The 57671-nt window shown below is 40.2% G+C and carries 39 protein-coding genes and 1 tRNA gene (1 of these 40 running past the window's edge); 18 read left to right on the forward strand and 22 right to left on the reverse strand.

Annotation, left to right across the window (positions count from 1 at the left end; translation table 11 throughout):
* The 12 genes from JWQ34_RS07510 to JWQ34_RS07565 form a co-directional block, all read right to left on the reverse strand.
* Positions 1-2195 (reverse strand): M14 family metallopeptidase (locus tag JWQ34_RS07510; protein ID WP_299356070.1); only part of this gene is annotated, 2195 nt, incomplete at its 3' end.
* Between the two features lie 67 nt (positions 2196-2262).
* Positions 2263-3597 carry a M20/M25/M40 family metallo-hydrolase gene (locus tag JWQ34_RS07515; RefSeq protein WP_299356072.1) on the reverse strand — a complete coding sequence of 445 codons (1335 nt, stop codon included), beginning with the start codon at positions 3595-3597 and terminating at the stop codon, positions 2263-2265.
* Positions 3598-3608: 11 nt separating this feature from the next.
* Positions 3609-4235, reverse strand: a complete 627-nt coding sequence (locus JWQ34_RS07520) for a hypothetical protein (RefSeq protein WP_299356074.1) — start codon at positions 4233-4235, stop codon at positions 3609-3611.
* A gap of 62 nt (positions 4236-4297) precedes the next feature.
* Entirely contained in the window at positions 4298-5890 is a 1593-nt protein-coding gene (locus tag JWQ34_RS07525) for a SusD/RagB family nutrient-binding outer membrane lipoprotein (RefSeq protein ID WP_299356076.1), read from the reverse strand.
* A 36-nt stretch (positions 5891-5926) separates the two neighbouring features.
* A complete protein-coding gene (locus JWQ34_RS07530) occupies positions 5927-9454 on the reverse strand; it encodes a SusC/RagA family TonB-linked outer membrane protein (RefSeq protein ID WP_299356078.1) in 3528 nt (1175 codons plus the stop codon).
* Positions 9455-9690: 236 nt separating this feature from the next.
* On the reverse strand, positions 9691-10662 hold the full coding sequence (locus tag JWQ34_RS07535) for a FecR family protein (RefSeq protein ID WP_299356080.1): 972 nt from the start codon (positions 10660-10662) through the stop codon (positions 9691-9693).
* A gap of 168 nt (positions 10663-10830) precedes the next feature.
* Complete coding sequence (locus JWQ34_RS07540) at positions 10831-11397, reverse strand: RNA polymerase sigma-70 factor (RefSeq protein WP_367278604.1); 567 nt, start codon at positions 11395-11397, stop codon at positions 10831-10833.
* A 430-nt stretch (positions 11398-11827) separates the two neighbouring features.
* A complete protein-coding gene (gene mgrA / locus JWQ34_RS07545) occupies positions 11828-12817 on the reverse strand; it encodes an L-glyceraldehyde 3-phosphate reductase (RefSeq protein WP_299356082.1) in 990 nt (329 codons plus the stop codon).
* Between the two features lie 114 nt (positions 12818-12931).
* A complete protein-coding gene (locus JWQ34_RS07550) occupies positions 12932-13762 on the reverse strand; it encodes an alpha/beta hydrolase family protein (RefSeq protein WP_299356084.1) in 831 nt (276 codons plus the stop codon).
* An 8-nt stretch (positions 13763-13770) separates the two neighbouring features.
* Positions 13771-15546, reverse strand: coding sequence for an alpha-L-fucosidase (locus JWQ34_RS07555; RefSeq protein ID WP_299356086.1), 1776 nt, complete (start codon positions 15544-15546; stop codon positions 13771-13773).
* A 33-nt stretch (positions 15547-15579) separates the two neighbouring features.
* Complete coding sequence (locus JWQ34_RS07560) at positions 15580-16935, reverse strand: Gfo/Idh/MocA family oxidoreductase (protein WP_299356088.1); 1356 nt, start codon at positions 16933-16935, stop codon at positions 15580-15582.
* A 444-nt stretch (positions 16936-17379) separates the two neighbouring features.
* Positions 17380-18270 (reverse strand): winged helix-turn-helix domain-containing protein, encoded by an 891-nt coding sequence (locus tag JWQ34_RS07565; RefSeq protein WP_299356090.1) that lies wholly within the window; start codon positions 18268-18270, stop codon positions 17380-17382.
* A gap of 150 nt (positions 18271-18420) precedes the next feature.
* Here JWQ34_RS07565 and JWQ34_RS07570 point away from each other — a divergent pair, with 150 nt between their 5' ends.
* Positions 18421-19515 carry an exo-alpha-sialidase gene (locus tag JWQ34_RS07570; RefSeq protein WP_299356092.1) on the forward strand — a complete coding sequence of 365 codons (1095 nt, stop codon included), beginning with the start codon at positions 18421-18423 and terminating at the stop codon, positions 19513-19515.
* Positions 19516-19829: 314 nt separating this feature from the next.
* Positions 19830-20897, forward strand: a complete 1068-nt coding sequence (locus JWQ34_RS07575) for a phosphatidylinositol-specific phospholipase C1-like protein (protein ID WP_299356094.1) — start codon at positions 19830-19832, stop codon at positions 20895-20897.
* 185 nt (positions 20898-21082) lie between these two features.
* Here JWQ34_RS07575 and JWQ34_RS07580 read toward each other — a convergent pair whose 3' ends face one another.
* The 3 genes from JWQ34_RS07580 to JWQ34_RS07590 form a co-directional block, all read right to left on the reverse strand.
* Positions 21083-21958: a DNA adenine methylase gene (locus JWQ34_RS07580; RefSeq protein ID WP_299356097.1), complete on the reverse strand. Its 876-nt coding sequence runs from the start codon at positions 21956-21958 to the stop codon at positions 21083-21085.
* Entirely contained in the window at positions 21959-22684 is a 726-nt protein-coding gene (locus JWQ34_RS07585; protein WP_299356099.1) for a hypothetical protein, read from the reverse strand.
* A 170-nt stretch (positions 22685-22854) separates the two neighbouring features.
* The gene (locus tag JWQ34_RS07590) at positions 22855-23406 is read right to left on the reverse strand and encodes a hypothetical protein (protein WP_299356100.1); all 552 of its coding nucleotides are present in this window, start codon (positions 23404-23406) and stop codon (positions 22855-22857) included.
* Between the two features lie 348 nt (positions 23407-23754).
* Between JWQ34_RS07590 and JWQ34_RS07595 the strand changes: the two genes are divergently transcribed.
* Complete coding sequence (locus JWQ34_RS07595; protein ID WP_257722239.1) at positions 23755-23886, forward strand: hypothetical protein; 132 nt, start codon at positions 23755-23757, stop codon at positions 23884-23886.
* Between the two features lie 196 nt (positions 23887-24082).
* Here JWQ34_RS07595 and JWQ34_RS07600 read toward each other — a convergent pair whose 3' ends face one another.
* The 4 genes from JWQ34_RS07600 to JWQ34_RS07615 form a co-directional block, all read right to left on the reverse strand.
* Entirely contained in the window at positions 24083-25174 is a 1092-nt protein-coding gene (locus tag JWQ34_RS07600) for an AAA family ATPase (RefSeq protein WP_299356104.1), read from the reverse strand.
* Between the two features lie 893 nt (positions 25175-26067).
* Entirely contained in the window at positions 26068-27729 is a 1662-nt protein-coding gene (locus tag JWQ34_RS07605; RefSeq protein ID WP_299356106.1) for an altronate dehydratase family protein, read from the reverse strand.
* 135 nt (positions 27730-27864) lie between these two features.
* A complete protein-coding gene (locus tag JWQ34_RS07610; RefSeq protein WP_299356108.1) occupies positions 27865-28257 on the reverse strand; it encodes a hypothetical protein in 393 nt (130 codons plus the stop codon).
* Between the two features lie 263 nt (positions 28258-28520).
* Positions 28521-29873, reverse strand: coding sequence for an alpha-L-fucosidase (locus JWQ34_RS07615; protein WP_299356110.1), 1353 nt, complete (start codon positions 29871-29873; stop codon positions 28521-28523).
* Between the two features lie 212 nt (positions 29874-30085).
* Between JWQ34_RS07615 and JWQ34_RS07620 the strand changes: the two genes are divergently transcribed.
* Positions 30086-30961: an AraC family transcriptional regulator gene (locus JWQ34_RS07620; protein WP_299356113.1), complete on the forward strand. Its 876-nt coding sequence runs from the start codon at positions 30086-30088 to the stop codon at positions 30959-30961.
* Positions 30962-30982: 21 nt separating this feature from the next.
* On the opposite strand, the gene JWQ34_RS07625 is transcribed toward JWQ34_RS07620, so the two are convergent.
* Positions 30983-32470 carry a phytoene desaturase family protein gene (locus JWQ34_RS07625; protein WP_299356115.1) on the reverse strand — a complete coding sequence of 496 codons (1488 nt, stop codon included), beginning with the start codon at positions 32468-32470 and terminating at the stop codon, positions 30983-30985.
* 176 nt (positions 32471-32646) lie between these two features.
* Between JWQ34_RS07625 and JWQ34_RS07630 the strand changes: the two genes are divergently transcribed.
* The 5 genes from JWQ34_RS07630 to JWQ34_RS07650 all read left to right on the forward strand — a co-directional run bounded on the left by JWQ34_RS07630 (position 32647) and on the right by JWQ34_RS07650 (position 36653).
* Positions 32647-32883: a cytochrome b5 domain-containing protein gene (locus JWQ34_RS07630; RefSeq protein WP_299356117.1), complete on the forward strand. Its 237-nt coding sequence runs from the start codon at positions 32647-32649 to the stop codon at positions 32881-32883.
* Positions 32884-33125: 242 nt separating this feature from the next.
* Positions 33126-33290 carry a hypothetical protein gene (locus JWQ34_RS07635; protein WP_299356119.1) on the forward strand — a complete coding sequence of 55 codons (165 nt, stop codon included), beginning with the start codon at positions 33126-33128 and terminating at the stop codon, positions 33288-33290.
* 194 nt (positions 33291-33484) lie between these two features.
* Positions 33485-34249, forward strand: a complete 765-nt coding sequence (locus JWQ34_RS07640; RefSeq protein WP_299356121.1) for a hypothetical protein — start codon at positions 33485-33487, stop codon at positions 34247-34249.
* A gap of 146 nt (positions 34250-34395) precedes the next feature.
* Positions 34396-34980 carry a sigma-70 family RNA polymerase sigma factor gene (locus tag JWQ34_RS07645; RefSeq protein WP_299356123.1) on the forward strand — a complete coding sequence of 195 codons (585 nt, stop codon included), beginning with the start codon at positions 34396-34398 and terminating at the stop codon, positions 34978-34980.
* Positions 34977-36653, forward strand: a complete 1677-nt coding sequence (locus JWQ34_RS07650) for an outer membrane beta-barrel protein (RefSeq protein WP_299356125.1) — start codon at positions 34977-34979, stop codon at positions 36651-36653. Before JWQ34_RS07645 ends, JWQ34_RS07650 begins: the two co-directional genes overlap by 4 nt.
* A gap of 75 nt (positions 36654-36728) precedes the next feature.
* Here the strand turns inward: JWQ34_RS07650 and JWQ34_RS07655 are convergent, their stop codons facing one another.
* Entirely contained in the window at positions 36729-37646 is a 918-nt protein-coding gene (locus JWQ34_RS07655) for a PfkB family carbohydrate kinase (RefSeq protein WP_299356127.1), read from the reverse strand.
* Positions 37647-37732: 86 nt separating this feature from the next.
* On the opposite strand from JWQ34_RS07655, the gene JWQ34_RS07660 reads away from it, so the two are divergent.
* A tRNA-Asn gene (locus JWQ34_RS07660) sits at positions 37733-37806 on the forward strand.
* 318 nt (positions 37807-38124) lie between these two features.
* Here the strand turns inward: JWQ34_RS07660 and JWQ34_RS07665 are convergent.
* On the reverse strand, positions 38125-40731 hold the full coding sequence (locus JWQ34_RS07665; RefSeq protein ID WP_299356129.1) for a galactose oxidase: 2607 nt from the start codon (positions 40729-40731) through the stop codon (positions 38125-38127).
* A 767-nt stretch (positions 40732-41498) separates the two neighbouring features.
* Here JWQ34_RS07665 and JWQ34_RS07670 point away from each other — a divergent pair.
* The 8 genes in view from JWQ34_RS07670 to JWQ34_RS07705 are tightly spaced (at most 29 nt apart) and all read left to right on the forward strand, a layout consistent with a single transcriptional unit that may run on beyond the window.
* Positions 41499-43736: a fasciclin domain-containing protein gene (locus tag JWQ34_RS07670; RefSeq protein WP_299356131.1), complete on the forward strand. Its 2238-nt coding sequence runs from the start codon at positions 41499-41501 to the stop codon at positions 43734-43736.
* A gap of 13 nt (positions 43737-43749) precedes the next feature.
* The gene (locus JWQ34_RS07675; protein WP_299356133.1) at positions 43750-47034 is read left to right on the forward strand and encodes a SusC/RagA family TonB-linked outer membrane protein; all 3285 of its coding nucleotides are present in this window, start codon (positions 43750-43752) and stop codon (positions 47032-47034) included.
* 29 nt (positions 47035-47063) lie between these two features.
* Positions 47064-48632: a RagB/SusD family nutrient uptake outer membrane protein gene (locus JWQ34_RS07680; protein WP_299356135.1), complete on the forward strand. Its 1569-nt coding sequence runs from the start codon at positions 47064-47066 to the stop codon at positions 48630-48632.
* A gap of 11 nt (positions 48633-48643) precedes the next feature.
* Complete coding sequence (locus tag JWQ34_RS07685; RefSeq protein ID WP_299356137.1) at positions 48644-50320, forward strand: fasciclin domain-containing protein; 1677 nt, start codon at positions 48644-48646, stop codon at positions 50318-50320.
* A gap of 23 nt (positions 50321-50343) precedes the next feature.
* Positions 50344-51879 carry a fasciclin domain-containing protein gene (locus JWQ34_RS07690; RefSeq protein ID WP_299356139.1) on the forward strand — a complete coding sequence of 512 codons (1536 nt, stop codon included), beginning with the start codon at positions 50344-50346 and terminating at the stop codon, positions 51877-51879.
* Positions 51880-51907: 28 nt separating this feature from the next.
* Entirely contained in the window at positions 51908-55030 is a 3123-nt protein-coding gene (locus JWQ34_RS07695) for a SusC/RagA family TonB-linked outer membrane protein (RefSeq protein ID WP_299356141.1), read from the forward strand.
* A 28-nt stretch (positions 55031-55058) separates the two neighbouring features.
* Complete coding sequence (locus tag JWQ34_RS07700; protein ID WP_299356143.1) at positions 55059-56738, forward strand: RagB/SusD family nutrient uptake outer membrane protein; 1680 nt, start codon at positions 55059-55061, stop codon at positions 56736-56738.
* Positions 56739-56767: 29 nt separating this feature from the next.
* Positions 56768-57671: the 5' portion of a hypothetical protein gene (locus tag JWQ34_RS07705; RefSeq protein WP_299356145.1), read on the forward strand. Its footprint extends 662 nt past the window's final position; only the first 904 of its 1566 coding nucleotides appear in the window; the start codon lies at positions 56768-56770; its stop codon lies off the right edge, out of view.

Here is a 57671-nt window from a genome sequence, read left to right on the forward strand (position 1 = left end):
AATCTCGGAGTTTCTTTTCCAACAGGAGGAATGCCGCCTGTTACAAAAATTAAAACATCATATTTTTTACGAAGATCACCGGCATCAATAGCCTTCGGATAAATCATCTCAAAATTATAATGGTATTGCTCCATTAACCAGCGCACCCAACCGGCCGGAATTGATCCGCCATAGTTGTTCCATATGGCAATGCGTGTAGGCGAAATTTTAACAGCACCGGCGGGCGTTTTGGCTACCGTAGCAATTTTAAGACCCTGGTCAGCTGCTGCTTTTTCAAGTACTATTTTTGACTGAGCCGTTGCAGGAATATAGAAGGTACCAGGTCCATCACCAGGTACGCTGCTTACACCAGCAGGTAAACGGTAAACGCTAACACCGGCTTTTAATAAATCATTAACTGCAATAAAAGCATTGTTAATAGAAGGGCTTATTACATATCCTGCTTTAGCTACAGATGGTATACTAAGTTTAGGCGGAGATTGAATAGTTCCATAAGGTATCTTTTCAAAAGGCCCTTCAAAACCTTCCGTTATACGGTCGAATTTAACGCCCATTTGAAAAGCGAGGGTCCAGCCGGCAGCGTCATACGGTTTGATTGGAGGGCCTCCCGGATAAAGAAAATCATTCGGGTGATCCTGCGGTTCAAACATATCCATTACATGCGGACGAAATGCCTGATCGTTTTTAACAATGTATGATCCTGCAGCATATTTCTTCCCGGCTACGGTGAAATCTGCGGTAGCTTTTTGTATCTGTATCCCGGATAACATCAGGGCATTAATAAATTTAACTACGGTTGGAAAATCAGCTTGATCAGCAGGAAGTATGTACCCGCGTGCATCCCGGTTAACCGGATCTTTTAATACCTGATCATAATACTTAGCCGGAATATCACCCTCTCTTCCAAAAGCAAACTCACCAGACATATTGTTTGTACTATCTTTTCCGCTTACCACTTTCTCCCTTGCAAAGGCAGTTTTTATAGAGTCAATAAATTTTGGATAAAATGTCCAATGATCGCCACTTCCACGCTCTATAGAATTTTTACCCATCTTATAAATGTTATAAAGCAATTCAGTACGATATCTGGCAGCATAATCAAGCACAGCATAGTTTAAAGACACCGAATAATCTATAGATTGGCGAAAATGCCATGTTTGAGGTATAACCGGATTTGGCGTAGCGCCATTAGGAATTAAGCGCTCGGGCACTAAAGCTATTTTTTGAGGCGTAGGGTTTCCTACAATCTCGGTAAGCAAACCAACCATATTATGGAAATACGGTGTTGTACGTAAGCCACCATTCCACCATGTAGAAAACTGAGAACCAGCACGTTGTGTATAACCAGGCTTTCCTTCCACGTTAAGCCGGTTATTCATGGCTGCACCAACGGCGTCAATACTGGTAACAACCAGGGGATCAAATACATAATTAAACGGATCGCGATAAGGCGGCCCTGCCAGAATAGAGCCTGCCGGACCTGACTGATGATGATTATACATAATTTGAGGGATCCATTCTACAAACAGCTGGCGACTGATGTTCTGGCTTTCCTTCATATTCATCATATAAAAATCCCGGTTATTATCGTGGCCGATATATTTTTCGAACAACCTTGGAATATCCATCTTCCGGTTTTTGGGGTCAGCTTCCCGCATGTACCAGTTGGAAAGAAGCTCCATCCCATCCGGATTGGCATGAGTTAACAGAATAACATCATTTTTTAAAATGTTCATTGTTTCCTCGTCATTGCGGCTTACCAGTTGCCACATGGTTTCAATTAGCTGATGTGCACCAACTACTTCGTTTGCATGCAATCCACCATCAATCCACACTACTGATTTTCCTTCGGTGGCCATGCTTTTAGCCTGAGCATCCGTCAGGTCAGCGGCATGTGCCAGCTTTTGAGATATTTCTTTATAACGATCCAGGTTTTTTAAATTTTCCGGAGAAGAAACAATAAGCATGTATTGATGCCTTCCTTCTTCGGTTAAACCAATATCTACCAACCGGGCACGGTCAGAGGCAGCCAGCTTTTTAAAATAAGCTTCGGTTTGCGTATAAGTTGCCAGTTTATAATCATCCCCTATATTAAAGCCAAAATGCTCTTTTGGCGAAGGGACTGTTTGAGCTCCGGCTATTACCGAACAAAACAGCAGCGGCAAAACAAGTAATCTGTTAATTTTTCTTCTCATAACTAATTGTTTATTAATATATTCTAATATTTAAGCAGACGTATACCATTATTTATCTGTAGAAAAATCAATTGGGCATTCCTGCTTCTGTTACCAATAGCAATAGTGCACGTTGCGTAGCCAGGTAGCCTTTATCATCTAACCACCATTCGCTTAAAGCATGAGCACCACCTGATTTCCCTCCGCTACCAAGCGTAACTGCCGGAACGCCTTTTGAAAATGGGATGTTTGAATTTGTTGAACCTACACCTAAATCCGGTACTGCATGTACAAAACTTGTGGCAGCAATTGCCCGTTGTATAAATGGCAAATTCGGATCTTCTAAACCAGATGGGCGATCCCCGATCAATTTTACATCAACTGTAAGAGGTGGGCCCGAGTGTTTCATTTGGTTCTCTTCCTGTAACCCTTTTTGAACGGCATCCTGAAGCAGCTTGTCAATTCCAGCTAAGCGTTCGGGGCTTTCTGATCTCATATCTACTTCCATCCATGATTCAAAAGGAATTGAATTTACAGATGTACCACCCCCTATAACGCCTACATTATAAGTAACCCGCACGCCTTTTTCAAACGCAAATTTATCAGCATCTAAAACCCAATAATGTATGGCACGAGCCAAGGCATTATGCGGATTGGCCAAACCAAATGCTCCCGAAGAATGACCTCCCAGACCTTTAAAAGTAACCCGGTACCGGTGCGACCCCAGGCCACGGTGTACAATCCTGTTTATATCGGTACCGTCTATAGCTATATAAGAATCAATTTTACCCGGGCCTTTATCGCTAAAAAGGTTTTTAACACCACGCAAATCACCCTGCCCTTCTTCGCCTACCGCACCAACAAATAATATATCGGCGTCAGTTTCTATATCGTTTTGTTTAACAGCTTTAAGTACAGTAAGCACCATTGCCAGCCCCCGGGTATCATCAGAAATTCCGGGTGCGCATAAAGTGTCGCCTTTACTTTTGACCTTAACATCAGTCCCTTCAGGAAAAACGGTATCCATGTGGCCTTCAAGTACAACTGTTCTTTTACCTACACGGCCTTTCCGTTTAGCAATCACATTCCCTACATTATCAATCCATACCGAATCTGCGCCGGCGGCTTTCATCAATTCAGCATATTTTGTTGCCCTAACCATTTCTTTATAAGGCGGAGCAGGTATTTGGGTAAGCAAAAGATGATCCTGTAGCGTTTGCGGCTGCAAATCAACAATTGTTTGAAAAGCTTTTTTTACACCTACTTTATTCGCGACAATGCTAACTTCCCGGCTATATTTTTTATCTGCAATAGCCAGTTTTTTCGTTTCCGGAGCATCTTCCTGGGCATATAGCTCCTGTTGCATGCCTAGCATTAATAAAATCAAGACTAACTTTATCCACTTTCTTTCAAAAAATTTCATATCTATCATTTTTATTGACTCTTAAATCTTGCTCCTACCCTGCAATCACCAGGTTCGCCACGCGCTTCGTCACAAACATTATTAAAATAGGATACTATCCGCCTGCCGTCTGTTAAGTTCAGTATAAACTTAAATTCAAAATAATCATTTACTGAAACGGTACTTAAAACCACTCCGGTTATTGTTGCTAACTGTGCAGCCGTAAAGGTGTAAGTTTTAGGAAACTGGGTAGCCGTATCATAAAGCTTATCTGCCGACCCCACCAGACTTGGAAGCGGAAACTGTGCAATGTTTGGATACTGGTTTCCGGGATAAGATATTACTATGGGGTAAGCCGGAATACTTGCCTCTGCCTTATTAAAGCTGGAGTAAACCTCAATAGATTTCACCGGCGCCGATAAGCCATTAAAATCAGTCCAGTTTAAAGTATAAGAAAACTGTTGATTGGCAACAGCAGGATCTTTCAAATTAAAGAAAACTACCTTGCCTGCCTGCCGTGTTGGCAATGCCGATTTTGTGGTATCAATAGTAACAAGCGGAACGGCAGTATAAGTATAGTTCTGCCATTCGTAATTAACCTTTTTACAGCCAACCATCCCCAATAAAGCAAATGATAAGACCATTATGTATTTTTTCATAACTAATTTTTTATGTTATAATATTTCATTTATAGCTAAATATGTTGGTGTTAGTCAGCCGGTTATTTATTCCAAAAAACAGGAGTGATTTGCTGTGCAACTTGAAGCTGATTTCCATTTGTGGCAAAAAAGGCGTTCGCAGACAATTCTGTTTGAGAATAATAAAGTCGGAGCGGGAATACGTTAAGTGGTGATAAAAGCGGGCGTAAAACCGGTAAACCTGTTCGTCTGTAATCATTGTACACTTCCATACCATTGCCATAACAAGCAATATATTTTTGTGTCATTACCAGGTTTAATTTTCCGGCAGCATCTGTCGCGTCATATTGTGCAAGTAACCTGTTTACATAACCTGTTATTGTTGCGGCAGGCATTGCAATACCCCCATTTGCAGCGGCATAAGTGCTTACACTGCTTAAATTAGCAGTAACTGCATCACTAAGACTTTGCCTGGCATTATCTCCTGTATTTAATGTTAAAGCAGCTTCGGCTCTGATAAATTTAACCATAGCATAGGTGATTAATGGCGTAATGCCCGCACCTGTGCCATCTGTGATTGCCACTACCTTTGTTGAACCGATAGCACCCGTATTTGTAAGATAAAGGTTGGTTAGTGGTAAGTTATTTATCGGGGCGTTGTCATACAAGCCGCCTGCCGGATAAATACCGAAAGTTGAACGGCGGGCCTGATCCGCAGGTGCTGCTGTACCGTCACCTGGATTACGACCATAATAACCATTACCGTTGCTTGAATTATTTAAGCCCACTGTGGCATTTTGCCTGAAAATAAAATACCGCAAACGAGGATCATCAAGACCAAACATCAAATCTATGAACGACTGGCTTTGATAGAAACTTTTACCAGACGTGTATTCTGACTTATGCCATGGATGACGATTGCTCGGATTTATAGACGAACCAAATTTAAAGGTAAAATCAGTCGAATTGCTATTGATTAACGGGCCAGCAATTAAAGTTTTAATTGCCGCGGTTGATCTTGCAGGGTCAACCAAACGGATCTGGTTATACATTTTTAACTTTAATGAGTTAGCCATCGCGACCCATGAAGCTTTAGTACCCGCATAGAATACATCCGAGCTATTTGGAACCAAAGTGGTTGCAGTTATTTTGTTTGCATCCGCAATACCGTCATCTAATAAGGTAAGTAACTTTTCATAAACTGCCGCGCCACCTTCTAAAGCTGGAGCATTATTCTGCTGTCCTAGTTGTGCTTGCGAATAAGGTATATCCCCCCACATATCAACCATTAAGCTATATATATATACCTTTTCAATCTTAGCAATAGCTACATAGCCCCATTGTTGCTGCGTTGTTCCGGCGGTTATAATAGCTTCTATGTCATTCAGCGTTTGGCTATAAAGCCCATCCCAGGAACTACTAAAATCACTGCCTGATTCTTGATAACGGCTTAAAGTACTTGAAGGAATAGTGTGCTGCATAATGGCAGATGTACCATTTATTATTCCTGTAAAATTACCAGCCATTGATATTTCAGTAGAAGGTAATAATAAAGATAACTGTGCCGATGTTGGGTTGTTAGGATCTTTGTTTATGTCTACAAATTTTTTGCAGGAGTTGCCTGTTAACAATATAATTGTCAGCAGCAAAATGTAGTTTTTATATCTTAATTTCATAAGTATATCTGATTTAAATGCCATTGATTTCATATTTTAAAAGCTTGCTCTTAAGTTAAACCCAAACCTTTTAGTTGTTGGAACAACAAGGTTATCATAACCTTGAGAATTACCTGCACCATTTGAACTCACTTCGGGATCAAAATTTGTGTATTTAGGGAAGTTTGGCGCATAATACCATAGGTTTCGGCCGCTTATCGAAATAGAAACAGCTCCGAATGGAGTCTTTTTCAAAACACTCTTTGGTATCTGGTAAGCTAGGGATGCCTCACGCAAACGAAATACTGTAGCATCAAAAACAGAACCTTCACTTACGCCACCGGGCCCTAATCCACCGCTGAAGAAATAGTCCTCATAAGCCATGCCTACGTTATTAGGTATTTCCTTTCCGCTTACATCAAGCAATGGTTTTAGGGTATTCACATTACCTAATACACCGGGAGATACAATTTGGTATTCTCTGCTTTGTGTATCTTTAGTTACACCACGGGCCAGCATATTGCCAATGGTGCTGGAGTAAAGGGCACCACCGTTTTTCCAATCAAATAATACACTTAATGAAAGACCTTTGAAGCTAAAATTATTTGTAATGCCTAATACAAAATCAGGATTAGGATTGCCTATTGCTTTTTGAGCAGGCGAGGTAAGCGGTTTTCCGGTATTAGGATCTATCAATATATTACCTGCATCATCACGTGCATAACCAGTGCCATATATTTGGCCGTACGGCTGGCCAACAATGTGTACAGAGCCCCCGTAAACAAACTGCTGGTAACCCCCTAAATTATTAATGATGTTTCTGTTACGGGTAAAATTGGTTGATATATCCCAGTTAAACCCACCATTAGTACGTATAGGCACCAAATTAAGCCCTACCTCAATACCACTATTTGTAGATTTACCTAAATTAAGTATTTGCGAGGTGTAGCCTGTTGAAGGAGCCGCGGTTACTTCAAATATTTGAGAAGTACTCTTTTTATTATAATAAGTAAAATCTAAACCAATACGACTATCAAAAAATTGCAATTCTGTTCCTAACTCCAGCTCGGTAATAAATTCGGGCTTTAAATTATTGTTAGTAAGCAAATCGGTTTGTGTAACCGTGTTAAAAGTACTACTGTTAGCTGGGGTAAATGGTGTACCTATACCGCCTGTAGTTGAATTAATTAAATAGAATTCTGCTGTTTGGTAGGGTGTTGCTTCATTACCAACCCGGGTATATCCTCCTCTTATTTTACCAAAATTAAGTATATTATCGGGCAGTTTTAATGCTTTAGAAAACACGAATGACCCATTTGCTCCACCATAATAATAGGTCCTGTTGTTTACAGGCAACGTTGAAGATATATCATTACGACCCACTAAGTTTAAAGAAAGATAATTCTTATAGTCAAAGGTCATATCTGTAAAAAACGCGTAAAATCGTTGTTCAATAAAATTTCTGTTATTTGTTAATTGTATAGGTGTAATAGAACTTGTATTGGTAATGGTATTTAAGTCGGCAACAATCATTCCGTCACCATAAAAAGCTGTACGGCTTGTTAAACGCTGATTAATATTATTACCTACTATCCATTTTAAGGACCAATTTTCTGAGAGCGCTTTTGTGGCAGTAATCAACAGGGTATTATCAAGTTCCTGGCGGTAAATATTGTCTATTGTAATATTTCCCGGGCTATAAGAAGAAGCACCTTTTCCGCTAACATCTACGCGCCTGTCTGTATATCCATTAAAACCGGCAGTATTTTGGATGTTTAACCACGGCAACGGGTCAAATCCTATCACTAAGTTTCCATAATAACGATCGACATTACTGGTTGAAACACTATGTTTAACAGACCAGTAAGGGTTATTAATACCAGTATAATCATATACATTACTACCATCTATTGGGTTTTCATAAGGATTATTTGTAAGGTCATAACTTGTAGGAGTATACATTAAGGCCGCCATGATAGACCCGCTACCGCCAATAGGAGGTGTTTTTTGATTTGTCTGAACATAATTGATAGAGCCGCTTACATAAAATTTATTTTCAAGCTTGATGTTACCGCCCAAATTTATTGAGGTACGGCTAATAGTATTATTGGGGACTACACCAGTATTGTCACTTTTGGATATACCGGCCGTAAAGCTGCCTTTTTCGCTACCTGAAGAAATGGAAATAGCATTTTCAAATAAACTACCTGTTTGAAAGAAGTCTTTTACGTTGCTCTGAGCATACGATTTATAGGGTATCTGGATAGGTGTTACACCATCCGCCTGATAAAATTGAGGAAATACCGCTGAACTAAACGTACGGGTTAACTGGTGCGGAATAGTTGTACGTGTTGGAAGAATACTTGTAATCCCCGGAAAAGGCTGTCCCCATGATGCATAAACACCTTGCCTGTAATCGTTATTAGTTCCCTGTCCGTAACTGGTTTGATAATCAGGTAAACCAGAAACGTTTTCAACAGCATAAGATGTGCTATAGGTTATTTCAGTTCCTTTCCTGCTCTGCTTCTTTCCTGATTTTGTTGTAATTATAATAGCTCCGTTAGCGGCTCTTGAACCATATAGGGCCGCAGCTGCAGCACCCTTAAGAACGGTCATGCTTAAGATGTTGTTTGGATCAATGTCATAAGCACGGTTAGTAACGGCAGCAGCACCAACGGTGGTGTTACCAACGTTTGCAAAGCTTGAGTTATCAAATGGTATACCGTCCACAACAAATAACGGCTGGTTGTTTCCGTTAAGAGAAGAATTACCTCTGATAGTAATATTTGTAGCACCACCTGCTGCACCACCAGATGAAGCAATATTAACGCCGGCTACTTTTCCCTCTAATGCTCTTAATGGATCCGCTTCTGATTTTTGAGCTAATTTGTCGGCATTAACTGTTGTTACAGAATATCCTAATGAGTTTTTTCCCCGTTTAATACCGGCTGCAGTTACCACAACTTCATTAAGCCCTTTTGAGTCATCTACAAGTTGAGCATTTACCACAGAGGCATTACCTACTGTTATTTCCTGCGTTTTATAACCTATATATGTAAAAACTAAAACACTTTGGTCACCCGAAACAATTAATGAATATTTCCCGTCTATATTTGTAGCGGTACCCTTATTGGTGCCTTTAATTAATACGTTAACTCCCGGCAAAGTAGATCCGTCTGTCTTTGATGTAACTGTTCCTGTAATTGTCCGTTCTGCAACATTTATTGGTGTAATAAGTGTTGCTTTGTCTGAAACTGGTTTGTCATCCTTTTTTAGAATGATGTAACCGCTATTATCATTCACAGTATATTTAATGTTTAATTTAATAAACAGCGTATTTAAAATAATACCCAGTTTTTCCTGGCTGGCATTAATAGTAACTTTTGTATTAAGCGGGATCATACTGGAGCTGTAAACAAACTTTACATCAACCTTATTCTTAATATTACTTAATGCATCATTTAGCGTAACGTCCTTTACGTTAATTGATAGTCTTTTATCTAAAATCTGTGCATAATCAGGACTTGCGAAAGCTATACCCGATAATACGGTCAGCGCAATGATTTGTAAAACTGATATTCGCATAAGCTTTATTAAAAAATTCTTTTTCTTTTTCCTACATTTTTGCATACATTTATTTAATTTTTGTTGATTTTCTGATTGAATGAGACAAAAAAATCCCCTTACCCAAACAATGGGTTATTCTTATAGAGAACTAAGGGAAGTATATTGCAGAGATGGATTCAGCATCTCTGCTTTTTTATTTAGAGAGTTCTTTTTTAAATCATAGGCAATTATCTTAGTTAATCAGTTTAATTAGTTTAGTTAATTAGTATGTGTTTATCTTTTAATATTATAGCGTCTCCATTTATTTCATAATCAATATTAAGCGCTTCACTCATCATTTTAATTGTATTTTTCAAAGATTGATCTGTAAAATCAGCAGTAATCAGGCGATTGCTTATTGAGGAGTCTTTAACAGCAATAGATATACCGAACTTCTTTTCAATTCGCTTTAAAACGTCTTCTACCCGTACATCATTAAATAACATATCGTATTCTGTTCCTTTGGTAAGTGCCGTAACATCAAAAACAGGTTTTACTACTTTAATAATAACGTTTTTTAATGGTGAGTATATGGCCTTTTGATAAGGATGCAAAGTAATTGTTGTGTTTTTTGAACTTAAAAAAACACGTCCGGTTAAAACATTCACCTCTATTTTATTATTGGCATGCCTAATATTAAAGCTTGTACCCAATACGCGGGTAGTTAAAGTACCGCAATGAATAATAAAGGGATGTGCTGCGTCTTTAGCTACCTCAAAAAGGGCTTCCCCTTCCAGGCTAACACTTCTTATGGCCCCTTTAAACTTTACAGGGTAATCCAATTTACTATCGCCCTTTAACCAAATAATAGTCCCGTCTGAAAGTATTCTTTTGGTAATATAGCCCGATGAATTTTTAATTGAAGCATATTGTTCAATATTGAACACATCTTTAAGTTTGGCCCGAAAAACAACTATAAAAACACCAAATAAAATAATACAGGAAGCAACCTTTAAAAAGGGATACATACGTACTATCAATGCAGGGCTTTTTTTTACAGGCTTTATATGTTCGATTAATCGCTTATATGTTTCCCTTTTAGTATTGTCCCGCTCAGACTTGGGTAAATTATCAAATGCTGTAGAATCAGTCAGATGGTCAAGCATCATCTCAACTTTGATTTTTTCCTCAAAACTTAGTTGATCTTTTAGATACTGATCAATTAATTTATCAAACTTTTCTTGCATTTATTACAACAATATATATGGTTATATATGTAAGTCAATCAACGGGGCCGATACACCTAGTCACTATATGATTTTTTTAAAAAAAACTCATTAAACGATCTATAATTGCAAATAAAACACAAATAAAGTATTAGTATAATACTAAAACAGCGAAAATAGTGCGACTAACTAAAAGAAAAGTCCACTTAAAGTTGACCTTAGTTGCTTTAATGCCTTAGTGAGATGATTTTCTACCGTTTTATGAGAGATATTTAACAGATCGGCTATGTTTTTTATAGATTGATGCTCATTCCTGCTCAATCTATAAACTTGCTGACATTTATCAGATAATTTTGAAACTTCATTTTCAATAAAATCTTCCAAATCTAATAAGTGTATATTTTCTTCGTTTGAATTATCATATAATGATTTTTCAAATAAAATATAACTCGCAGCATATTTTCTCTTTACTTCTTCGGAGCGGATATAATTTAAAACTTGAAATTTAACAGCTGAAAACAAATAAGCTTTTAGTGAATTTGTGATAGATAAGTCCTCACGCTTATTCCATAATGAAAGAAATGTTTCCTGAACTATTTCTTCACAAATCATTTTATTTCTTAAAATATTGTAGGCATAACTATAAAGAATTGACCAATTGAGTTGATATATTTGCTCAAAAGCAGATATATCTCCCTCTTTTAAACAAGCGAGAACACTTTCTTCGTTATATTTAGAATATTTTTTAATGCTAATATAATTTTAAGATCACCTAATCGTAAAATTAAAATTTTTATTTATAAAAAACGCATTATTATCTTAATAATAATGAAATACATTCACCAAAATGGCATTTTTAGCATCAAAATTTTTAATTTAATTAGTGATATTGAAATTTAACCTAAAAAATTAAATAAAATCAGGCTTTTTTTTTCAAAAAATCAATTAATTTTTAAAAACAAAGCAATTTATCGCCCTTTGCTTTTTTTTCTGTACGGTTAATGTGCCGGTTGCTTTTTCCGGAGACATAATAGCAAATCAAAATGAGAAACTTAGTGGAATATCATGGACACAATCGCATGAAGTTCGAAATCCTACATGGGATAACTTTAAATTTCACTACAAATAAAGCCCTGGCATGTTTTAAATACATCAGGGCTTTACTTTGTATTAATCAGCAAGGTTATTATTTTAATATCCCGTCAATAATATTCAATTCTTCGGGTGTAAACTTGGTGTTTTCCAGGCATTTTAACGAGTCCAATAATTGCTCGGGCTTGCTTGCTCCTACCAGCACCGATGTTATCCTATCGTCTTTTAAAATCCATGACAGTGCCATGTGCGCCAGTTTCTGTCCGCGTTGTTTGGCCAGATCATTTAGCTTTTTAACTTTCTCTATCTTGTCAGGGGTGATGCTATTTTCGGTTAATGAGTCGCCCACTTTTAACGCGCGCGAATCTGCCGGTATACCATACAAATATTTATCGGTTAACAATCCCTGTGCCAATGGCGAGAAAGGTATACAACCTATCCCCTCCTCTTCCAGTACATCTAGTAAGCCACCCTCTACCCAACGCTCGAACATGGAGTATTTAGGCTGATGGATAATTATTGGCGTTCCCATTTGCTTTAACATAGTGATAGCTTGCTTAGCTTCGGGTGCTTGATAGTTTGATATACCAACATATAAGGCCTTGCCCTGGCGAACAATCAGGTCTAAAGCAGCCATTGTTTCTTCCAATGGTGTTTCCGGATCTGGGCGATGGTGATAAAATATATCCACATAGTCCAGCTTCATCCGTTTTAAGCTTTGATCTAAACTTGATACCAGGTATTTCTTGGTTCCCCAATCGCCATAAGGGCCATCCCACATGGTATAGCCGGCTTTTGATGATATGATCAGCTCATCGCGGTGATCGCGGAAATCAGAATGTAATATCCGCCCAAAATTCTCCTCGGCCGAGCCCGGAGGCGGGCCGTAATTATTAGCCAGGTCGATATGGGTAATACCATTATCAAAAGCGGTTTTAAGGATATTACGACTGTTTTCAAGTTGATCATAATAGCCAAAGTTTTGCCATAAGCCTAATGATACAGCAGGCAGTTTTAAGCCGCTTTTGCCACTGCGTTTATAAGGCATTGATTGGTATCGTTGTTCTGATGGTTGGTAAGACATAAATAGAAGTTATTGTGTCAAGACTTACGAAGTTTAATTCGATGTTTTTTATTTTCAAAGGCCTCATTGAGGGCTTTGCCGTTTAAAAACTTCGTAAGTCTATACGCACGTTTATTAGTTTAATTGTGGATTACTCTTTTTAAAATAATTATTAAAAAACAACAAATGGTATTGTATAGAGTTTGCCCAATATTGCGAAGTATGCGCACCCGGACGAGCCGTAAAATCATGCGGAATGTTTCTTTCCAACATTTTTTCGTGCAATTCGTTATTTACTTTAAAAAAGAAATCATCTGTACCGCAATCAAAAGTTATGGCCAGCGAGTTTGCTGTTAACAGGTACAACATATTGGTAACTGTATTTTTCTCCCAGTTCTCCGGATTTTCGGCATAACTGCCCAGGCGTTTGGCCATATCCCAATTTTTAGGGAACGGGCGAATATCAACACCGCCGCTCATACTGCCAACCGCGCCGAACAGATCCTGGTGACGTATAGCCAAATACATTGCACCATGCCCGCCCATGCTAAGGCCCGAAATTGCGCGGCCGGTTTTATTTTTTATGGTTTTATAATTTTTGTCGATAAAGCCTATCAGCTCTTTAGTTACATAAGTTTCATACTTAAAAGTCGGATCAACCGGGCTATCAAAATACCAGCTGGTAACGCCACCATCGGCACAAACTATCATCAGGTGATAATAATCTGCCAATGCCGCAATATCGTGATTAACGCCATAAAATTGTTTATAGTTACCACCGGCACCATGCAATAAATAAACAACGGGATATGCTTTGCCCTGCTCATAATCAGCAGGCGTAATAACAACCGCTTTTATTTTTTTGTGCATGGCATCGCTATAGGTTTCCACCGTATCAACCTTGGCTGCTTTTACCAGCGTTACTGTAAATACAAGGAAAGCTATCAGCAATAAATTTCTCTTCATCGTTATAATTAGTTTACAGGTTTAAAGGTTATGGCACGCAAGTTTATATACTGCCAGTTTGTAGGCACAGCCGTTACAGTTATGGTATTTACGCCCGCTTTGGTAATTTTAATTTCGCTAAGGCTTATTTTATTATACTTGGTCATGCTGGTTGTGCCCTTAATTGCGGCGGTTACAGTTTGGTCGCCAATGGTTATGTTAATAGCCTGGTCATCTTTAAGTGCCGATGCAGCTGCTTCCATGGTATAAGTACCGGCTTTAGCAACCTTAATTTGCCATGATGCTATTGATTTTGGATCTGTCCAGTAACCTAAATTAGGCGTTCTCGAACCTTCTGCCTGTATAGAACCTTTTACATCGGCATCAAAAGGATTTAATACAAACGAGCCGTCTGCTTCGGCAGATTGAACAAGTTGCGTAACCTTAGGCTTGCCTTTTATCAGCAATTTTATTACAGTCGAATTTTCATCCAACGCCGCAGTAGGTACTGTTATTGATACGCCCTCGGCTGTTTTCTTACTTTTTAAAACCGTGCTATTTGCCAGCATTTTTGCTGATATAACTGTGTTATCTAATCCCGGCACTACTAACTCGCCATTAGTCGGCCAGTCAAATACATGCAAATAAAGCATGGTGTTGCCATCAGCTTGTTCCTTAGTGGTACATCTGCCCCATGGCAACCTGCGGAAAGGGCTTGCTGTAGTGCCATAAATAGCTTCTCCGTTTACTTTGGTCCATGCACCCAGGTCATTTAATATGCTGATGATAGGATCAGGAAATTTACCATTTGATTGCGGGCCAACATTTAACAGGTAGTTGCCGCCTTTCGAGGCGATATCAACCAAATTGCGTATCAGCGTTTTGCTCGATTTCCAGTTATGATCGTTGGTTTTAAAACCCCAGGTATCATTCATGGTCATACAAGCTTCCCAATAGCGGCCCGGTATCCCCGTTGCAGGTATGTATTGTTCAGGGGTTTCCAGGTCGCCCTGTACACCACCGCCCAACCTGTTGTTGGTAATAATGTTTGGATGATCTTTTAACAGCGGAGTGATCTTGGCAGCACGTGCCGGAGTCATATCCGTTGGTACGTCCCACCAAAGTTCTGCCACATCACCATAATTATTTAATATTTCTTTTATCTGGGGGATAGCTACTTTGTCTAAATAATCATCAAAACTGCCATCCTGTTTTTTATCCCAATGGCCGCCAGCGGCAGCACCGCCGGCATTGTTCCAGTCGTTAGCTTGCGAGTAGTAGAAACCCAGCTTCATGTTATATTTACGGCAGGCATCAGCCAGCATTTTTATAACATCTTTGCCATAAGGGGTACGCTTAACGATATTCCAATCGCTGGCCTTCGAGTCGAACATCGCAAAACCATCATGGTGTTTGGTGGTAATTACAATGTATTTCATACCTGCGGCTTTAGCCATCAGCACCCATTTTTCGGGTTCGTATTCGGTTGGGTTAAAATCTTTAGCATAAGCCTGGTAAGTATCTACCGGGATCTTAGCATCGTGCATAAGCCACTCGCCCAAACCTTTAAATTGTTTGCCTTCATATACACCGGCGGGTACGCTATACACGCCCCAATGTATAAACATGCCGAATCGCGCCTTGCTCCACCACGCCATGCGCGATGTTTCAACAACAGCATGTTTTACCGTATTTTTTTTAGGCGATGGACGCTTTGCCGGAACATCGGCGTTAGTTAAAACAGAACATAGCATTAAAGCGGCAGATGCTAATATAACATTGCCCAAACCAGTATATTTTCTCATTACTGAATTATTTAGTCGAACGATTTATAAAGATTAAACTTTTGGTTCCCATCCCGGCTCATAAGTACGGCTCCATAGCTTTTGTGCTTCAGGGTCGTTTAATATATGCGCGTTTTTCGGGTCAAGGTGCAAGTCGCGGCCAACGCGCCATGATATGTTGCCTAACTGCATGGCAACAACGCTCTTATAACCTAGTTCAACATCACAATTTGGCGTTTTATTATCGCGGATACTTTCTAAAAAGTTAGCTACGTGTTGGCTATCCATACCTAAGCTTGGGCTGGCGGTGTTGCGGCCCTGTATACCCGCATCTTCTGCCGGGCCGGCCTTTTTAATTTCTTTTACCAGTTTTCCGCTTTGATCGTATATGGTGTAATTTTCGCCATCGGTGTTCATGCTGCCGTTATCGCCATAAAATATTACACCACGGTCTGCGCCCTCTATCTTCATTCCGTTCGAGCTGCGGTTTTCCCACATCAACGATACACGGCCCGGGTAATCCATTGTTACAATTTGGGTATCAGGAGTTTCCCATTCGTCTTGAAACTGGTAGCGGCCACCTACTGATGATACACGGGTAGGCAGATCAACACCTAGTCCCCAACGGGCCAGATCCACTTCATGTGTACCGTTGTTTAAGGCTTCGCCTGTACCATAATGCCATTTCCAATGCCAGTTGTAATGGATCAATCCATCCATATAAGGCTTACGTGGTGCAGGGCCCTGCCATAGTTCATAGTTCAACCAATCCGGAACAGCTGCCGGCTTATAAAAATTTGCTTTACGATTGTTGGTATACCAGGCTTTAGCGAAATACACACGACCGATAACACCGTCATGCAATTCTTTAACCGCCTGTATAGCCAATGGTGACGAGCGGCGCTGCGCACCCATTTGTACAATACGTTTATATTTACGTGCCGCGGCCACGGCCATCTCGCCCTCGTGCGGGTTATGGCTCAATGGTTTTTCCACATACACATGTTTACCTGCCTGGCAACCCATTATAGCCATTGGCGCGTGCCAGTGATCAGGGGTTGCTATATAGATGGCATCAAGGTCTTTTTCGGCCAATACCTTGCGTACATCACCTTCGCCTTTTGGCCCGTCGGTTAGTTTGCTGGCAGCAGCTACTTTTTTCTGAGTTATTGGGATAGTTCTTGAATCCACATCGCATACCGTTTGTACCAGGCAATTTGGCTGTTTGGCAAATGTGGTACACATACTGCCGCCACGGCCGTTAAGCCCGATGATTGCTACGTGTATACGATCATTAGCGCCTATTATACGGTTATAGCTTTTTGCTGTAAAGCCAAAAGTTTTGGCGCCTAATGCAAGGCCGCCGGTTGTAATAGCCACTTTTTTAATGAATTCTCTTCTCTTCTCCATGAGTACTAGAATAAGGGGTTTATGTTTAATTGGTTTGGGAAATAAAGTTACAATAATTTAGATACGACAATCAAAAAATCGGAAATCAGTTTTGTAATAATTTGAATACGTGGGATTGGTAATTGGTGATTAATGGCGTTCCCTGCGGGCCGGGCTTTACGCTCATACTGCAGGCCTTAGCCACAAGGCAGGTATCCGCTGCAATCCCTAACGCTGCAGGGGCGTTACTATCAGCGTCGACTCACCCCGACATCGCGTTGCTCGTCGACCCTCTCTTCGCCTTTGGCGGAAAGAGGGTTGTTTATAGCCCTCTTTCCCGCTTACGGGCAATGTCATTAGTGTATGGGGATTACAAATCCGGATCAACGGGGGGTTATATTTCAATACGAACGTCTAACATAGGCTTATATCCTAAAAGATCAGTTTTGGGGTGGAAGATTCTTCTTAATAGCTAATCTCCAATTTATATCCTTTGCTGCGAATAACAACAATTTTGATATTCGGATCAAGTTCCAATTTTTTTCTAAGTTTTGATATGAACATATCCAGGCTACGCCCCACAATAACACCTTCATCCTCCCATATCTCTTTTTGCAGCCGGCTTCTCTCTATAGTCTGGTTAGGAGACAACGCGAAAATTCGGAGCAAACGGGTTTCAGTTCCGGTCAAGTCTATCGTCTTTCCGTTTATTATGAGCTTCCGATTCTTCGAGTCGAACAAAACTGAGCCCAAAGTAATCAAGCTCGCATGTTGATCATCCTCAGGTAGCGTTCTTCTCGGCTTAACAGCTCTCAAAAAAATAAAACCAACAAATGCTAAAAATGGCAGGCTGCCCAAAAGATATCCATTCTTTGCATTTATCCCCGTCGGTTTAAATTTAACGTTGATCATGTAACGTCCTCTGGGCTGCTTTCTTCCTCTGCATGGTACAATATCATTTTTTTTATTTTTGGATATTGCGTAGCCATAGGCCACACTGGAGTTGCCACGGTTCAGAACGTTAACAATATAATCACGTGCGAGCGGGTCATCGGCCAACAAACGCCGCGTAGTATTCACCAGGGAGTCCGATTGAAAAGTAAGCTCATTCTCAAACCTGATCTGGTACTCATTTTCTGCGATCTTTTTTACCGGAAGCACTCGTGATGTACGGTCGCCCGACTGTGTGAGTAGCTCATCTCCGATCCTGCGGAGTAAAACTTCCCTCCTGGCGATATCAAAGTCATCATTGCCGGTCATACTGAAAGCCACGCAGATCACAGAGATAAACGAGAGTAATATCAATCCGTACAGGTACTTGCGTTTCCCGGCGAGGAGATTTCGGCTAAGATGCATAGTGTCAAGTTTTTATTTACAAAGTTTACATTTTTATTTACAATCCAAACCGCTCAAGCCCAAAAATATCAAAGTAGATTTGCTGAATCAAATTTGATAGGATGTGAAAAATAAAAGAAACGTTCTATGTTTTACTTTAAATTTAAAAAAATGAAAAGATTATTTTTATTTGTTCCGGCTATCCTCCTGGTATTATTTCTATTAAATTCTTTTGTACTAAAAGAAAAGGCAGCAGGAGATAAAACAACAACAGGCACTAAATCAGTGTCTGCAACCATAATTTTAAGATCTGCTGACGGCGGACAAACATGGCAGGACATTAGCAAAGGGTTGCCTGAAAATTTGCAGAGAACAGGGGTGTGGTATCATGGTTTATTTGCAAATGACCGTGGGCTCTACGTACGTGCCGGCAATGGGGTTTATCACAGTGAACCAAATTCCACAACTTCTTTTTGGACAAAAGAGATTTTCCCTGGTAAACAGCGTGATATCGCCCCTGGCAAGAATGGGATATTTGCATACGATTTTAGGGGACAATTTTTAAAAAAAATAAACGGAACGAGTGATTGGTCGCCCATGTACACGGATTTTCAAGAGCAAGCCGTACGCATAGACAAAACGGTAGATTGGATGTACAAGAATTATAAAGCGAGAGAAGTACGCTCCGTTTTTGAAACTGCCGGAGGCACAGTTCTCATTAGCTCCAATAACGGCCTTTTTAGATCCACTAACAAGGGAAAAACCTGGGAACAAGTGCAAGTTGGAGATGGTGCAATGAGATTGGCAGAGTCAAACGGTGTATTGCTGTCTACCAGCAACGAGGGAATATTAAGATCGACCGATGATGGTCAAAACTGGGATCGTGTGGTTAGTGAAGGGGGGGCTGGCATCGCTGTGGAACCTATCAATGGAGGATTTGCTGCTATTGTCCACAACACAATAACCCAAACAAACACCATACACATTTCACTTGATAGTGGAAAAACCTGGAATACCATAGGTGAAGAACTTCAGCCTTCCTGGTATAGATCATTTATCACAAAAATAAGCGGGCAATCTTCATTGAATGTTTTTTCCATCAAACAAGCGGGTAAATATTTAATATGTGGTCGCGCGGATGGTATATACCGGTCGGCTGATATGGGCAAAACATGGAAACTGTTACTTCCTTCTGTAAAAAATATGGGCTTCAATCTATCTGTTTCAGGCAACGTGATTTATGCCATACCAAATAAAGGATGTTGAAAAATCCGGACCAATTTCGTTGCGGATCTTTTGATCCGCGTGGGGCATTGGGTATGGGGATTGCAAATCCCCTGAAAACTTGGTCCGGAATTACAAATTCGGACCAACGGGCAAAAGCTGGTCCGGGATTACAAATCCGGGCCAACGGGGTTAGATCTCTTCCGTTGGTCGGGATGACATCGATATTTATTACGATGAGAACTTATTAAAAACCTGGCTATAGCAATAATCAGCCATTAACCATTAACAATATATTAATATTAAAAGCTTATATATGCATCAGGCTGTAATTGCCGAGGTTTAAATAAACAAACATGAAATTACTTTTTGGCATCCTATTGCTTTTATCATTGCCTTTAATGCGTACCGATGCTGGCGCAGACAACATCCCTATCAATAAGATCCAGATCATTGGATCGCATAATAGTTATAAGAGGGCAATTGATCCGGCTTTGTACAAGCTAATGTTGGCCCATGACACTAATACATATAAGATAGACTATGAGCATATCCCGCTGGATGACCAACTAAATATGGGTTTACGTAACCTTGAAATTGATATTTATGCCGATACGAAAGGTGGTAAATTTGCTCATCCAAAGGGCCTGGATATTGTTCCCGGTCAGCCGCCGTATGATCCGCAGGGCGAAATGAAAGAGCCCGGCTTTAAGGTGTTCCACATGATAGATTATGATTACCGCAGCAATTGCCCTACGTTTAAAGATTGCCTTACCCAGCTTAAAAACTGGAGCGAGGCGCATCCCGGCCATAACCCGGTATTCATTACACTAGAGCCCAAAGACGACCCCAAAAGTAAAGCCGCCAACGCGCCCGAAACATTTACCCCCGCTCTTTTTGACGAGGCAGATAATAATCTGCTTAAATACCTAGGCAAAAAACATTTAATAACGCCTGACGATGTACGCGGTAAATATGAAACGCTGGAAAGCGCCGTACTTAAAGGCAACTGGCCCACTTTACAACAGGCCCGGGGCAAGTTTATTTTTGTTTTGGATGACCAAAGCCGAAAAAGGGATATGTATATAGCCGGCCATCCGTCATTAAAGGGCCGCGTATTATTTGCCAATGCTGATCCGGGCACACCTGAAGCCGCGATGCTGATCCGCAATGACGCTAAAAGCCCGCTGATACGCGACCTGGTAAAAAAAGGCTATATCATCCGCACCCGCGCCGATGGTGATACCCAACAGGCCCGAGCCAATGACCGGTCGTATTTTGATGCCGCCTGCAAATCCGGCGCACAAATTATCACTACTGATTATTACCTTAAAAGCACCCATTTTAAATCAGACTATGTTGTGTTTTTTGATGGTGGGAATAAGTACTTTAGGGTTAATCCTCTGTTTGGGAATAGTAAGTAATAAGAATATTTCGATTAAACGTTAGTCCCTAATTAATGCCATGGTTATATTTGTTATTTAATCAAATATCACATTTCTAAGCCTCCTTACCAAGCTTAGTTTCATTCTCAGGCTCAATAACCTGCTGGGTTTGTTGCACAGGCAGTTGCTTGTTTACTTTCGCCAACGATACCAATCCTGTAATATTAAGCGCTAATTTTGTCGGCAATTTGTGGATAAGGCATGCGTATATGATTACTATAAAACAAAACTTCTGACCCTTTAGGGCTGGAATGTGCAACGCTATATCTTAAATCATATACTACTCTGTTTTTAAGATCATAAATTTTGTTTATTTCTTCGACATTATCATAGGTCACAATCCAGTGTTTAAGCGTACTCATCTTTATAGCATCTGCAATTAATTGATGGTCGTTGTGACTGTAGAAGCTTGTATAAAGCTGCTTGCCTTGAACATAATAGGGCGGATCAAGGAATATTAATCCTTTAACATCATTGTCGGGAAGGGTTTTTGTAATTAAATCCAAAGCGTCTTGTCTGTAGATGTGTATGTTATCTGCCAGGTTGGCAATTGTATTTATCCGCTTTACGAGATCAACCTTGTTGTAACGCGCATCGATTTTAAAGTTACCTGTTTGATCATTTCCTCCAATGACTCCGGCTTTTATAACTCCTGATCTGTTGGTCCTATTCATAAAGAACGTTGAAAAACCTAAATCCATATGGTCATAATTGTCTTTATCTGATTGTATGGCTCTTTGCTTTCGCCACTCAGTCATAGTTATTGGTGTGTCCCAAATTCGTTTTATAAATTCGTCAGTATCATACAATATAGAATGCCAAAAACTATGGATAGCTTTGTCATAATCGTTTATATGGATTTCGGATACGTAGTCCTCAATAAGAAGCCCAAGGGCTATGCTTGCGCCGCCTGCATAAGGTTCGCAGTAACTACTGCCATCGAGATTATTGTGAAGGATTAAATCCTTCACAAATTGAAAAAGTTTTCTTTTACCACCAGGATAGCGCAAAGGGGAATAATATTTTTTACTGTTTGCCATTTACGGTTTGGGAGATTTATTAATAATCAAATCGATTACAGCAACTATTAATGGTTCTAAAGTTGTAAAATCAGTTCTAAGTTGTACTGCTGAAGTAGAGTAATGTCGAGCAGAATGTTTATTTGCATTTCCCTTATCCGAAATCTCTTTCAAAATGTGCTGGAAATCCTTCTTTTCTGTCCTGTTGTAGCCCATGTTATTGTTACTTAATATTGAGCCGAAATATCCATCAAATGGCGTTCCCTCCAGTCTACCGTGCAATGCGGTTAATGATTCAAAAAAACTCCAAGCACCAATGTAAAGTAATTGCGCATGTTGTACTGCTGACACAACGCATAATGAACGGTAAAGTGAAATTAATTTTGGAGATTTTAACGATGCAAGGCGTTGCGTTATTATATCAGATTGTTCAATGCCATAAACTCTGTCCTTTGTTGCGGCACCAACTACAGATTGTGTGCCGGATCCATTCCCTTGACTGGAAGCGTTTTGTGAATCTGTTGTAGAGCCAGCAGAAGACGCAGAATCGCCAGAATTTGATGAATCGGACGATGAGTTGTCAGACGACCCCGTAGATGACTGACTATCTGTAGTTGAGTTGCTATTGGATGGCGCCTGCGATCTGACATTATCTGGAGAAAGACCAAACTGCTCAACAAAGGCATCGACTGATGCTTTATCGGCATATTTTCCGCTTCGAGATAAACCGATAACTTTATTTTGCATCGCTTCAAGGAAACGAGCCACTTTCTCTACCGCGTCTTTTACGAGCTTCTTATCTGCGGTTGTTTTTATCCGTTGATGCCTGCCGGAAAAGATACTGTTAGAAATAACCCCTTTATCATAAGCAGACCTAAAGATTCTGCGAAAAACCTCATGGGAGTATTCGCTCGAATCTATAAAAACTGACCATTTGGATGTTTTCTTTCTGTTTCAGCCAACAAAGCGATGGCGTACCATTCATTGCCATCTTCAATTTTTTGATCGTAACGAAAACGTGCAGCGCCGTAAGCGCTCCAATTTATCCTGGCTTTGCCCTGTCCAGCTGCATGTCTTTCATATACAGTTTTATATATCAGTTGTTTGTCATCTGAAACTTGAGCGATAATATTTTCCAAATCGACATTGTAAGTCTTTAGCAAAAAATCTGCGTGGTCTTTGACTGTTGTCGATGGGCTAAATTCTTGCGGATTGTTAAGTACTTTTAACGCTGCAAGACGGCGATTTCCATCAAGAACAATATTTTTCTTGCCATCCTTATAGACGAGAAGAAGTTCACCTAAATTATCCTCCGCAATACTCGACATTAGGTTTTTAAAATATGCAGCATTTGCCGAATAGATTTTTACGACGCAACTTTTTTGATCCTCCGCTTCTTTGAAACGGTAATTTCCCTGATCTAATAGCAAATCATCTACTGTGAATTTTTTTACCTCGTTAAAACGCATAAAAATTGGATTAGGCTTTAAGTGTGGGAATATTCTGCTATAATACAATTTTTATTTGTTTATTAAAAACTAATTGATATACAATTAGTTGAGATATATGTATCCGTTTTAGCATTGTTGGAATTATACCCCGCTGTCCGAAGTTTGCAACTTCGGACCCATATGTTTGTAGTCTGCGACTACAGGCGCAATGTTAGTTAAGGCCGCAATAGTCTAAAGACTATTTGCATAGTAGTTCGAAGTTGCAAACTTCTAACAGCGTAAGAAAAAAATATTAAATTAATTCTGAACTGGAAATAAAGAGTTAAATTGTAATATGTATTTTAACATTAAGTAAAAAGAAACATTATGGGAATTAAACCAGGACCAAAAAAAATCGCTGAGTCTACAGGAAAACCAGACAAGCGTCAACGAGATAATAAAGAAACACCAGGTAATACACCTTCACTAAAACCGCACAAACATACAAAGGGGAAATAATTTAAACGGCCAGTGCGTATAGGCCGCGTTAACGATTGTAGCGGATACCTGCCCCCGCGCCTAACGCCTTGTGCGCGTATGAGCGGAAGGCGTGGGCCGAAGGCAACGCCATTATTTGCTTGTCGCTTTGTCAACCCCTCCCTCCGCCCTCCCAAGGGAGGGAATCGCACGGGGCCGTTGCTTTTAAATTACTAAATCATACCTTCTCCAACCTCCTCACTAACCTTGCCACCGTACCTAACGAACTATTGGTTTCGGCGGCTATGGCGCGCAGGCTTTGGCCCTGTTCATGTAGTTGGATCATGCGGTCCTCGGTGGCTTTGCGTTGCTGGTCGGTGTAGTGCAGCAAGTGGCGGCTCTCGGGTTCGCGGCCGCAAATGTCAAAATGCAGAAAGTTGTAAGGCTTTATCATGCGGCAAAGGCAAACACTATCGGCACCGTGCACTAGCGTACCGCTACGCTGTTTTATTTGTTTAAGGTACCGCAAGCTTTTATCGGTCTGGCTTTCGCCAATGGCAAAGGCACTGTCTGTAAAGTTGATGAGCATTTTGCTGCCTTGCAGATCATTACGGCCAATAGGCCTGGCCGGGTTGCGCTTGGGCGTATGTGCCAGCACCAAAATAGACAGGCCGTACTGGTGCTTCATGGCCTGCAGTTTGCTCATGAGCGCTACGGCGCTGGCAGCGGCTTCGGTACTGCTGCGCAGGCAGGTAATGTTATCAATTATCAGGATTTTGGCCCCGCTGGTTATCAATACGTTCTCGATAGCGTTGTTAAGGTAGTCGGCATACGTGGCAAACTTCCGGGCACCATCGGCCTCGGGATTAAACACCAATCGCGTAAAGCCGGGGCCAAACTGGTAGTTGCCATGCAAATCGCTGCTATAGCGTTTTTTAAATTGGGCGGCGCTCAATTCGAAATCAAAATACAGCACTTTCTCAGCGGGTCGGCTGCCGCCAATACCGGGGATGGGTACGCCCCTGCTCAGGCTATCGCCTATTTGAACGGCAAGGATAGATTTGCCTACGTTGGTATCTGCAAACATAATGCATAGCTCGCCCTGGTACCAAAAATCGCCAAAGAGCATGCCCGCATTGGTGTCCTCCGGGGTTTCCAGCCAGTCGGCGGCGGGTTTAATAATGAAGGCATCGCCGCTGTCGGGCGGGCCTTGCAGGTATTTATCAAGCTGTTTGTTTTCTTTGGCCGTTAATTTCCGGTGCGACATGGATCGGATCAGTTCGATCTCGATTGGCCGTTCGAAGGTCGGGTTTTCTCTGTAACTATTCATTTATAAAAGTTTTTATGCAAGATACGAAGCATAAAAACCTAAAATGGTGGCGCTATTTTGTCAGTAGTGGTGGTGGTGAGTTGTGACTGATGAGTGTAGGGCGGTTAAGCCTTTAGCGCGCAAAGCTTGCCCCGCTATGGCCGCGGGGGCCTTGTCACTTTTTGTCTTGATACAAAAAGTAACCAAAAAAATCAAGTCAGGCCGATCGCTGCCACCGCGCAAAGCCAGACTCCCGGCCGCGCGCCCTGACAGGCCTTTGCGCTTCTTTTGCATTATTCAAAACACTGGAATGCTGGGTTTGACCTAAATTTGCCCGAAGCTGCCCGTCTGACGGTTTTAGGTATAAGACAGGATCATTACTAAATTTAAACAGCTCACAATTAAGTTCTTTCATGATTAGAAGAATGTCGGTGTTGTGCAAATTCTGTCAGCAAAAAAGCTTCGGGTGAAAACTGATAAAACAAGTCTGGCCGTGCGGGCGGGAAGGGCATAGCGTCTTTTTGCCATGAGCGTTTAGGCTGAGGGCTGAGGCAAAATTATGCAGCCCGTGGTTTTATCAGTTTTGCCGGACAAAGGCCCTGAGCGCAAAGAAGCCTCTTTGCTGACTTGATTTTTTTGTTACTTTTTTCATCAAGGAAAAAAGTAATGGGGCTCCGCGCCCAAGAGCGAGGCAAGCCAAGCGCGTAAAGGCTGCAAAGTAATAGGATTTACATTTATGGTGACACCATTTTGTCAGAAAATCCCTATGCCAAAACTTACTTAAAAGTCATAAAAAGTGTACCAAACTGTATCATGAAACCAATTTTAAAAAACCAATAGGCTAATTAACAACTAATTACAAAAACAGGTGTACCAAAGTGTATCGCCGGGACACACTCAGTTTGGTACACTTGTTATAATGAAACGCCGCGCTTCCACGGAATGAAATCATCCTGCCCCAACTGTACAGATTTTGGTTGGGCAACGCCGCTGGCTACGTCAATTACATAGTTCAATATACGCTCGCCTACTTGTTCAATAGTTTCGGTACCTTCAACTATGGTGCCGCAGTTAATGTCGATAATATCCGGCATCCGCTCAAAAATGCGCGTATTGGTAGATAGTTTAATAACCGGGGTTATAGGATTACCTGTAGGCGTACCTAACCCTGTAGTAAATAAAACAATGTTAGCGCCCGATCCTACTTCGGCTGTGGTACTTTCTACATCACTGCCTGGGGTGCATAATAAGTTAAGGCCGGGCTTGGTCACTTTCTCCGGGTAATCTAACACCGCTGCCACCGGCGAGTTACCCGCCTTTTTTGCCGCGCCTGCGGATTTAATAGCATCTGTAATTAAACCGTCTTTTATATTGCCGGGGGATGGGTTAGCATAAAAGCCTGAACCATCTGCCTCGGCACGCGCGTTATAGGTGCGCATTAAGTGCATAAACTTTTGAGCGGTATCAACATCAACACAACGGTCGCTCATTTCTTGTTCCACACCACATAGTTCCGGAAACTCGGCCAGGATAACACTACCTCCCAGGCTAACCAATACATCAGACACATAACCCAAAGCCGGATTAGCCGATATACCAGAGAAACCATCAGACCCGCCGCACTCCAAACCGATACATAGTTTTGATATAGGGGCCGGTTTCCTTTCCAGTTTATTAGCATCGATCAGGCCGGCAAAAGTTTGCTTTAACGCCTCTTGCATCAAAGTACTTTCCTTGCCTATCTTTTGCTGTTCCAGCATGATCAGCGGTTTGTTGAAGTTAGGGTCGCGTTTCTTAATTTCTGTTTCCAGGATGCTTGCCTGCGCGTGCTGGCAACCCAAGCTTAGTACGGTAGCCCCGGCAACGTTTGGATGGGTGATATAACCGGCCAACAATCCGCATAGCGCGTCAGTGTCAGATCGGGTGCCACCGCAACCCATATCGTGTGTTAAAAACTTAATGCCATCAATATTTTCGAACAGCTTCTTAGATCGTTTCTCTGCCGATTCCATTTGCAGGTCGGCATTTAGAATAGACTCTACCGAGTTGCCTGTTTGGTAAAGATTGATCAGGCTATCTACCTCATTCTCATAGTTCTTGGCTTTTCTAAAACCCAGCTTTTCAACCAAAGCGTCCTTTAAAACCATTATATTTCTATTCTCGCAAAACACCAACGGAATAACCAACCAATAATTAGCCGTACCTACCGATCCATCCTCACGGTGATAGCCGAGGAATGTTCTTTGCGCAAATTTATCAACCTGTGGTTTGTGCCAGTTTAGCTTGCGCTCGCCCAACTTAAAATCGCTGGCGGCATGGTGTATGTTATCAACAGTGATTGCGGTGCCTTTAGCTATAGGCTGATTGGTTTTGCCTACCAATACGCCGTACATATAAATTTCCTGGTCGAGAGCCAGCTCGGTTATGGTAAACTTATGCTTGGCGGCAACGTCTGTAAGCAACGTGATATTATCGCCATTAAACGGCACAACGGTTCCCTTGGCTATATCCTGTAAAGCAACCAGCACATTATCATGCGGGTGTATCTGTAAAAAAGTATGTATACTATCTGTCATTGTATTGGTGAGCAATTATATAAGCGTTATAACGCGTCGACTAAATTAGCTAATCTTTTGCGCCAAACAATAAATCTGTTGGGCTATAAATTACTATAAGTGCGCAATCGTTTTCGGTACTATTTTTTCCGGCGATCAGTTTTTGTGATTGGCCTGTTCTTCCTCATTTTTGGTTATCAGCCGTTCCTTTTTAATATCCACTTTTATGAGTGCAAAGAGGCTCATATATATATTGGCTACCCAAACAATGGCGAAACCGGCTAATAAGTACCCGCGCCAATCGTCCATTAATAACTTGTAGCCAGTTAGGACGAGGATGAACACGGTTACATAATGGCTAAAGCAATATTCGCAGGTAAACAGGTAGAAGAACTTGCGGCCCAACAGTGTTTTCCTATAGGTGCTTTGTTTGATGCAATATTCGCGCGGCTCTTTAAATACCTCCTCGTGCGTAACCGTCCAGGCTATGCAGGCAACAGGGATAGCTACTAAAAAAAGCCAGGCAACCTGGGTAGATAACGGCATCATAGATACAATTACAATCAGGATAGCATAAGGTTTTAATAGAGGCTAATGGTCACCAAAAAGACTTTGGAAAATGCAGGATGATAAAGAACGATATGGCGATTACTCACCCGGTCTTTGCTTCGCTCGACCACCCTCTCTTCGCCTTCGGCGGAAAGAGGGTTATTTTATTTTTCTATTATTCCCAACCCTCTTTCCCGCTTGCGGAAGAAAGGGTCGACAAGCGTAGCGATGTCGGGGTGAGTCAACGACGCGTGGTTCCCGCTTTAATTCAATGTCAACTCCACCACCGGAATCTCAAACAACGGCTTTTTGGCCGGAAGCTTCACTTCCAGGTCATCGCCGTTAGGCTTATATAAAACTTCCGAATGATCATTTAAGAACTGGGCATATTTAATTTTGCCATTGTAACCCGGCAAAGTCAGCTTTCCGTTTTCGGGATATTTGTACAGGAATACATATAACCTGTTTGTTGCTTTGTTATAGCTCAGCTTGGTATCCTCGGGTACTTTGTAGGTATCCGGGGCGTAGGTACAATTATAAATAGCGGTGTTGTTGGCGTGCATCCAGTGGCTTAAACTATCCAACGCGTTGGTAGCACGGTAATCAAACTCGCCACGTGCAGTTGGTCCAACATTCAGTATTAAATTACCGCCGTTGCTTACTGATGTAATTAACAGGTCAAGCAGTTGGCGGTGTGTTTTCCAGGTATTTTCATCGCGATAATATCCCCATGAGCCTGAAAAAGTTTGGCAGGTTTCCCAGGTACGGCCGCGGTATTTTGCCAGCTCTTTAGTGCTCACTTGTTCCGGTGTTTCAAAGTCGGCACCGTCTTTATATTCTTCCAGGTTAAGGCGATTATCTACAATAATGCCGGGCTGTAGTTTACGTATCAGCTTTAATAACTCAACCGATCCCCACTCATCCTTGCCTTTGCCATGACCATCTTTACGCGGGAACGAAAAGTCCAACCATATAATATCTATTTTACCGTAGTTGGTTAACAGCTCGGTAATTTGGTTACGCATATACTGGCGGTATTTAGCCATATCACGTTTCTTATTTAACTCGGCGTATGATGCATCGCTTTTATCTTTTGGCGATTGAGGGTGTATCTCGTCAATGGTATAATCAGGATGGTGCCAGTCTAACAACGAATAGTAAAAGCCAACCTTCAAACCCTGTCCGCGAAAAGCATTTACATATTCACGCACCAAGTCGCGTTTGGCTTTAGTGTTCGGCGCTTTATAATCGGTGTATTTTGAATCGAACAAGCAAAAACCCTCATGGTGCTTGGTGGTTAGCACGGCGTATTTCATACCGGCATCTTTAGCTTGTTTTGCCCATTTTTCGGGCTGAAAAAGATCAGGGTTAAACTGATCGAAATATTTTTGGTAACCGGCATTGTCAATCTTCTCATTATGCTTTACCCACTCATGCCTTGCAGCGCCCGAGTACAAGCCCCAGTGAATAAACATACCGAAACGGCTGTCTTTCCACCATTCCATACGTTTTTCTTTTTGGGCATCGGTTTCGGTGCCTATCATTTTTTGTGCAAAAACAGGCGACAGGCTTATCAGCGTAAGCAACAGCAGTAATTGTAGTTTTTTAATGATCATAATAAATGGGTTTATATGTTCAATGTTTCGGTATGAGCCACGTGGGCAATACCATTCATAAATAATTGGTTATACAAATAAAGTATTTTTTGGTGCTATAAAACTTTGCTTAATCAGCTATTTATTAAGCAATATTGTAAATATTCTATTTAAATAGAATAATCAATGCATATTAGGTTGAACTTTTTTACTTTAGCACAAAAATAAATCCAATGAAACTCCAGCTGTTAAAAGTATCAAAAGATCAGATAAGCTCTTTTAGCGCCCGGCAAGACACTACACCCAATACCAATAACCGGTGGCATTACCACCCGGAGATTGAACTGGTTTATTTTAAAAAAGGCCAGGGCACGCAATTTATTGGCGATAGCATAAGTCCGTTTTTGCCAGGTGATGTGGTGCTGGTAGGTGCCGATACACCACATTACTGGCAATTTGATTTGAGTGGCGAGAACGTACAGGATGGATTAAGCGCCGATGTAAGCGTTATACATTTTAATGAACTTTTTTGGGGTGAGACATTTCTGAAACTGCCCGAAAATAAAATAATAGGCAACATTTTTGAAAAATCAAAAAGGGGCATATCGCTGTCAAAATCATCCGGCAGGAAAATTGGGCCGCTGATTGAAAAAATTGTAACTGCCGAAGGTTGCCGAAAGATAATCCTGCTGCTGGAGGTGTTATTAGCTATCGGCGAGTGTAAAGAAAGCAAACTACTGGCATCCATAGGTTTCCGCAATAATTTCCAGGAGGAAGAGAAGGACCGTATAAACGCCATATACAACTACTCCATCAACAATTTTAAAAAGAATATCAGCCTAAAAGAGATATCAACCGTGGCTAATATCAGCCCCAACTCTTTTTGCAAATTTTTCAAATCACGGAGCCGTAAAACTTACTCGCAGTTTATTCGCGAGATAAGGATTGGCCATGCCTGTAAATTGCTAATAGACGATAAACTGGCTATCAAAGAGATCTGCTATGAAAGCGGCTTTAATAACTTCACCAGCTTCCACAAACATTTTAAAATGATAAAGGGCAAGACGCCGCTGGGGTATCAGAAAAGTTTTGTGAGGGATAGTTTATAGGGCGGCAAAACCAAAAGTGAGTCAACGGCGCACGGTTAAATATTTAATCGCCTCTCCCGCCACCACCTGCCCAGATATAATTGCAGGCGGCACGCCCGGCCCCGGCACCGTTAACTGCCCGGTATATAGCAAATTTTTAATATGCTTATTGCGCATGGCCGGTTTAAAAAAGGCGGTTTGACTAAGCGTATTTGCCAGGCCGTAAGCATTACCTTTAAACGAATGATAATCGGCCTTAAAATCATTTAGCGCATAGCTTCTTTTTACTATAATATTATGGCGGATGCTTTGGCCGGTAATAGTTTCAAAACGGGTTAGCATCAGTTCAGAATATTGTTCGCGTATGGCATCATTATCTTCTAATCCGGGTGCAACAGGCATCAAAAAAAATAAATTTTCGCAATCATTGGGCGCTACGCTGGTGTCTGTTAGTGATGGACAGCAAACATAAAACAACGGCTTATCCGGCCATTTTGGGCTGGTGTAAATATCTTTGGCGTGCTGCTCAAAATCCTCATCAAAAAACAGGTTATGGTGCTGTATATCCTCCATCTTTTTATTGATACCGATATAAAACAACAGACTTGACGGCGACATTACCCGGCTATCCCAATATTTTTTGGTGTAGTTGCGATGGGGCTCATCCAACAAGTGTTGATCCACGTACTGATAATCGGCACCGGCAATTACCAGGTCGGCTTGCAGGTTGCCTTTAGTGGTTTGCAGGTTGTTAACTAGTTTATTGGTTACATCAATTTTGATGACCTCGGTATCCAGCTTAATTTCTACGCCCAAACTTTCGGCAAGATTTACCATCGCCTTAACAATTTGGTTCATGCCGCCCATGGGGTACCAGGTGCCTAAAACCAGGTCGGCATAGTTCATCATGCTGTACATGGCGGGTGTATCTTGCGGCGTAGCGCCTAAAAACAGTACCGGGAACTCCAGTAATTGCCTCAATTTAGGGTTTTTAAAATAGCGGTGAACATGCTTGCGCATACTGCCCAGCAGCTGCATATTCAGGCTTTTTTTGATGAGATTAAAATCGATAAACTCTGTAATGTTATGCGATGGACGGAAAACATATTCGCCCATGCCTACTTTGTATTTATATTCGGCTTGTTTTAAAAACTCATCCAGTTTTTTACTACTGCCGGGTTCAATCAGATCAAAGACTTTGGAGAGTTCGAGTCTCTCTTCGGGCACATCTACCAAGTCATCTTTACCATAATAAATGCGATAACCGGGGTCAAGCCTTTTCAATTCATAAAAGTCGGACGGTTTTTTACCGAATAGCGCGAAAAAATTTTCAAAAACATCAGGCATCCAATACCAGCTTGGGCCCATATCAAACTTAAAGCCATCCTGCTGCCATACTGCTGCCCTGCCGCCCGGTTGTTTATTTTTTTCGAGGATGGTAACCTTAAACCCCGCTTTAGCCAACACACACGCCGCCGATAAACCGGCAAAGCCGCTGCCAATTACAACTACACTTTTTTTACTATTCATTATGAGCCAACTAAATTAAACAAATGTTTGGGGCGTTAAACAAATTATAGGTGCTAAACCAGGCATTATATGCCCTTGTGAGGTGTTATAAGGTGTAGTTAGGTTTCTAAACACCTACACTACCTTTCTTACCCATACATTAAAACTTAATTAAGTAAGAAGTATATTTGGTGGCGATGACCGATCTGCCCGTATATACCAAATCACAACTAGCCCTGCGCAACGGGCAGGATAAGCCCGAAGTATGGATAGCTTATAAAGGCCTGATCTATGATGTTACACGCAGCCGCCTTTGGAGCAACGGTAAACACTACGAACACTGGGCCGGTCAGGATCTCACCCATGAGCTTGGCGATGCCCCGCATGATGAATGGGTGTTCCAGAATTTTGATGCGATAGGGAGATTGGGGTAGTATTTTATAGTTCTAAACGGCTGTATGCTATCATTGAGCATCCACCCGCTCTTGGCCGCTGAGGCCATTACTTTTTCCTTGATGAAAAAGCAACAAAAAATCAAGTCAGACGATAGGCTTCTTTGCGCGCAAGCCTTTGCCCGGCAAATCAGTCAGAATCACGGGCTGCAATATTTTTGCCCTGCTTCGCTCGCACTATACCTGCGCTTCAGCAAGAAGTTGCTATGCCCTTCCCACCTCTTATGGCCGACTTATTCTTCCTGCTTTCATCCGAAGCTTTTCGTCTGACGATTGGAGATAAAACCAAGATCTCGGTATTTGTGGGCAATCAAAAAAGAAGCGGTGGCCTGTCAGCACGCGCGGCCGGGAGTCTGGCCCGTGCGGTGGCAGCGATCGGGCTGACTTGATTTTTTGGTTACTTTTGTATCAAGACAAAAGTAACAGCCTACCCGCGGCAATTGAGCGGGACGATACTAAATGATATCATACAAGGTGGTTAGAACTTAGTAATAACCAAATCTTACCCACCCACCCAACGTTTTTCATTTTTAATGCGATGACACAATAAAATAGATTGCTAAACACATTAAAAAATAAAAACATGAAAAACTTAACTTATGTATCATTCGCACTTTTCCTGATTGTGCTCGTTGCAGCGGGATGCGAAAAAACACAACTGAATACAATAACATCAGATTACAAACTTACTGCCTCAAAAACTACTTTAAGAATAGGTGATTTTGATACCTTAACTATAGCAGGCGCAGAAAACCAAACTGTAAAATGGACCGGGCACAATAACATTACCGATAGTATTATACAACAACAAGGCAATAAGTTAATTATTAAATGGTATACACGGGGGACATATCAAATAAGCGCCAGTATTAATGGCGGTGCCCCAATTACCATACCTATTACAGTAACGTTTTACTATCCTACTTACACTACACTGCCTATTACAAATGAAAACGTTATTGTAACCCCACATTATTACAAAAGCCCTACCAGCGATAGTACTTATTTTACACTGTCGGCCCAATTCACTAAAGTATTTCCATGTGGCAATAGTTTTATAGAAGCCAGTTCATCACAGACAAATAATAATTTTATTATAAACTTTACCGACATTAAACAACCAAACGGTATTGACTGCAGTATAGTTAATACTCCAATCATATATAAGTTATTTTATTTTTACAATAAGCCTGCAATGCCGTACCACTTCGGCACTACCTATCCCCTAACCATTATTACAGGCAGCAAAACTTACACAGGGGTTATTACCCTTAACCCAACTTATATGGATATAGTTTGGAATTATGATACCGGCGTAACCATGTCATCAAAACATATCACACTTTAGTTCAATAAAAATTAAATACGGGAGATCGGTTCTGTAAAACGTGGCCAATCTCCTGTATATTTAAAAATATTTTTATTTCGACCCAACGTTTCATCATCTGTTTGCGAAGAGTACTGTTGAAAAGCATTTCAGGATGAATTTTTTGAATGAATCTATCTAAAAACCAAACCGAGGAATTGGTAAAAGGCTGCATAAATAACTCGCGCACGGCACAAGAGGCCCTGTATAAGCTATTCTATGCCGATATGTTACGGGTTTGCCATAGCTATTTGCCTGATAAAGAACTGGCAAAAGAGGCTTTTAACAGTGGATTTTTAAAAGTATTTCAATCCATCAAAAACTTTGATATACAAAAGGGCGAACTGGGGGGCTGGATACGAAAGATCATGATATTTACCACCATTGATCTTTGCCGTAAGGAACTAAAATTTACCTCGCTAACAATACATGAGCAGAACCAGGATGATGTTTTCATATCGCCATCCATCTTAGAGAAATTATATTTTGAAGATATTTTATCCAATATCAGGCTGCTGCCTTATGCTACCCAAACCGTATTTAATCTGTATGAAATGGATGGTTTTAGCCATAAAGAGATAGCTGAGCAGCTGAACATAAGTGAGGGTACCTCGCGCTGGCATTTGGCCGAAGCTAAAAGAAAATTAAGGGAATTGCTTGAACCATCGCAATCAAGCAACCAAAGAACAGAAAGGAGTGTTAGGGCAAAATGAGTAATCAGGATCAATACCTCAAGCTTTGGCAGCAAAAACGCGATGATTTGCATATAGATATGGATATGCAAAGTGATTGGGCAGAAATGCACCAGTTATTAGAAGTACAAATGCCTGTTAATAGTCAGGCGGTTAGTACTCCGTCATTGTTTAATGCATCATTATTACATATTGCTAAGGTTAAATTACTTTACGCACTGGCTGCGTTATTAGCGGCAGGTATATTAACTTATTTTGTACTTCATCATCGCGCAGCAATAAAAAACAGTAAGCCTGATAGGTCTGAAATAAAAAAAGGAAGCATACCAAATCCTTCAGGTGGTTCTATTTTATATAATGGGGATGCAGGTAAAGCATCTTCGATCAATACGACAATCAATAAAGCAACTGCGGATATTAATAATGGTGTTGGTAGTGAAGCCGGGAAAGCCGTAAATAGCAAAGCGGACAAAACAAATAAATCAGCCACAAGCAATACGGCAACTATGTCGGGTAGTACTATAGGAATAACGTCTGGTGCTGCCAAATCATCAAAATCGGGTAATAATAGTAGTAGTGTTTTACCTGGAATAAATAGTACTACTAGCAAAGCTGCCAAATCCGGCTTAATTAATAAAATCGCTTTATCATCAATTATCAGGTCAAATCATAATTCGCGCTTGGCTGGTAATGGTTCTAATTTATCAAGATCATCACATCGCAATAATGGCCGGTATAGTAACAGTACTGCAAGTTTTAATAACTCCATTTCAAGAGTTAACAGAGATCATGTACTAGGGGGTACAAGTAAAACCAGGTTTAGCGGGTTAAGTACCGGCCAACCCGCCACTGGTTTACCTGATTATAGTAAACGACCGGCAAATACTCCTATGCTTCAAGCGTGGCCGCCTCAATTAATTCTTAATTGGGATGCTAACGTTTTAACCGGTAGTAATGCCAGATCAAATGTAACCAACAAAGCATTTGTTGATCCGGCCAATGCAAGGGCGCTTATAGCTGTAAAAACAAAAGACAGATCCGCATTGGCATTACCGTTAGATTGGGGGATCTTAGCAGGAATAAACTCGCCGGGCAGCTTTACGCCAGCGAATAAAAACAATACCAACGGCGTACCTTTTGATGCATATGCAGGCCTATTTGCAACCTATAACTTAAACAACAAGTGGGCCATTAATTTACAAACAAGGCTACCAACCCCGCACCCGGTAAGCGGCATTTACTCGCACACTGAAGAAGGCAAAGCAGATACGGGGAAAACGTTTCAAACAGTCAATTCAAAAATAACCGACTCAAGGAAAATGTATACGGCTGATATCGCTTTGCACCTGTTGTATAATGTAACCCCTACTATCGGCGTAAAAGCTGGCCCGGTATTGACCCTACCTTTAAAACAGGCAAACGGGGTAAGCAGTGTTTCAACATCCGGTAGCCCTAAAGACTCGGCCGCTTATTATACTAAACTAACCGAAGCCATAAACAGTACTAATATTGAGAAAAAGATCCGTTATGCTATATCCGGTGGGGTTAGCCTTAGCTATAAACGGTTATTATTGGATGCCACCTACTATCATAGCTTTCAAACGCAAAAAGTAAGTTCTTCTTTAGGCAACTATACATCAAACACCAATAGCCTGCAAATAACAATTGGGTTTAGGCTCAATAAAAAACCATAATACCTAAACCTATCAAAACTAAGGAAAGGCGGAATATTATTCCGCCTTTCCTGTTATAAAATGTTGTATTACTGACTATGCTATCTCGAACAATGATAATTGCACAAACTCTTGTATGCGTGCGGTTACCTCTGCTTCGGTAAGATTTTTAATTTTTTCTGTACCAAATTTCTCTACACAGAACGATGCTAATGCCGAACCGAAGATGATAGCATTTTTCATGTTATGGAAGTTTATGGTACCAACTTTGGCCATATAACCAATAAAGCCACCCGCAAAGGTATCGCCGGCACCGGTTGGGTCAAACACTTCGGCTAGTGGCAATGCAGGTGCCGAGAATATTTTATCCTCATGGAACAGCAACGCGCCATGTTCGCCTTTTTTAATGATCAGATATTTAGGGCCCATGGTTAATATCTTACGGGCTGCCTTCACTAAAGAGTATTCGCCTGATAATTGACGGGCCTCGGCATCATTAATAGTTAATACGTCTATCAGCTTGATGGTTTCCAGCAGATCGTCCATGGCAATGTCCATCCAAAAGTTCATGGTATCCATCACAATTAATTTAGGGCGATTTTTAAGGCGTTTAATAACCGTTTGCTGTACCTGTGGGGTTAAGTTACCTAGCATCAGATATTCGCAGTCCTGATAGCTTTCCGGGATGATGGGGTCAAAATCAGCCAATACATTTAACTCTGTTATTAATGTATCACGGCTGTTCATATCGTTATGGTACTTACCACTCCAAAAAAACGATTTCCCACCTTTTTTAATTTGTAAACCTTCGGTATCTATACCATGCCTGTTAAAGTCTTTTATCTCGCTTTCGGGGAAATCATCACCAACAACGGCAACAATTTTTATTTTATCATAAAAGTATGATGCAGCCAAACCTGCATAGGTTGCAGCACCGCCAACAATTTTATCTGTCTTACCAAAGGGTGTCTCAATTGCGTCAAACGCCACAGTACCAATAACTAATAAACTCATTTAAATATTTTTTTAATTTTTTTTGACAAATATTGTGAAATTAACGCAGAAATCATACTTTTGCACACTCCAAACCGGAAAATGATTCCTGAGTAGCTCAGCTGGTTAGAGCATCTGACTGTTAATCAGAGGGTCGCTGGTTCGAGCCCAGCCTCAGGAGCCTAAAAATCAATGATTTAACCCAACTCTGGCGAGTTGGGTTTTTTTGTTTGCACAAAAATCACGTTCAAAAGATCTATTCTGTGGATATTACGGCATGCTTGACCAGGCTATTCCGTGCGCTATAGCGCATCAAGTTGTGTTGATAAGAAGGGAAGTAGCAATTAATACTCAAGAAATTGATGTGGTCAAAGTGTTCTAGAAATGCCTGTCTGTAGTTTTCAGTCAGAATGAGGTGGTCAATGGCTCCGGAATGTCCACCAGTATAAAAGGATTAATCAATGTTAGCTGGCTTCTACTATAAATAACCTATTATAGATTATAGATGTAAAGATTGCTCCAAAATACTGTTAAAATCTTGCTGAAAATCTTTTCCATAAATTGCCTTGTATTCCCTGCAAAAATTTTCAAACGCTTCTTTAGCCAGGGAATGCTTGCCCAAGTAAGCCAGCGCTTTACACTTAATGATCATAGCTTCTTCGTTAACCGGATCAAAATAGAAAATATATCCTGCAATTCTAATCAAAAACTCCGGGTCCTCAGAAACAAGAGTCGATTTAGCAAAGTGAAGATAAGTATCGATCAATTCATTAGAAATTTCTGATTTAAATGTATCAAGCCATTCATAATCTAGTTTTTTCAGAAAGCTTCCTCTTTTAATGATCTCTGCAAGTTCTTTGATCTTTTGTTTGTCAAGCTTGCTCCTGTCCTGGATAATATTAAAATAATCATAGTAATCAATCCGTATCCTTTCATGATCAATGTTAACCCTCCAGTTACCTGTTTCTTTTGAAAGCTGACAATATTGCATCCTATCTAGTATAGTTTTTAGTTTAGCAATATTTACCGAACGGTTATTCCTGGCGCTTTCTGATGATTTGTCGAACCATAGTAACTCTGTTAATTCAACAGAGCTAATACCGCGCTTCCACCTAATGGTGTAAAGTAATATCGCCAGGAAAAGCTCTTTAATAAGAGGTGTAAAATATCTGGTAATATCCACATTATCTGAATCAAAAACTTCAAGGTCACCAAAAAGATAGATCATGCCGGTTATCTTACTCTTATCGGGTAAGGTTTCGTCAACTATTGTTTCTAACGGCAACGATGCATCTTCCAAATTTAATGACTTAGGCTGTTGAGCGGGTTTATTTATTTGTGTCAGATTGGATTCTGTTATTGGAAAAGCACGACTCGATTTAGCTTTCCTAGCCCTAATAATCCTGATAATAACGAATAAGATAATAACTGTAAAAGGAAGAATGGCCCATAGATGCCAGGTTCTCCACATGCTTGCCGCCTGGTTATATGCAGTAATTTCTACAGGTAACGGTGGCGAGTTAAGAGAATAAATGGCAACCTCTGATGATAGCTCATCACTTTTACTCGACAATGTTACTGCAACGAATTTTTTTGTACTAGTGCTGTAAAAAAGATCTGAAAAGGAATTGTTATCACGAAAAGTGAACGGAATTTTGTTGCCCAATTCTTTTATCTCTGGTTTTGTAAGAGATCCTCTTACAAGTTGCAAATGTGAATTGTATTTATGTTTCGGAAAAATTAATCCATAGAAAGAATTTGATGATTCGTCAATAATAAGTGAGTTTGAAAAAACAAAATCTTCCGAAGTGTCTCTAAGTTGATATATCTTCTTGAATGAGTTGTTTTTTATATTAAAATAAAAGAGGTCATAAAAATTCTTTGGATTAACAGTCTGTTCGCCAGACATGCTTCCGTACCCTCCAATAATGTAAGCGCCTCCTTTTGCGGGCCCAAGGCCTGAAAGATAACGTGGTGCAAAATAATCGCCGGTAGGCTTTAATAATTGCACTGTCCCAGTTGTCATATCAAACCGGCGAACGATGTTTTTATATTTAAAGTGCCCATATCCATTAAAGATATAAAAGGATTTTTCATCAGGCGCCCATAGTTTATTAAAATGCCAAAAGTTAACATCGCTTATAGCAGCGGGCTTAGGCTTTTTGTCCCACAAACGTTTTGTCCAATCATATGTGGAAATAATTTCCTGCTCAATGTGCAGATTATATAATTGATTGCTTTCTTTGGCATAATAAGATTGATTGCCTTTTAAAAGAACAGAAGGGCCTGATGCGTAGGCGTTAACGGTTAATAATTTGCTATTGATAGAAAAAGTATAAAGCGAATCTTTTGCAATTATATATATAAGATCGTGCTCGGGGTCAAATGCGGCGCTTACCCGGCCTTTTGCATCAAATTTACGAAGTCGCGACCATTCAGAATAGGCAAGTTTTATCCAGTTTGGGTTACTAACTGTAGCATTTTTCCCCTCTTCAATTTCCTGGGCCTTATTACCAATTTTATCATTAAGTGGCCAATAATACCTCAATTTTTCATTCTCAGTTATTCGGATATCACGAATTTTCATCGAAGGAACATCCGTAGTTTTAAAGTCTTTATAGCTATTTACACCGAATGATATTCTTAGGGATGTTGGAGAAAGATTAGCCTTTTGTTGAAAGTGTTTATTGCCAATAGTAACTGCCAGGATTTTTGATTCCTCATTATAACTTAAAATAACCTTGGTCCATTGTTTAAATGGCATCGATTTTTGGATGGAATCAGGAAAATCAAATGGCCGTCCATCAGCAACAATCATCATTTGTATCAAATTGGTATCATAAATAATATCTATGTTGTTGTTTTTATTATCAATCAACCTTAATATATAGCCAAAATATTCTTTTTGACCCGGAAGAAACGCAAACTCGAATGATAAAGTGAAATTCTTTGCCAAGCAAAGTGGTGATCCTGCTCCCAGATCAAGGCCGGTACGAGAATCTTGGACAACTTCATTCCCCGCAAATTGCAGTCCATAAGATTGTGCGTGACAATACGTGCTAACAAACAAAAATACAATCAAAAAAAGTTTACTTATTTTATTCATTTTTCACGATTGTCCGATCGTTATAGGTTTACAATTGGCAGACCTATCAAAAATAAACTAAAATAAGATAATTACCTATTGTGATAGTCAAAAATTATGATGGAATTCTATAAAACCAGGCCATAAGGATATGTTTTAAGGAATATAATTGCTGTGTGATTACAGATTGGGATTTAAAAAACAACCATTTCAAAACTTATAATCTTTAGGTATTAAAACTATTAAAAACAGTTGCTTGACCAATGCTTTTTTTTAAAAAAATATTTTTAAAAAAAAGCCAATATAAATCTGCTATTAATTTGACATTAAGGAATAAAAAATAAAATTTATCAATCTTTTTATAAAAAACCACTAAATAACCCATGTATTAAGTAATTATTAAGCGGTTTGTTAATTCTTATTAAGCGTTTATTATCAGCTCTATTAATATCTATAAAATACATTTGTTTACAAAGCAGATGGGAAAACGCTTTTTAATAACACCAATTATTATACAACCTAAAACAACCAAACATGAAGAAATTTTTATAAAACCAATTTTACTTAATAACCCCAATTTAATCCTGAATTAAGAACATCCTTCGATTGATCTTAAAGATTGTTTGTACAATCAAAAATAGAAATCAACAATTGATTGATGTTAATGGGCTTATTAACAGTATTATTTAATAGTTATTTATCGGCTTATATACCTGCAAAGGGTCTGTATAAGCGTGTACTTATCTATGCACTATAAACTGAACCAGATAAACCATTTATTTTATAATATGAGAATATCATTACTACTATTATTGCTGTTCACTATATTCGTTGGTAGTGGCTGTAAAAAAAACTACTCGCAAATATATAATGCGCCACAAGGACAGGCTGCAACAATTTACCCACAACTATTACTGGATTCAACATTATCCGTATTTGTTGCGGCTGTTAACAGGGTTCCCGGTCTTAAAGATGAGCTAAGTTCATCAGGGCTTTTCACCGTTATGGCCCCCAACAACGCAGCTTTTGCAAAATATTTTGCAAGCAGCACGCAGTACAAAAAACTAGACGATATCCCGATACCGGTACTTACACAAATGATCAAGTATCATATTTTGAAATGGATGCTGTTCCAGGGAAATTTTATTTCGCCGAGTGCCGACCCGACCTTGAACTTGGATATATACAAATATGAAACACGGGCTGTTGCTTCATATTTTGATCCTACGCTAAAAAAAGGAGTGTTCTATCCAAGCAAAATGATCCAGGTATATACCCCACGTTTTTTTTCTTATTACAATGTCACTTCGCAGGATTATACAGATGTATTTGGACCGACATCAGTAGTTAACACGCAAACACAGATGAATGTAATGGGTGCTACAGTGATAAAAAAAGATATTGCATCCGGAAATGGTGCTTTACATATTATTGACCGTGTTTTAGAGCCCGTATATAATATTGCACAAGAGTTGGAAAACAATACTGAATATGTTGATTATAACAGACTATTAAAAAGGCGTTTTTTAACCTATTCTTATAATGCCGCAGGAACTAAGGCACAGGGAAACAACGGTGATGTTAATGGTGATGGTGTAGTTGATTCATTATTTACAAGAAGTTACCTTACAGAACCAAATTTGGATAATGAAAATCCAATTTTGGCAACAAAATCTCAATCATTTACCATATTCGTACCATCTTCAACATCTTTTAAAGATTACTTAAACACAAAGCTGCTTGCAAATTTCTACAATATTGAAGATTCTATTCCAACCCATACCCTACTTTTACTTTATAAGAGCCACCTGGTGTCTACTATGGACTGGCCTTCAAAAGTTACCAGTGGATTAACATCCAATTATACAGGCGATAAGGTATCACTATCAAGAAGCGATATCAAATCGATAAAAATGACCAGTAATGGCCTTATGTATACCACTAATAAGGTAATTGAGCCTTTATCATTCGCAGCAATACCCGGGCCGGCCTTCTTTAGTCCAACATACTGGTATTTTGCTGAAGCATTGATAAGAACCAATTTACTTAGTTTATTAAGTTCTAAAGACGGTCAATTTACCGCATTCGTCCCCACAAATGCTGCATTTCTGGCAAGGGGAATATATTGGACAGATCACCCGGTGTCAGGCCCGGCAGGCTTTTACAGAAAAGTTAATACAGTTGAAACAGCAGTATCAATAGCCGAACTAACTAACCTTGTTGGTAATCATATTATAATGAATAATCAGATAAGTACTTCTTCAATGCAGGGTACAACTGATAAATTCTATCCAACTCAAAACGGCACTTTCGTATCAACAGCTAACAGTAGAGTTACTGGCCCGGAAAGAGATACTGTAATAACAGTAACCAATCCGGATATCCTAAAATCTAATGGTTATTTCCAGGGGATAAATAAGCTGATATGGTACCCGGATAATCTTTATAATATAGTGAATGCGGCAAGTACAAGTTTAACGGCTATCCCACAGATAAACCCACAGTATGCAAAGTTTAAAGAGTTAATGTCATTTGCCGGTATAAACACCGCCGATTTTATAAACTCAACTATAGTTATTAGTGGTGTTACCGGCACATCAGCAATAACCTCGGCAATAACAAACCGAAAGTTTACGCTATTTGTTCCTTCTAATGAAGCCATTATAGCGGCACAAGTGGCAGGTAAACTTCCCAAAACCGGGACGGTAACGCCAAATACAGTGGCTACTGATGCATTACGGATGCAGGTGATCTCTTATCTAAGCTATTTCTTTGTTCCGGATAAACAGGCATTTACCGATGGCGCAATAACCGGTACATTCCCAACAAGGAAAATACAGACCGCGAGCCCTCTTGTATATGCACCGCTTACTATTTCTTATGTAAATGGTACACTGCGCCTTACAAGTAAGGCTGGAGAAATTGCTACAGTTGACAAAGCTCAGCCGGCAAAATACCCTCAGAATAAATTCGCAAAAGATGGAGTTATCCAGGTGATCGATAATGCCTTTACCTCACAATATTAAACCTAGGCTCGAGATGTTAAAATATATATATATTATACTAGTTCTACTGGTTGGAATGATGGGGTTATCCTTTAAGTCCAGCGCACAAGCCCCTATCGTAGTCAGAGGGAAAGTAACTGATAAAGGCGGTCAGCCTTTACCGGGAGTTACAATAACTGAAAAAAACAATGAAGGCCGTATTGTAAACGGCGTATTAACCAATGAATCAGGAGATTACCAGATAAAAATACAAAATCAGGCAGACTCATTAAGGTTTAGTATGATTGGTATGCGTGCGATAACCAGATCTTTAAAAGGCGTACAGATTATCAATATTAAACTGTTAGATGATGGCTCTGAACTGGCCAGTGTGGAGGTTAAGGCGCAGCCGAAAAAAAACTCGGGCGGTTTCTTAAATATCGATGCCAGGAATCAGACCGCCGCTATTAAAACTATCAACATGAAAGAGTACGAAGATGTACCGGTTACTTCTGTTGATCAACTTTTGGAGGGTAAAGCTGCCGGATTACTGGTCAGCATGAACTCTGCCGACCCCGGTGCAGGATCATCTATACAGATAAGGGGTGCTGTATCATTAGGATTGGGTAGCCAGCCACTGATAGTTGTTGACGATATTCCCTTTAAAACACCACTTGGTGCAGATTTGAATAGTACAGAAGGAATAAGCGCACTTGTAAATATTGCTCCTGCCGATATTGCTTCAATCGACATTTTGAAAGATGCCGCAGCTACTGCGTTATATGGTTCAGACGGAGCTAATGGTGTAATCAACATCCGTACTAAACGTGGCTCGAATGCACATCCTACGGTTTCAATATCAACAAATACAACGGTTAAAATACCACAAACAGCCTTGCCGTTGCTTAATGGTGACCAATATAAAACAATGATGCTCGAAGCTTATCAAAACAGGTTTGGAACGAGTGTAGATATAACGACATCAGACATAAGATTCTTATATCTTGAAAAAGGAAGCCTGGATTATGAAAATTATAATAAAAATACCAATTGGCAAAATGCTGTTAATGAGCGTGGGTTAACTCAAAATTATAATGCGCAAATTATTGGTGGTGGCGAATCTGCCAGGTATAATATTAGTTTGGGTTATACAAATGACCAGGGCCCAATCATCAATACCGGCTTAAACAGGTTGAATGCAAGATTCAATTTTGATTATAAAATAGCAAATAACCTTCAGTTTCAGAGTGATTTCGCATATTCTGATCAGCTTAAAACACAGGCATACCTGGCAGTAAATACTGACCAGAATAATACAGTTGGTTATCTTGCACTTCGTAAGGCACCGGTATTGCCAATATATACCCAGGATCAGTTTGGCAATGACCTGGCCACTTTTTATAACCCCATTACAGGTGCTTACCAGGCCGGCCTTATGAATCCGTTGGCATTAGCTGATAATAGTCTTAATAAGATCAGGGAAAACAGACTTGAGTCTTCAGTAGTTATACGTTATGCACCTATTAAGGAAATGCAAATTAATACCACTGTTGCTAACTCTTACTTAGGTTCGCAGCAAGACAAGTTTTTACCGCTTAGTGCCTCGGGTGTTGATTTTTACAGGCTAAATAACTTTAACCTCGTTGCTGGAAGTACTGATAATACTGGCCAGTATGTCCCTCTAAATTATTCAAAGATATTTATCAAAACTGATTTTGTTTATGATTTTACCAGGGGACTGGGATTAAATGACAAACATCAACTTCAAATGGGTGTTTATCCGCGATATACAGGCGAAAGCCAAAAAACACTGACATTTGACGGTACCGAAACACCGTCAGACTTACTTACCTCACCCTTCCCTACAGCCGTGAATAATAAAATTAAAACGGTAGATTATGTTAAAAGAGATGTATCTATAACCGCACAGACGTATTATTTATATGACGATCGTTATTCACTAAGCGCATCTTTATCACGTCAGGGCAGTTCATATTTCGGATCAAATAACCGTTGGGGAAACTTTCCTGCATTTTCCGGATTCTGGCGCCCAACATCCGAACATTTTTTCCGCGCTCACGAAGATCGTTTTCAATGGCTTGAATCACTTAAATTCAGGGGAAGCTGGGGTATTACAGGACGTAGCCCAAATGAAACTACATCAAGGCTAACATCGTTAACGTTTCAGGCCAGTTCTCCTTTTGCAGATATACAAGGTGTTACACCTCAAAACCTTGAACTTACCAATTTGCGTTGGGAAAAAACAACCTCAGTTAACCTGGGCATTGATCTGAATATGTTTAAAGGCAGGTTAAGCTTTACTACTGACTTTAGTAAAAATAAAACTGTAGATCTAATTCAGACACTTCAGGTTCCAACGTCTTCTGGCTATAACACTATTGTGGCAAACTCTGGAAGTTTATCGTCTAAGGTATGGGAGTTTGAAGTAACAGGTGTTCCTTTTAAAACAAAAGACTGGACTATTACAGCTTCGTTTAATGTTACTACCTCTCAAACCAAAGTATTAGACCTTCCTGGTCACCAGCCCCTGATCCAGAACAATGTTCTTGATAATGGCCAATTTATAAGTATTGTAAATGAAGGTGACCCAATTGGAACATTCTATGGTTTGAAATACCAGGGTGTTTACAGCCGTAATGAGGATGCATTTGTTAAGGGTCCAAACGGCAATTTCGTTACAGATTATAATGGCAATAAAACACCCGTTCGCTGGCTAACTCCAACCGGCGATCCATTTGTTGGTGGCGATGCGCGTTATGCTGATTTAAATAATGATGGCGTAATTAACCAACAAGATGTTACCGCAATTGGAAACGCAAATCCAAAATATTACGGAGGTGCCCAATTAAGAGTTAAATACAAATCGTGGGAGCTCTTTACCATATTTACTTTTAAACAGGGCTTCGATATTGAGAATTACTCAAAAATGATCACTACCAGTATGTACGATACCTATAATCAAAGCACAATTGTATTGAACAGGTGGAGAAAGCAAGGCGATATAACTGATGTGCCCAGAGCTGATTACGGCGCCGGTCATAATTTTGTAGGAAGTGACCGCTTTATTGAAGATGGCTCATATTTTAAGTGCAGCCAGCTAATCCTGTCGTATGATACGCCTCCTTCTCTTTGTAAGAGACTGGGTATTAAACGTTTAAAAGTATCGGGTACTATAAGCAATCCTTTTATTATAACTAAATATACCGGTATTGATCCAAGTGTTGGGCTTAATAGTAACAGTGTGTACTCATTTAATATAGATAAGGCGCTTACACCAAATCCTATTACCTATAACCTTGGTGCAATAGTAAGTTTTTAAGGATGTTTTTAAAAATTATTAAAGAAATTATGAGAACTATAAAAAAAGGAATCTTTTACTTGCTGCTAACCACATTAACACTCGGCGGTGCATCTTGTAATAAACTTCTTGATGTTACTCCCAAAGGGATAATTTCATCAGACACGTTTTGGAAAAATGAGGGCCAGGCTGTAGCGGCAGTTGCGGGTATGTATGCAAATCTTAGCGTATCAAACCCCAATTTTGCTGTCGGTCAAACAAATTTTACTAACCTTTCTGCAACTTATCTTACACCGCAGGAAGCTTATATTTATTGGGGCGAGATGCGGGGTGAGATTCTGGCTAATAATCCTACTAAAATGCCGGCAAATCAACTCAGTAAAGAAAACGTTGATGCTTATCTAACTGCTCCCGGCGACCCAACTACACGTTATGCCGCGTTTTATAAGATAATTAATCAGGCAAACCTGGCAATTGCAAAAATACCGGATGTTACCAAACTGGACCCAAATTTCACCCCGCTGGAAGCACAACAATTAGTTGGCGAGGCTTATTTTATTCGCGCATTTTGTTATTTCTTACTGGCTCGAACATTTAAGGAAGTGCCGCTTATTTTAGATGCTTATACAAGAGATGATCAACCGTTTAATATCGCTAAATCAACTTCTGGTCAAATCTTTAGCCAGATTATAACAGACCTGAACCTTGCCCAAAAGCAGCTGCCTGAATGGTACACAAGTTCGCTTTACCCAAGAATACGAGCCACCAAATACACCGCTCAAACAGTCCTTGCAGACGTATATCTATGGCAGGCGGCTGTGGCAAATAATCCGGCAGCGGCAAATACCATGTATGATAATGCAATTGCAAACTGCGAGTCGGTTATCAACTCAGGGCATTATTTTCTTTTACCCGGTGCTCAGTTTACTTCTATTTTTAATACCGGCAATACATCAGAGTCTATTTTTGAACAGTTCGCTAATAGTACACTTAATAACCAATCTAGCAGTATGAATCAGTGGTTTCAGAGTAACCAACTCTGGATAGTAACCTTGAGTACTGATGCCTTATTTCAAAATGTGCCTGTTGCAGATTACCGGTCATACAGTACAACAACCAACGTAGGTTACAATACCACAACAAGGCTGGTTCAAAAATATCAGAATAATAACGCGCACTGGATTTTCTATCGGCTGGCCGAAGTATATCTTATGGAAGCCGAAGCGATTGCTCATAGATACCCCGACGATCTTACCAAATTACAACAAGCTTGTGACCTGGTTAATAATGTTAGGGAACGTGCATACTATCCTATCCCTGCCCCCTGGCCGGTTGCTACCGCTTCATCAACTGCTGATATGGACAAGATACTTCTGGATGAACGGGCAAAGGAATTTATTGGCGAAGGGAAACGCTGGTTTGAACTAATGCGATTTGCATCACGCGACAATTTTGCCCATAAAGAGTACCTGACCGACAGAATTTTAAACTCAATAGGCGGTACTGATCAGTTAAAAATATCACCACGAATAAGTAATCCGGACAGCTGGTATCTGCCATTAAATACAGACGAGATATCCAGTAATCGCGCGCTTGTTCAAAATCCATATTATAAATAATTAAGCCAGAAATGATGAAGATGAAATATTTACATAAACTTTTGTGCTTATTACTAGGTACAATAGCGCTGTTCTCACTTTCGTGTAAACAGGAAACTGCCAGCCCTGCTCAGGTACTGGGGACAAATAATGGCGCCACGCTTATCAACATACTCAAAAATGATAAGCAATATTCAATATTATATACCGCGCTGTTATCAACCAATCTGGCCGACCCGCTGGGTATATACGGTAACATGACCTTGTTTGCTCCAACAAATGATGCTTTTAAATTATATTTTAAACGCAAGGGTATAGCAGATATTACCAAGGTAAACACTGATACACTTAAAAATTTGCTTAAATATCATATTTACAATGAGCAATACGGTTCTGCCTATTTTGTGATGGGAACTTTGCCTACGCCAACTATTAATGGTAATTACATTCGTTTTGATATTTCGGCCGGTTTAAGTAAAACCAAACTAAATGGTGCGGTAACAGTTAATCAGCTTGATGTTATTGGTAGCAACGGTGTTCTCCATTCAATAAATGATGTACTTGAACCACCTTCGCAGAACCTTTATGACTGGTTAAAAGCAAGGCCGGAATATTCTGTTATGCTTGAAGCTTTCGATAAAACCGGTAACTCAGACGAAATTCTGAAAAAAGTAGAAACCGACCCAACTATCATAAGGTACGGCCAGCCGCAAATGAAATGGCGCACGCTTTTCCTGGAAACAAATACGGTCCTTAAAAATGCCGGTATTAACTCGTTCGATGATTTAGCGAAAAAGTATTCTAACACCTATACAACCACTAAGAGCTATACCAATACGGCCGATTCGCTCAATATGTTCGTTCGCTTTCATGCATTGAATCAAAAGTATTTTATTTCTGACTTTGGCGATGTGTTTAAAGAAAGCTACGCAACTGGCAACTTCCTGATCTTTAACAGCACAGGTGGGTTATCTATTAACAAACATATTGATGATGCAAGCAAATTACAGGTAAAAGTTGGCCTGGATGTTCCTAACAGTAATAACCTGGCAATAAATGGCGTTGTGAATTCTGTTTCATCAGTATTAAGTCTATATAAAGTTAAACCCATCACAGTTATTCAAAAATTTGCCGGCGAGCCGGCGGATAGAGTGATTATTTTGCCAAATGGAACAATCAGCGACTTTACTACACAGTTTCCTAAATACCCTAATGACCCAACGGATCAGGCATTGTTTAAATGGATAAAGTGGGGGTACCCGGTTGGCACAACCTCACCACCGACGGGCAGGGGAGAATGGTCAGGCGATCTTGCGGTAAGTTTAACAGCGGTATTGCAGGGATTTTGGATTGAATTGACTACACCCTTGGTTTTCCCAGGCAGTTACAATGTTTATCTTAATTATAGCGGGTTACGAAGAAGTACGGCGGCTAACGTTAATTATGCTTCTTTCAATTTCGATGGCAAGCAATTAGGAGATCTGGTTTCACTCAATTTGAATGACAATTTAGATGCGTTGGGCGGAAGTACGGTTGGCCCAACGCCTACGGGGGTAACCACTTATTTTAATGATTATCAATATAGAAGGTTTATAGGTAAAGTGACCTTATCTACAACTAATACACATGTATTTAGGATGGATATGCTGCCTGCTTCTAATGTAACCGGTATGTGGTGGTATAATATTGAATTAGTACCGGTACCATAAATAACAATTCTATAAATTAATATATGAAAAGAATAGCGAAAATAGTTTTTTTACTAGCCCTGACCATAAGCTTCTTTGGGTGTAAAAAACAATTGAATCAGGATATAAACCCCCAATATCTGCAAAACGGAAGTTTATATGATTTTCTTAAAAAAGATCCTGAATTAACACAGTTTATAAGTCTTGCAAAAAAGACTGGTTACGACTCTGTACTAAGACAGACCCGGCTTTATACTGTACTTGCTGTAAAGAATGGCGGGTTCAGTAATATAGATACAAATAACCTGATTTTGGTAAAGAGGGTTATAGGTATACATATCATTCCGACAGCAATATATAAGGAAAAAATGGATGCGCTGCGCTTACCCTCTATTTCGGGCAAGTATGTTAAATTTATTACTGCATCAGGAACAATTACTGCAAATTCTGTTGCTGTAAATGGTAGCGGCGACCGCCTCGTTAATGGCGTTGCATATAAAGTGCAAACAGCAATTATACCGCTACCGAGTATCTACGAAATAATTTCTACCGATCCCAATTATTCGCTTTACTATCAATACGTTCAAAATAGTTTTGCACAAGCGTTTGACCCGGTTAACAACATAATTACTAAATATGATTCGGTTGGAAAACCTGTTTATAAGCAACCTTATAAATACATTTTTACATCGCAATTTATTGGGTACAGTAAAATTGATAGCGAAAAGGTTGAACAAACGGTATTTATTCCGACAAACACTGTTGTAACCAACGTATTAGGCCTTATGCTTTCAGCACGAGGTGGCAACCAATCGTTGGTTATCCCTGCGTTAAGTAGCACTCATGCTGAAATAAATATTGGTGGCTACTTTTTTGGTGTAAACATTCCATATGCCGGCGACTCAACGATCGTTAAAAATTATTTGTTTAGAAACACCATAGTTAATGGTATTATTTCAAGTCTTGCAGCCGGAACAAACACTTTTACCAGTAAAGATGGAAATACGTTCACGGTATCATCTGCCCAGGTCTCTGGCGAAGGGCTTGCCAGTAACGGCAAGTATTATATATTGAATGATATTACCTTACCAGGCTCGGCTTATCGTAAAACTTTTATGTTTGAACCCAAAACAGACCTGCCCCCAAGTAACCCCGCAAATCCATTTGTTGCTTCGGGAGGTGCAAAATCAGCAGTTGTTTCAACAACCGCTAGTTCGGGTAGTATCGTAGACCGTTTTACTACATTTAATTTAAACAACGTAGGTGGGAGAATAGATTTCACATTCCCTTTTGTAACCAAAGGCGATTATCAGGTAGTATTAAGATATGTAACAGGTAATAGTGCCATTATAAACACCTTTTTTAATGGAGGCGTACCAACAACTTTACTGCAGGGCTTTGACACCTCAAACAGATATACACAAGCAGCAAATCTAAGTATAGACCAACCATTGGGGCGTGTAACCGTAACCACCAATGGATCGGCTAAATTTTCTATTCAATGCGCTAATAGCAGTCCACTTTCTACTAACGTATATAATGTACAGATAAACTCTGTTAAATTAATCCCAGTTGACTAACCAATATGTCTATCCTAAATTAAGCAACATGCTAAGATATTTTTACCTTCTCATAATAATTATCGTTTACACAGGCACCGCCGTAGCCCAGCAAGCGAAACCACAGGACCAGATCAAAGTACAGGGTATCGTTATAGATTACCTTACTTCTCAGCCTGTTAAAGGTGCATTAATCAACGTAAAAAACTCGCTTAAGAGTATAAATACCGGCAATGACGGTAAATTCGTTGTAAATGTTCCGTCTCAATATTCGGTGGTGGTAGTTTCCTTTCCAGGATACCAGCAAACAGAGTTTGCATTGCACGGAAAGGACCAGGTAACTATCGTACTTACTCCTGAGGGAATTAACAATGGCGAGTCAACCGTTAGGCTGCCTTATTACACAGCCAACTCTAAAAATCTAAATGGTGCTTATACTATTATCCAGAATACGGATGACAGGTACCGGGATATTTATCAAATGCTGCAAGGTACGGTGCCGGGGTTAGAAACCAATTCTTATTCGGGCGTACCCGGAGAAGGCATGAAGCTTAATATGCGCGGTGTACGCTCGTTGTACACTACTAATGACCCGCTTATAGTGCTTGACGGAGTACCAATAGTTAATCTTACTTCTACAAATTCATTAACGCGTGGCAATGTTTTCAATTATCTGTCAACTATAAACGTAAAAGATATTGAGACAATTACTGTACTTCGGGATGTTTCGGCAGCAGGTATTTACGGATCAAGGGCCGCCAACGGAGCCATTGTAATTACTACAAAAGGTGGTACCAACGGTAAAACATTTTTGGATGTGTCTGCCCAGGAAAGTTATTCTCCGCGATTTAAAGAACTGCCTGTAATGAATGCAACTCAATACAAAGCATACCTGGCAAATAAGATTAATGCTTTTGGCCTTGACCAGCAAACCATTAACACTACATTCCCATTCTTTAACATGAACCCTGCCAGTGCGGCTTATCTTCCTTACAGTAATAATACAGATTGGCAAAAGGTGGTATCGCGCAACGCAGTTAGTACTGATTTCTATTTGAACCTGCGTGGTGGAGATGCGACATCAAAGTATGCCTTTAATGTAGGCTATAATGATGCAAATGGCAATATCCGCGGAACATCAATAGGAAATTTAACAGCAAGGTTTAATCTGGATTTTAAGATACTTAAAGACTTTTATGCCGGTGCAAAAATTTCTTACATTAATACTAACAAAACATTGATGGACCAGGGATATGAAGAAAGACTTAACCCCCTATATCTTGGCTTGACTAAGCCTCCTATCTTTTCCCCCTATGTACAAAGCAGCCCGGGAGTGAATAGTCCATTTTATACCCAGCCATCATATGATAATTTAAGTAACCCAATGGCTGTTGTAACAAATGTTGATAATGAAGTGAAAAATTACTGGATACTGGCAAGTGTTTATGGCCAATATAATTTTACAAATCACTTTAATACAAAACTTACCGTTACCCTTGACAGAAGGGGCCTTCAGGAAGACAGGTTTACACCCTCATTAGCAATTGTTCCGCAATACAACGATATCCGTTATGACCGTACTTCTGAAGAGCAAATGCAAAACAAGCAGGCGCTAACCATAGAGCATACATTAACATACGAAAAAGATGTAAGCTCATCTAGTCATATCCTGGTTTTTGGTGGTTATAACCTTGAACTTGGAAAATATACAAGCGGATATGGTATTGCAAGGCACTCAACCGATGATCAGTTTCAAGGTTTGGGTGATGGCACACGCGTAAACTCAGACGGAGTGCGAGAGAATTATAATAACGTTTCGGTTTTTGTAAACGGCGAATATAATTTCCGCGAAAAACTTTTCCTTAAAACTGGCGCACGTCTGGATGGCTCCTCAAAATTTGGTAAAGATGCCGATGGTTTGCGTATAGGATCAATTCCTTTTGCATTTCTTCCGTATACTGGCTTAACCTGGCGTGTTAAATCAGAGCCGTGGATGCATGACCTTAACCTGTTAGACGCGTTTAACATAAGAGGTTCATGGGGAATAACCGCTAACCAGGATATCCCGGTAAATGCACAATATTCTTTGTATGGATCATCATTTAATGGGCCTTATCCCGGCTTAGTGCCAATTTCTATCGGAAATAGCTCTTTGAAATGGGAAACCACTAACTCATGGAATTTAGGGACAGATTTAGCTATCCACAATACGCCTTTAACAATTCAGGTAGACTATTTTAATAGTCGTACCAAAGACTTATTGGTTCCCATGCCGATATCAGGCCAGAATGGCCAGTCATTTTATTGGGCTAATGGCGGAACTATAAACAACCGCGGCCTTGAAGTAGGTATTACGGCGCGGGGCCATGCGGGCAATTTCATTTGGAATGCCGGGGTAAACATAGCCAGATACCAAACTAAAATATTAAGCCTTACCGGACCGGATTCATACATTGATGGAGCAAACGGATATTCATCCATTGCTGGTATTGGAAACCCGGCCGGCCTTATTTACGGAAACAAATATCTTGGTGTATTTTCAACATCGGCCGAAGCATCAGCAGCTGGATTAACCACAGAATTAGGTACACCATACAAGGCAGGTGACATTCATTATCAGGACGTTAATGGCGACAAAATCATTAACAACAAAGACATGCAGGTAATTGGTAATTCTAATCCTAAATTTTTTGGAGGCTTAAACGGGTCTGTATCTTATAAAGGGTTTGATTTACAAGCAACTTTCTCTTACGTTTATGGAAACGATGTATTGAATGTTCTGCGCTCTAAATTGGAAGATGGGGTAGGTTATGAAAACCAGTCCGTACAAGCGCTAACCGCCTGGACAAGAGAAGGCGATGTTACAAATATCCCGCAAACGTTACAGGGTGATCCCGCCAGGAACAGAAGACCTTCTTCACAATTTATCGAAGACGGCTCTTATTTAAAAATGCGGTCGCTTACAATAGGCTACACCTTTAAACAGAATAAAATTTACTTTATGCGCAGCGCACAAGTTTATCTAACTGGCTATAACTTGTTCACTGCCACAAAATATTCTGGGTATGATCCGGAGGTTGCGGTAAATACAAACTCGTTTACCAGAGGATATGATTTCGGAAACGTGCCTCTTACACGAACAGTTATGCTTGGTTTAAAAATTGGATTATAAAATCTGTCAGACATTTAAAACTAATAAAATGAAAAAAACACTTTGGATATTAGTGCTGGCAGCGGGAATGCTGCTACCTGCCTCCTGCAAAAAATACCTTACCATACAGCCGCAAGGAACTCTTAGTGAAGAGCAGAGCTTTAAAGCCGCGCCCGACGCAATTACAGCTATTAATGGATTATATAGCTTGATGCTTCCGCTTGCCGATCAAATATTTATCACGGGCGAGCTTCGGGGAGAACTGGTAAGCGATGCCCGTGGTGCAGATGTATGGATAAAAGAATTTACCGATAACAGGGTAACTTCAAGCAACCCTTATTGCGATTATACCAAATTTTACCGGCTTATTATTGCCTGTAACCGCACACTTGAGGGACTTGACCAAATAATAAAGAACGACCCGGTAAACTATAACCGTAATATTTATCTGATCAATAAAGCAGAGGCATATTACATCCGCGCCTGGACTTATCTGCAAATTACTAAAATATGGGGTGATGTACCTTACATTACTACTAGTGTTACCAAGGCAGAGGATGTAAGCAACTTGCCTGTTACAAAAAGCGAGACGATCATCAAGAATATTCTCAAAGATGCCGAAAACAATTTTGTGTATTTGCAAACACTTAGCGCCACTTCATTAGGCGCCAGTAATGATTTTTTACTAACATCAGGCCAGTGGCGTGATAGTAATTCGCGGGTCTTTTTAGCAGAGCTTTATTTATATGATCAAAACTATCAAAAAGCGCTCGAAACTATGCGTAATATATTTCCATTGGGTGCGCAAAACAATACAACAGCCGATGGATCTAACGCACAGGCAGAACTGGGCATGGTGACCGGGCAGTTTACACAATGGACCATTGGTTTTGACCGGAGCAGTGGTAACTATAATAAGCAGGTAGTTATGGCACTTAATTATGATGCAACCAAAGGGCAAACCAATAACCTGATGAAATGGACCAATAATAAATATGGTGCTGCTTACGCTGTTAGGCCAAGTTCGTTTATTATAAATGATTGGAGAAAACAACCAATGAGCTTACAGCAGTATCAAACCGGCCCTTCAGGATATTTTATCAATGAAACCAATAATTTCGGTTCTAACGTTGCTCAGGGCCAGGAGGTAATGGGTTCAGACGGATATCCTGTTATTGGTGGCTACGGCGATAATTATCGTGCCGAACGTGGTTCATACATGGTAGATGGTGGAGATACGTTGATCTCCAAATATCTGATGAAAAGCAGGGGCGTATTCAAAAGTCCGCTTATTGGTGATAGATATGCTGATAACGATGCTTTTTTTGACCTATATCGTGATGGCCCGGTTTATTTAATGGGATGCGAAATGTTAAATAATGCCGGACAGAGCGGACAGGCATTGCTTTATCTAAATGGAGGAGCCTATTATGCCTACATTTATAAAGGCCCAAGGTATCGCGTTGGCGTCGCACCGGTTAAAATTGATGTAACCAGCAGTGTTTCAATCCACGACCAGGTAGAAAAATTTATTCTTGAAGAATTTGCACTTGAATCCGCGTTTGAAGGCCGGCGTTGGTTTGACCTGGTTAGATTTGCCAAACGGAATAACGATGCTTCTATTTTGGCAAACGCGGTAGCAAGAAAATATCCATTAAGTCAGCAGGGAGCTATTAAAGCACGTCTGATGGATCGTAAAAATTGGTATTTACCAGTATATAAAAAATAGTCATTAACTAAAAATTAGTAAATACAGTTATGAAAAAAGGATTATCCTATCTTCTGATCATTCTTATTGGGGCAACATTGTTTTCCTGTAAAAAATCAGATGTAAATACAAAAATTACCAAGCCGCTGGTAACCTTTGTGGTTGATAAAGGTACAGCTACGTCAAACGGCACACAGATTGCACTGGGGCCAATTAAAGATTACGAGCAAGGCAGCGATGTAGTGTACACATTTACCGTAGTAAGTGGAAACCCACTTACTAAGTTTTTTGTAAACTCTACTTCTGATGTTGTTTCATCCCTGTCAAAAGTTATAAAAACAGAGCCCGAAGGTGCGATTGATGCTTCGGGCAATTTTGCCCAAGGCATTACAAGTGTAAAAGTTTATTATTCTTACCATATTGATCCGGCTGTAGCTGCCGGTTCAAGTGTAACTTTAAGCTTTAACTTTCAAAATTCGGGAAATTACGTAGGCACAGTTACACATAACTTTATAACTATAAAAATTGGCAGTACATCGGGCAGAAAACTACAGGTATTTGATTTTAGCTGGCCTGTTAAATATACCATGTCAATTGGTGCGCAGGATTATTTTAATCTTGCAAGCGGCGAAAGGCCTGAACAAAATTATCGTTTGCAACAACGGCAGCCACCATTCGTGTCATTTGATTTAGGCGCTACACTAGGCTGGGTCCCCGCTGATGTTTTGGCTAACGCCGACAAAATTGATATGACAGGGTTTAGAGCACGATATACCAGTGCTACCCCAAGTGTTGCGTTAAACCAATTTTACCTGGCATCACCAAGCTATATAGAACTATTGGGCCACATGTATGTAGGTTGCCAATACCTAAGTGTACTTGTTGTAGGAACTACTGGTACAGCACGAGTAAACGCCGGTGGCCTTACCTTGCCATTAACATATGCTACCAGTA

It is taken from the genome of Mucilaginibacter sp., assembly GCF_028288185.1.
Taxonomy (GTDB): domain Bacteria; phylum Bacteroidota; class Bacteroidia; order Sphingobacteriales; family Sphingobacteriaceae; genus Mucilaginibacter.

Excerpts from the sequence above, each read along its gene's own strand:
- JWQ34_RS07515 (WP_299356072.1), bottom strand. The coding sequence starts at position 3,597 with ATGAAATTTTTTGAAAGAAAGTGGATAAAGTTAGTCTTGATTTTATTA.
- JWQ34_RS07520 (WP_299356074.1), bottom strand. The coding sequence starts at position 4,235 with ATGAAAAAATACATAATGGTCTTATCATTTGCTTTATTGGGGATGGTT.
- JWQ34_RS07525 (WP_299356076.1), bottom strand. The coding sequence starts at position 5,890 with ATGAAATTAAGATATAAAAACTACATTTTGCTGCTGACAATTATATTG.
- JWQ34_RS07530 (WP_299356078.1), bottom strand. The coding sequence starts at position 9,454 with ATGCGAATATCAGTTTTACAAATCATTGCGCTGACCGTATTATCGGGT.
- JWQ34_RS07535 (WP_299356080.1), bottom strand. The coding sequence starts at position 10,662 with ATGCAAGAAAAGTTTGATAAATTAATTGATCAGTATCTAAAAGATCAA.
- mgrA (WP_299356082.1), bottom strand. The coding sequence starts at position 12,817 with ATGTCTTACCAACCATCAGAACAACGATACCAATCAATGCCTTATAAA.
- JWQ34_RS07550 (WP_299356084.1), bottom strand. The coding sequence starts at position 13,762 with ATGAAGAGAAATTTATTGCTGATAGCTTTCCTTGTATTTACAGTAACG.
- JWQ34_RS07555 (WP_299356086.1), bottom strand. The coding sequence starts at position 15,546 with ATGAGAAAATATACTGGTTTGGGCAATGTTATATTAGCATCTGCCGCT.
- JWQ34_RS07560 (WP_299356088.1), bottom strand. The coding sequence starts at position 16,935 with ATGGAGAAGAGAAGAGAATTCATTAAAAAAGTGGCTATTACAACCGGC.
- JWQ34_RS07565 (WP_299356090.1), bottom strand. The coding sequence starts at position 18,270 with ATGCATCTTAGCCGAAATCTCCTCGCCGGGAAACGCAAGTACCTGTAC.
- JWQ34_RS07570 (WP_299356092.1), top strand. The coding sequence starts at position 18,421 with ATGAAAAGATTATTTTTATTTGTTCCGGCTATCCTCCTGGTATTATTT.
- JWQ34_RS07575 (WP_299356094.1), top strand. The coding sequence starts at position 19,830 with ATGAAATTACTTTTTGGCATCCTATTGCTTTTATCATTGCCTTTAATG.
- JWQ34_RS07580 (WP_299356097.1), bottom strand. The coding sequence starts at position 21,958 with ATGGCAAACAGTAAAAAATATTATTCCCCTTTGCGCTATCCTGGTGGT.
- JWQ34_RS07585 (WP_299356099.1), bottom strand. The coding sequence starts at position 22,684 with ATGCAAAATAAAGTTATCGGTTTATCTCGAAGCGGAAAATATGCCGAT.
- JWQ34_RS07590 (WP_299356100.1), bottom strand. The coding sequence starts at position 23,406 with ATGCGTTTTAACGAGGTAAAAAAATTCACAGTAGATGATTTGCTATTA.
- JWQ34_RS07595 (WP_257722239.1), top strand. The coding sequence starts at position 23,755 with ATGGGAATTAAACCAGGACCAAAAAAAATCGCTGAGTCTACAGGAAAA.
- JWQ34_RS07600 (WP_299356104.1), bottom strand. The coding sequence starts at position 25,174 with ATGAATAGTTACAGAGAAAACCCGACCTTCGAACGGCCAATCGAGATC.
- JWQ34_RS07605 (WP_299356106.1), bottom strand. The coding sequence starts at position 27,729 with ATGACAGATAGTATACATACTTTTTTACAGATACACCCGCATGATAAT.
- JWQ34_RS07610 (WP_299356108.1), bottom strand. The coding sequence starts at position 28,257 with ATGATGCCGTTATCTACCCAGGTTGCCTGGCTTTTTTTAGTAGCTATC.
- JWQ34_RS07615 (WP_299356110.1), bottom strand. The coding sequence starts at position 29,873 with ATGATCATTAAAAAACTACAATTACTGCTGTTGCTTACGCTGATAAGC.
- JWQ34_RS07620 (WP_299356113.1), top strand. The coding sequence starts at position 30,086 with ATGAAACTCCAGCTGTTAAAAGTATCAAAAGATCAGATAAGCTCTTTT.
- JWQ34_RS07625 (WP_299356115.1), bottom strand. The coding sequence starts at position 32,470 with ATGAATAGTAAAAAAAGTGTAGTTGTAATTGGCAGCGGCTTTGCCGGT.
- JWQ34_RS07630 (WP_299356117.1), top strand. The coding sequence starts at position 32,647 with ATGACCGATCTGCCCGTATATACCAAATCACAACTAGCCCTGCGCAAC.
- JWQ34_RS07635 (WP_299356119.1), top strand. The coding sequence starts at position 33,126 with ATGGCCGACTTATTCTTCCTGCTTTCATCCGAAGCTTTTCGTCTGACG.
- JWQ34_RS07640 (WP_299356121.1), top strand. The coding sequence starts at position 33,485 with ATGAAAAACTTAACTTATGTATCATTCGCACTTTTCCTGATTGTGCTC.
- JWQ34_RS07645 (WP_299356123.1), top strand. The coding sequence starts at position 34,396 with ATGAATCTATCTAAAAACCAAACCGAGGAATTGGTAAAAGGCTGCATA.
- JWQ34_RS07650 (WP_299356125.1), top strand. The coding sequence starts at position 34,977 with ATGAGTAATCAGGATCAATACCTCAAGCTTTGGCAGCAAAAACGCGAT.
- JWQ34_RS07655 (WP_299356127.1), bottom strand. The coding sequence starts at position 37,646 with ATGAGTTTATTAGTTATTGGTACTGTGGCGTTTGACGCAATTGAGACA.
- JWQ34_RS07665 (WP_299356129.1), bottom strand. The coding sequence starts at position 40,731 with ATGAATAAAATAAGTAAACTTTTTTTGATTGTATTTTTGTTTGTTAGC.
- JWQ34_RS07670 (WP_299356131.1), top strand. The coding sequence starts at position 41,499 with ATGAGAATATCATTACTACTATTATTGCTGTTCACTATATTCGTTGGT.
- JWQ34_RS07675 (WP_299356133.1), top strand. The coding sequence starts at position 43,750 with ATGTTAAAATATATATATATTATACTAGTTCTACTGGTTGGAATGATG.
- JWQ34_RS07680 (WP_299356135.1), top strand. The coding sequence starts at position 47,064 with ATGAGAACTATAAAAAAAGGAATCTTTTACTTGCTGCTAACCACATTA.
- JWQ34_RS07685 (WP_299356137.1), top strand. The coding sequence starts at position 48,644 with ATGATGAAGATGAAATATTTACATAAACTTTTGTGCTTATTACTAGGT.
- JWQ34_RS07690 (WP_299356139.1), top strand. The coding sequence starts at position 50,344 with ATGAAAAGAATAGCGAAAATAGTTTTTTTACTAGCCCTGACCATAAGC.
- JWQ34_RS07695 (WP_299356141.1), top strand. The coding sequence starts at position 51,908 with ATGCTAAGATATTTTTACCTTCTCATAATAATTATCGTTTACACAGGC.
- JWQ34_RS07700 (WP_299356143.1), top strand. The coding sequence starts at position 55,059 with ATGAAAAAAACACTTTGGATATTAGTGCTGGCAGCGGGAATGCTGCTA.